Annotated in this window: 69 protein-coding genes and 1 pseudogene (1 of these 70 cut by a window edge); 54 read left to right on the top strand and 16 right to left on the bottom strand. The window is 63.1% G+C overall.

Translation table 11 applies throughout. From position 1 onward, the window contains the following. Positions 1–806, bottom strand: partial view of a relaxase/mobilization nuclease domain-containing protein gene (locus tag AACH06_RS25740; RefSeq protein WP_341428671.1) — the 5' portion only. Its footprint begins 148 nt before the window's first position; the window shows 806 of its 954 coding nt (coding positions 1–806); the start codon lies at positions 804–806; its stop codon lies off the left edge, out of view. Next, positions 803–1,441: a hypothetical protein gene (locus AACH06_RS25735; protein ID WP_341428670.1), complete on the bottom strand. Its 639-nt coding sequence runs from the start codon at positions 1,439–1,441 to the stop codon at positions 803–805. Before AACH06_RS25735 ends, AACH06_RS25740 begins: the two co-directional genes overlap by 4 nt. A 294-nt stretch (positions 1,442–1,735) precedes the next feature. On the opposite strand from AACH06_RS25735, the gene AACH06_RS25730 reads away from it, so the two are divergent. From AACH06_RS25730 to AACH06_RS25680, 11 genes are all read left to right on the top strand, one after another. Further along, positions 1,736–2,137, top strand: coding sequence for a hypothetical protein (locus AACH06_RS25730; protein ID WP_341428669.1), 402 nt, complete (start codon positions 1,736–1,738; stop codon positions 2,135–2,137). A gap of 127 nt (positions 2,138–2,264) precedes the next feature. Then, on the top strand, positions 2,265–2,603 hold the full coding sequence (locus tag AACH06_RS25725; RefSeq protein WP_341428668.1) for a hypothetical protein: 339 nt from the start codon (positions 2,265–2,267) through the stop codon (positions 2,601–2,603). 53 nt (positions 2,604–2,656) lie between these two features. Continuing rightward, positions 2,657–3,538, top strand: a complete 882-nt coding sequence (locus AACH06_RS25720) for an N-6 DNA methylase (protein ID WP_341428667.1) — start codon at positions 2,657–2,659, stop codon at positions 3,536–3,538. A gap of 62 nt (positions 3,539–3,600) precedes the next feature. After that, positions 3,601–5,559, top strand: coding sequence for a ParB/RepB/Spo0J family partition protein (locus AACH06_RS25715; RefSeq protein WP_341428666.1), 1,959 nt, complete (start codon positions 3,601–3,603; stop codon positions 5,557–5,559). 241 nt (positions 5,560–5,800) lie between these two features. Further along, the gene (locus AACH06_RS25710; protein WP_341428665.1) at positions 5,801–6,265 is read left to right on the top strand and encodes an antirestriction protein; all 465 of its coding nucleotides are present in this window, start codon (positions 5,801–5,803) and stop codon (positions 6,263–6,265) included. A gap of 87 nt (positions 6,266–6,352) precedes the next feature. After that, positions 6,353–6,601, top strand: a complete 249-nt coding sequence (locus AACH06_RS25705; protein ID WP_341428664.1) for a hypothetical protein — start codon at positions 6,353–6,355, stop codon at positions 6,599–6,601. Positions 6,602–6,747: 146 nt separating this feature from the next. Then, positions 6,748–7,056, top strand: a complete 309-nt coding sequence (locus AACH06_RS25700; RefSeq protein WP_341428663.1) for a hypothetical protein — start codon at positions 6,748–6,750, stop codon at positions 7,054–7,056. 205 nt (positions 7,057–7,261) lie between these two features. Continuing rightward, on the top strand, positions 7,262–8,098 hold the full coding sequence (locus AACH06_RS25695; protein WP_341428662.1) for a DUF932 domain-containing protein: 837 nt from the start codon (positions 7,262–7,264) through the stop codon (positions 8,096–8,098). A gap of 188 nt (positions 8,099–8,286) precedes the next feature. Beyond that, complete coding sequence (locus AACH06_RS25690) at positions 8,287–8,625, top strand: TrfB-related DNA-binding protein (RefSeq protein ID WP_341428661.1); 339 nt, start codon at positions 8,287–8,289, stop codon at positions 8,623–8,625. A 67-nt stretch (positions 8,626–8,692) separates the two neighbouring features. After that, complete coding sequence (locus AACH06_RS25685) at positions 8,693–8,890, top strand: hypothetical protein (RefSeq protein ID WP_341428660.1); 198 nt, start codon at positions 8,693–8,695, stop codon at positions 8,888–8,890. Positions 8,891–8,954: 64 nt separating this feature from the next. Further along, a complete protein-coding gene (locus tag AACH06_RS25680) occupies positions 8,955–9,344 on the top strand; it encodes a beta-sandwich lipoprotein (protein ID WP_341428659.1) in 390 nt (129 codons plus the stop codon). A gap of 359 nt (positions 9,345–9,703) precedes the next feature. On the opposite strand, the pseudogene AACH06_RS25675 reads toward AACH06_RS25680, so the two are convergent. Next, a pseudogene (locus tag AACH06_RS25675) lies at positions 9,704–9,847 on the bottom strand (IS5/IS1182 family transposase); the annotation flags it as partial. 229 nt (positions 9,848–10,076) lie between these two features. On the opposite strand from AACH06_RS25675, the gene AACH06_RS25670 reads away from it, so the two are divergent. From AACH06_RS25670 to AACH06_RS25655, 4 genes are all read left to right on the top strand, one after another. Further along, positions 10,077–10,289: a hypothetical protein gene (locus AACH06_RS25670; protein WP_341428658.1), complete on the top strand. Its 213-nt coding sequence runs from the start codon at positions 10,077–10,079 to the stop codon at positions 10,287–10,289. 307 nt (positions 10,290–10,596) lie between these two features. Beyond that, entirely contained in the window at positions 10,597–11,661 is a 1,065-nt protein-coding gene (locus AACH06_RS25665; RefSeq protein WP_341428657.1) for an AcrVA2 family anti-CRISPR protein, read from the top strand. A 222-nt stretch (positions 11,662–11,883) separates the two neighbouring features. Then, a complete protein-coding gene (locus AACH06_RS25660; RefSeq protein ID WP_341428656.1) occupies positions 11,884–12,177 on the top strand; it encodes a YlcI/YnfO family protein in 294 nt (97 codons plus the stop codon). Next, positions 12,174–12,488 (top strand): type II toxin-antitoxin system RelE/ParE family toxin, encoded by a 315-nt coding sequence (locus tag AACH06_RS25655; RefSeq protein ID WP_341428655.1) that lies wholly within the window; start codon positions 12,174–12,176, stop codon positions 12,486–12,488. The genes AACH06_RS25660 and AACH06_RS25655 overlap by 4 nt, the downstream gene beginning before the upstream one ends. Positions 12,489–13,145: 657 nt before the next feature. On the opposite strand, the gene AACH06_RS25650 is transcribed toward AACH06_RS25655, so the two are convergent. Continuing rightward, positions 13,146–13,472, bottom strand: coding sequence for a hypothetical protein (locus AACH06_RS25650; RefSeq protein WP_341428654.1), 327 nt, complete (start codon positions 13,470–13,472; stop codon positions 13,146–13,148). A gap of 89 nt (positions 13,473–13,561) precedes the next feature. Between AACH06_RS25650 and AACH06_RS25645 the strand changes: the two genes are divergently transcribed. From AACH06_RS25645 to AACH06_RS25590, 12 genes are all read left to right on the top strand, one after another. Further along, on the top strand, positions 13,562–13,912 hold the full coding sequence (locus AACH06_RS25645) for a hypothetical protein (RefSeq protein WP_341428653.1): 351 nt from the start codon (positions 13,562–13,564) through the stop codon (positions 13,910–13,912). Further along, positions 13,909–14,631 carry a StbB family protein gene (gene stbB, locus AACH06_RS25640; protein ID WP_341428652.1) on the top strand — a complete coding sequence of 241 codons (723 nt, stop codon included), beginning with the start codon at positions 13,909–13,911 and terminating at the stop codon, positions 14,629–14,631. The genes AACH06_RS25645 and stbB overlap by 4 nt, the downstream gene beginning before the upstream one ends. Positions 14,632–14,657: 26 nt before the next feature. Then, positions 14,658–15,122: a hypothetical protein gene (locus tag AACH06_RS25635; RefSeq protein WP_341428651.1), complete on the top strand. Its 465-nt coding sequence runs from the start codon at positions 14,658–14,660 to the stop codon at positions 15,120–15,122. 30 nt (positions 15,123–15,152) lie between these two features. Continuing rightward, entirely contained in the window at positions 15,153–16,355 is a 1,203-nt protein-coding gene (locus tag AACH06_RS25630; protein ID WP_341428650.1) for a DUF1173 domain-containing protein, read from the top strand. Between the two features lie 53 nt (positions 16,356–16,408). Then, on the top strand, positions 16,409–17,266 hold the full coding sequence (locus AACH06_RS25625) for a hypothetical protein (RefSeq protein ID WP_341428649.1): 858 nt from the start codon (positions 16,409–16,411) through the stop codon (positions 17,264–17,266). A 26-nt stretch (positions 17,267–17,292) separates the two neighbouring features. Continuing rightward, positions 17,293–17,505 (top strand): hypothetical protein, encoded by a 213-nt coding sequence (locus AACH06_RS25620; RefSeq protein ID WP_341428648.1) that lies wholly within the window; start codon positions 17,293–17,295, stop codon positions 17,503–17,505. Positions 17,506–18,018: 513 nt separating this feature from the next. Next, entirely contained in the window at positions 18,019–18,507 is a 489-nt protein-coding gene (locus tag AACH06_RS25615; protein WP_341428647.1) for a hypothetical protein, read from the top strand. A gap of 134 nt (positions 18,508–18,641) precedes the next feature. Next, on the top strand, positions 18,642–18,914 hold the full coding sequence (locus AACH06_RS25610) for a hypothetical protein (protein ID WP_341428646.1): 273 nt from the start codon (positions 18,642–18,644) through the stop codon (positions 18,912–18,914). Positions 18,915–18,976: 62 nt separating this feature from the next. After that, the gene (locus tag AACH06_RS25605; protein ID WP_341428645.1) at positions 18,977–19,648 is read left to right on the top strand and encodes a hypothetical protein; all 672 of its coding nucleotides are present in this window, start codon (positions 18,977–18,979) and stop codon (positions 19,646–19,648) included. Positions 19,649–19,814: 166 nt separating this feature from the next. Next, on the top strand, positions 19,815–20,675 hold the full coding sequence (locus AACH06_RS25600; RefSeq protein ID WP_341428644.1) for a hypothetical protein: 861 nt from the start codon (positions 19,815–19,817) through the stop codon (positions 20,673–20,675). A gap of 106 nt (positions 20,676–20,781) precedes the next feature. Continuing rightward, positions 20,782–21,282, top strand: a complete 501-nt coding sequence (locus AACH06_RS25595; RefSeq protein ID WP_341428643.1) for a hypothetical protein — start codon at positions 20,782–20,784, stop codon at positions 21,280–21,282. A gap of 91 nt (positions 21,283–21,373) precedes the next feature. After that, a complete protein-coding gene (locus AACH06_RS25590) occupies positions 21,374–21,592 on the top strand; it encodes a hypothetical protein (RefSeq protein WP_341428642.1) in 219 nt (72 codons plus the stop codon). An 81-nt stretch (positions 21,593–21,673) separates the two neighbouring features. Here AACH06_RS25590 and AACH06_RS25585 read toward each other — a convergent pair whose 3' ends face one another. Then, a complete protein-coding gene (locus AACH06_RS25585) occupies positions 21,674–21,970 on the bottom strand; it encodes a hypothetical protein (RefSeq protein ID WP_341428641.1) in 297 nt (98 codons plus the stop codon). Positions 21,971–22,019: 49 nt separating this feature from the next. Here AACH06_RS25585 and AACH06_RS25580 point away from each other — a divergent pair, with 49 nt between their 5' ends. The 13 genes from AACH06_RS25580 (at position 22,020) to AACH06_RS25520 (ending at position 29,398) form a co-directional block, all read left to right on the top strand. Further along, a complete protein-coding gene (locus AACH06_RS25580; protein ID WP_341428640.1) occupies positions 22,020–22,223 on the top strand; it encodes a hypothetical protein in 204 nt (67 codons plus the stop codon). 54 nt (positions 22,224–22,277) lie between these two features. Beyond that, positions 22,278–22,583 carry a hypothetical protein gene (locus tag AACH06_RS25575; RefSeq protein ID WP_341428639.1) on the top strand — a complete coding sequence of 102 codons (306 nt, stop codon included), beginning with the start codon at positions 22,278–22,280 and terminating at the stop codon, positions 22,581–22,583. 5 nt (positions 22,584–22,588) lie between these two features. Beyond that, complete coding sequence (locus tag AACH06_RS25570; protein WP_341428638.1) at positions 22,589–23,188, top strand: hypothetical protein; 600 nt, start codon at positions 22,589–22,591, stop codon at positions 23,186–23,188. Positions 23,189–23,415: 227 nt separating this feature from the next. Then, the gene (locus tag AACH06_RS25565) at positions 23,416–23,616 is read left to right on the top strand and encodes a hypothetical protein (protein ID WP_341428637.1); all 201 of its coding nucleotides are present in this window, start codon (positions 23,416–23,418) and stop codon (positions 23,614–23,616) included. A 2-nt stretch (positions 23,617–23,618) separates the two neighbouring features. After that, positions 23,619–24,059 carry a hypothetical protein gene (locus AACH06_RS25560; protein ID WP_341428636.1) on the top strand — a complete coding sequence of 147 codons (441 nt, stop codon included), beginning with the start codon at positions 23,619–23,621 and terminating at the stop codon, positions 24,057–24,059. 8 nt (positions 24,060–24,067) lie between these two features. After that, positions 24,068–24,313 carry a hypothetical protein gene (locus tag AACH06_RS25555; protein WP_341428635.1) on the top strand — a complete coding sequence of 82 codons (246 nt, stop codon included), beginning with the start codon at positions 24,068–24,070 and terminating at the stop codon, positions 24,311–24,313. Between the two features lie 4 nt (positions 24,314–24,317). Further along, on the top strand, positions 24,318–24,548 hold the full coding sequence (locus AACH06_RS25550; protein WP_341428634.1) for a hypothetical protein: 231 nt from the start codon (positions 24,318–24,320) through the stop codon (positions 24,546–24,548). Between the two features lie 409 nt (positions 24,549–24,957). Then, the gene (locus tag AACH06_RS25545; RefSeq protein WP_341428633.1) at positions 24,958–25,239 is read left to right on the top strand and encodes a hypothetical protein; all 282 of its coding nucleotides are present in this window, start codon (positions 24,958–24,960) and stop codon (positions 25,237–25,239) included. Between the two features lie 129 nt (positions 25,240–25,368). Beyond that, on the top strand, positions 25,369–25,722 hold the full coding sequence (locus AACH06_RS25540) for a hypothetical protein (protein ID WP_341428632.1): 354 nt from the start codon (positions 25,369–25,371) through the stop codon (positions 25,720–25,722). 74 nt (positions 25,723–25,796) lie between these two features. Beyond that, complete coding sequence (locus AACH06_RS25535; protein ID WP_341428631.1) at positions 25,797–26,138, top strand: hypothetical protein; 342 nt, start codon at positions 25,797–25,799, stop codon at positions 26,136–26,138. Between the two features lie 134 nt (positions 26,139–26,272). Beyond that, positions 26,273–26,626: a hypothetical protein gene (locus tag AACH06_RS25530; RefSeq protein WP_341428630.1), complete on the top strand. Its 354-nt coding sequence runs from the start codon at positions 26,273–26,275 to the stop codon at positions 26,624–26,626. Positions 26,627–26,930: 304 nt separating this feature from the next. Then, positions 26,931–27,593, top strand: coding sequence for a hypothetical protein (locus AACH06_RS25525; RefSeq protein ID WP_341428629.1), 663 nt, complete (start codon positions 26,931–26,933; stop codon positions 27,591–27,593). A 1,283-nt stretch (positions 27,594–28,876) separates the two neighbouring features. Then, on the top strand, positions 28,877–29,398 hold the full coding sequence (locus tag AACH06_RS25520) for a hypothetical protein (protein ID WP_341428628.1): 522 nt from the start codon (positions 28,877–28,879) through the stop codon (positions 29,396–29,398). Positions 29,399–29,443: 45 nt separating this feature from the next. On the opposite strand, the gene AACH06_RS25515 is transcribed toward AACH06_RS25520, so the two are convergent. The 4 genes from AACH06_RS25515 to AACH06_RS25500 form a co-directional block, all read right to left on the bottom strand. Beyond that, complete coding sequence (locus AACH06_RS25515) at positions 29,444–30,106, bottom strand: SOS response-associated peptidase (RefSeq protein ID WP_341428627.1); 663 nt, start codon at positions 30,104–30,106, stop codon at positions 29,444–29,446. Positions 30,107–30,193: 87 nt separating this feature from the next. After that, complete coding sequence (locus tag AACH06_RS25510; RefSeq protein ID WP_341428626.1) at positions 30,194–32,131, bottom strand: DNA cytosine methyltransferase; 1,938 nt, start codon at positions 32,129–32,131, stop codon at positions 30,194–30,196. 66 nt (positions 32,132–32,197) lie between these two features. Then, on the bottom strand, positions 32,198–32,491 hold the full coding sequence (locus AACH06_RS25505) for a hypothetical protein (RefSeq protein WP_341428625.1): 294 nt from the start codon (positions 32,489–32,491) through the stop codon (positions 32,198–32,200). Between the two features lie 190 nt (positions 32,492–32,681). Continuing rightward, the gene (locus AACH06_RS25500) at positions 32,682–32,888 is read right to left on the bottom strand and encodes a TrfB-related DNA-binding protein (RefSeq protein WP_341428624.1); all 207 of its coding nucleotides are present in this window, start codon (positions 32,886–32,888) and stop codon (positions 32,682–32,684) included. Between the two features lie 231 nt (positions 32,889–33,119). Here AACH06_RS25500 and AACH06_RS25495 point away from each other — a divergent pair, with 231 nt between their 5' ends. Continuing rightward, the gene (locus AACH06_RS25495) at positions 33,120–33,779 is read left to right on the top strand and encodes a tyrosine-type recombinase/integrase (RefSeq protein ID WP_341428623.1); all 660 of its coding nucleotides are present in this window, start codon (positions 33,120–33,122) and stop codon (positions 33,777–33,779) included. Between the two features lie 17 nt (positions 33,780–33,796). On the opposite strand, the gene AACH06_RS25490 is transcribed toward AACH06_RS25495, so the two are convergent. Continuing rightward, entirely contained in the window at positions 33,797–34,516 is a 720-nt protein-coding gene (locus AACH06_RS25490) for a toll/interleukin-1 receptor domain-containing protein (RefSeq protein ID WP_341428622.1), read from the bottom strand. A gap of 83 nt (positions 34,517–34,599) precedes the next feature. Between AACH06_RS25490 and AACH06_RS25485 the strand changes: the two genes are divergently transcribed. From AACH06_RS25485 to AACH06_RS25445, 9 genes are all read left to right on the top strand, one after another. Beyond that, positions 34,600–34,851, top strand: a complete 252-nt coding sequence (locus AACH06_RS25485) for a hypothetical protein (RefSeq protein ID WP_341428621.1) — start codon at positions 34,600–34,602, stop codon at positions 34,849–34,851. A gap of 94 nt (positions 34,852–34,945) precedes the next feature. Next, positions 34,946–35,134, top strand: coding sequence for a hypothetical protein (locus AACH06_RS25480; protein WP_341428620.1), 189 nt, complete (start codon positions 34,946–34,948; stop codon positions 35,132–35,134). 254 nt (positions 35,135–35,388) lie between these two features. After that, positions 35,389–35,643 (top strand): hypothetical protein, encoded by a 255-nt coding sequence (locus AACH06_RS25475; protein ID WP_341428619.1) that lies wholly within the window; start codon positions 35,389–35,391, stop codon positions 35,641–35,643. 13 nt (positions 35,644–35,656) lie between these two features. Beyond that, on the top strand, positions 35,657–35,905 hold the full coding sequence (locus AACH06_RS25470) for a hypothetical protein (RefSeq protein WP_341428618.1): 249 nt from the start codon (positions 35,657–35,659) through the stop codon (positions 35,903–35,905). 290 nt (positions 35,906–36,195) lie between these two features. Further along, a complete protein-coding gene (locus AACH06_RS25465) occupies positions 36,196–36,399 on the top strand; it encodes a hypothetical protein (RefSeq protein WP_341428617.1) in 204 nt (67 codons plus the stop codon). A gap of 469 nt (positions 36,400–36,868) precedes the next feature. Next, positions 36,869–37,693: a hypothetical protein gene (locus AACH06_RS25460; RefSeq protein ID WP_341428616.1), complete on the top strand. Its 825-nt coding sequence runs from the start codon at positions 36,869–36,871 to the stop codon at positions 37,691–37,693. 192 nt (positions 37,694–37,885) lie between these two features. After that, on the top strand, positions 37,886–38,941 hold the full coding sequence (locus AACH06_RS25455) for a hypothetical protein (RefSeq protein WP_341428615.1): 1,056 nt from the start codon (positions 37,886–37,888) through the stop codon (positions 38,939–38,941). A 90-nt stretch (positions 38,942–39,031) separates the two neighbouring features. After that, positions 39,032–40,075: an AcrVA2 family anti-CRISPR protein gene (locus tag AACH06_RS25450; RefSeq protein WP_341428614.1), complete on the top strand. Its 1,044-nt coding sequence runs from the start codon at positions 39,032–39,034 to the stop codon at positions 40,073–40,075. A gap of 54 nt (positions 40,076–40,129) precedes the next feature. Then, entirely contained in the window at positions 40,130–40,693 is a 564-nt protein-coding gene (locus AACH06_RS25445; protein WP_341428613.1) for a DUF6988 family protein, read from the top strand. A 65-nt stretch (positions 40,694–40,758) separates the two neighbouring features. On the opposite strand, the gene AACH06_RS25440 is transcribed toward AACH06_RS25445, so the two are convergent. After that, positions 40,759–41,895: an ATP-binding protein gene (locus tag AACH06_RS25440; RefSeq protein WP_341428612.1), complete on the bottom strand. Its 1,137-nt coding sequence runs from the start codon at positions 41,893–41,895 to the stop codon at positions 40,759–40,761. Between the two features lie 879 nt (positions 41,896–42,774). Here AACH06_RS25440 and AACH06_RS25435 point away from each other — a divergent pair. The 4 genes from AACH06_RS25435 (at position 42,775) to AACH06_RS25420 (ending at position 45,884) form a co-directional block, all read left to right on the top strand. Next, entirely contained in the window at positions 42,775–42,918 is a 144-nt protein-coding gene (locus tag AACH06_RS25435; RefSeq protein ID WP_341428611.1) for a hypothetical protein, read from the top strand. A gap of 265 nt (positions 42,919–43,183) precedes the next feature. Next, positions 43,184–43,330 carry a hypothetical protein gene (locus AACH06_RS25430; RefSeq protein WP_341428610.1) on the top strand — a complete coding sequence of 49 codons (147 nt, stop codon included), beginning with the start codon at positions 43,184–43,186 and terminating at the stop codon, positions 43,328–43,330. Between the two features lie 415 nt (positions 43,331–43,745). After that, the gene (locus tag AACH06_RS25425; protein ID WP_341428609.1) at positions 43,746–43,952 is read left to right on the top strand and encodes a hypothetical protein; all 207 of its coding nucleotides are present in this window, start codon (positions 43,746–43,748) and stop codon (positions 43,950–43,952) included. 129 nt (positions 43,953–44,081) lie between these two features. Next, a complete protein-coding gene (locus tag AACH06_RS25420; RefSeq protein ID WP_341428608.1) occupies positions 44,082–45,884 on the top strand; it encodes a tyrosine-type recombinase/integrase in 1,803 nt (600 codons plus the stop codon). Between the two features lie 581 nt (positions 45,885–46,465). Here AACH06_RS25420 and AACH06_RS25415 read toward each other — a convergent pair. The 5 genes from AACH06_RS25415 to AACH06_RS25395 form a co-directional block, all read right to left on the bottom strand. Further along, complete coding sequence (locus tag AACH06_RS25415) at positions 46,466–46,771, bottom strand: hypothetical protein (protein WP_341428607.1); 306 nt, start codon at positions 46,769–46,771, stop codon at positions 46,466–46,468. A gap of 249 nt (positions 46,772–47,020) precedes the next feature. Next, positions 47,021–48,202, bottom strand: coding sequence for a replication initiation protein (locus AACH06_RS25410; protein WP_341428606.1), 1,182 nt, complete (start codon positions 48,200–48,202; stop codon positions 47,021–47,023). A 753-nt stretch (positions 48,203–48,955) separates the two neighbouring features. Beyond that, positions 48,956–49,864, bottom strand: a complete 909-nt coding sequence (locus AACH06_RS25405; RefSeq protein WP_341428712.1) for a ParB/RepB/Spo0J family partition protein — start codon at positions 49,862–49,864, stop codon at positions 48,956–48,958. A gap of 104 nt (positions 49,865–49,968) precedes the next feature. After that, entirely contained in the window at positions 49,969–51,066 is a 1,098-nt protein-coding gene (locus tag AACH06_RS25400; protein ID WP_341428605.1) for a ParA family protein, read from the bottom strand. A 272-nt stretch (positions 51,067–51,338) separates the two neighbouring features. Beyond that, positions 51,339–52,427, bottom strand: coding sequence for a hypothetical protein (locus AACH06_RS25395; RefSeq protein WP_341428604.1), 1,089 nt, complete (start codon positions 52,425–52,427; stop codon positions 51,339–51,341). Positions 52,428–52,630: the final 203 nt, after the last annotated feature.

The raw sequence follows: 52,630 nt of genomic DNA, 5'->3' as shown, positions 1-52,630 counted from the left end.
ATCTCTTGAACTTGCGCCCATGCCGCCAGCGCTTCGTCTCTCCCGCGACGGATCGATTCCTGGCTTCTTTCCGGACCCCGCTCCTTCCGGATCACTGAACTGGTTTTCAGCCTCCAGATTGGCTGCGGCGCACGCCGCTGGCCACGCGAGGCAGCTCGCATGGCAATGGCATTGATTCCCCGGTCCTGAAGTCGCTCGGCAAATACCCGCCGCCACCTCCGTAGGTCCGCAATCTTGGGATTCAGTCGAACTCCATCCGAGCGCTCGGCCCGGACCACCAAATGCACATGAGGCGAATCCGTGTCCTCGTGGAGCACGAAAGCGTACCGATGACCCCTGAATAACTCGGCGGCAAATTCCCGTGCCGAGTCCCGAACCCCATCTGAAGGCGTACCACCAGGCATCGACAGAATGATGTTGAACGCCTCACGCCGATGACTCTCGTCCGGAATGGGTGTGCCTGCCATCCTCCAGTCCTCACGCAGCGCTGCAATGTCATCCTTGCCCGTCAGGATATTTCCGCGCTCGTCCTCGACTTCCAGCGTTTTGCCTGGGCCGCCTACTTCTTGTTTCCCTTGCCGGCTGATATAGCGCATGTGCGCGCCGATGGCCCCTAGACCTTTCCCGCCACCCGTGATTTTCACCATCACCTGGGAGGCTTTGGGAGATACCGCCACCCTCAAGGACGTACGGACCTTTCCGGCCATGATTCGAGGATCGGGCGCCCCTTTCTTCCCCTTCTTGGGCATCCCGAAAAACATCCGGTCGCCCCAGCTCGCCAATTCTGCGTCGATCGATGAACTCATTTTTCATCCTCTGCAGAAGGCGTCTTCACCAACGGTGCCAGGCGCTCGATGAGTTTGCCCGCCACCTGAACGTGGTCCCGAGCCGCTTTGACCGCTGTCTCGACCTCAAGCCGCCAAGCCACCGGGATCGCCCCGGCGTCGCTGGAACGAGCCGCCATCAGCTTTGCGACGTTGGCCAGATCGCGGGAGACATATACCAACGAGTTATTGGACGTGACCAGGGCGCGTAGGGCAGCCGACAACCCTTCGCCGTCCCCGCCGCCCACCGCGCCTACCCCGTCCAGAAGGGCTCGCAGCGCCGCAACCCGTGACCTGTACTCGCCGCGCGCGACCAGGCCGTCCAGCACCTCCGCTGCGGCGGCGTCCAGCTCGATGTGGACCCCACGGCCGGGCGCAGTACGGCCGGCTTGAGGCTCAGCAGAAGCCCCGGCAGGCGCACCTTCTGAGGCCTCTGGCGACGCATCACCCAGCGCCTGGCGCACGGCACGTCGCAGCCACTCGGACGGCTTCACGCCCTCTGACTCACATGCGTCCATGACCTGGCTTCGAAGCTCGCCGAGGTCGACGTTCAAGGTCGCACGGGTTCGGGCGGCCGGCTGTCCGTTCTTCGAAACAGTGGTGGCAGGTGAATCCATGGGTCCAATTGTGCCACATATACACGGCGTAGCCTATCCTGCCATCAATTCAATTGTTCTCTTTGACCGTTCTGCCAACTGGTTTTCGGCGCTTTCGGCCAAAAAAGCACGAACGTTCGACGAACGGAGAACGGACGAACACGGACGGAATGCGAACAAACGCGAACGGAATAGAGATGAAGCATGGACAGATGCGAACGAAGCACGGACACTAGGCGAATGGAGCACGCACACGGCACGAACAGACCCCATCGCCCCACCGCCAATGCGAACTCTTCTCAAATAGAGGTGTTCATGGGCTCGGTGATGCCTGGGCGAGGCTCCAAGCTCGCCCCGCACGCCTCGGCGCTGCTTCAACTTCGGGCCGCTGGCTACACCATCTCCCAGGTGGTGCAGTACCTCGCGCAGGTGGGCGTGTCTTCCTCCCGGTCGAACGTCCACGCCTATCTGGCGCGGCTCCTACGTGACGCGACGCCAGGGCGCCAGGGCGAGCCGCTGGCCCGTGCCGGCGAGGCCTTGCCGCCCACCCAAGTCGCGCACGCCCCGGCGCCGCCGCTGCCCATCAATCCTCCGTCGCCCGTCGCACCCTCCCCCGAATCCCCTGAGCGGCTCAGTATTCGGGCGATTCGAGACAAACACCGCAATATGCGCGAACTCGCGGAGTATGCGAGAAAGCATATGCCTCCGAATATCTAATATATCCCTGTAGTTTCGTGGGATATTGATATTATCGGGTTCATTGTGAGATAATAGATTCATCGGCACTGCAATAGTGTCGGTTCCGTCCGGGCGGCTTCCCGATTCCTATTTAGGATGGTTCACAATGCAATCCCTTGCCTCCACCGTGGCCGGCACCACTGCCTCGCGCCTGTCTCCCCTTCGTGCTGTCTTCTCCGGCTTGACTGACCTGCGCGCGTATTTGCGTGATCGGGCTATCGTTCGCTCGGCCGAGGTTCGCAAATTCATCGACTGCCTGGAAGCGGATTTGCGCGAACCCGCTTTTCCCTCTCCCGCTATTTCTGAGCCAGTTATTGATTTGCTCGCCGCCTTTGCGGTTGAAGCTGAGCGCCTGGGCGTCGGCACCGATGAGCCCATTTCCGGCGCCGATGCGGTCGACCTGTTGAATCAGTATTGGCTGCCTGTTCAGCGCGCTTTGCGCTGATCCCCTGAGTTTTTCCGTGCCGGGCGGTTTCCCGGCTTCTGCCTTGAATTCCCATGATCAAAGCGAAAAATCTGCGGGGCCTGGACCCGCATTTGACCGCGCTCGCGAAGCTCATCGAGCAAAACGCCCATCAGCACCGGTCATTCACCGTCTTCACGGATTTCTGTGAATTGGCCGCGCTGTCGATCAGCAATGCCGTTGATCGCCTGCACTATGCCAAGCGAGAAGAGCGATACCTCCAGATTGCCGGCAAATACTCGGCCGAAGAAATGGCCCGGTTTCCGCGCATGCTGGCTGAGTTGGTGCAATCGCTCGAAGCGTGCCGCCATGACGCCCTCGGTTCGCTGTTCATGGCCTGCGAGTTCGGCGACGACGCGAAGGGCCAGTTCTTCACGCCGTACTCCCTGTCCAGCCTCATGGCGCGGATGCTTCTGGGCGACGCGGCCGACGTGGTCGCCCGTGGCGACTTCGTCACCGTCAACGAACCGGCCTGCGGTGCGGGCGGCATGGTCATCGCCTTTGCCGACGCCCTGGCCTCGATGAACATCAGTGTTCATCAGCACATGCACGCTGTCGCGCAAGACATTGACTTGACCGCCGTTCACATGGCCTATGTGCAGTTGTCTTTGCTGCACATCCCAGCCATCGTGATTCACGGCAACTCCCTGGCGCTCACTGAATGGGACCACTGGGTAACGCCCGCCCATGTGATGCACTTCTGGGATCGCAAGCTGGCGCGACGGGCGGCCGCCGAAGCCACCACCAGCGCCACCGGGGCCACGCCGGAGTCGCCAACAGTCGCCCCCGGCTCCGAGGCCCCGGCTGCCGGCGATGAATCGGCACCGCAGGCGCCCTCCCCGGCACCGGCTGAAGACCTGCGCACCACGGTCGCACGAGCCCGCATCGCCCGTGATACCCAGTTGACCCTTTTCTAGGCCTTCTAAGCCTTCCTTGACCCGTGCCGGGCGGTTTCCCGGCTCACCCTTGAGCATCTGAAATGAACGCTACCCAAGCCGCTACCGTCGTCTATCCCCTGCGGGCGTTGTTTGCGCGCCCGGACCTGAACGCCAGAAAGAAGCCGCGAACCCGCGATTCGGTCGAGCGGCTGGCCCGCTCCATCGCCGCCCACGGCCGCATCCTCCATAACCTCGTGGTCGTGCCCGAACTCGACGCGGCAGGCGTGCCGACTGGCCGCGCAGGCGTTGCGGCCGGCGAGACACGCAGACAAGCCCTTTGCATGCTGGCCAACGGCGAAATCTCCGATGTTTCCGGCTTCGACCTGGATTTCCCGGTCCCGACAGTCGAGGTCGACCCCCACGAGGCGAAGCCCGCCAGTGCGACCGAAAACATTCACCGCGTGCCGATGCACCCCGCCGACGAATTCGAAGCGTATCGCGACGCATACGAGGACACGGGAAGCGCTGAAGCGGTGGCCGAGTATTTCGGTGTCACGGTTCATGCGGTGCGCCAGCGCCTGAAGCTGTGCGCGGCCTCTCCAAAAATGTTCCAGTTGTATCGCGACGACGCGATGACCCTGGAACAACTGGTCGCCCTGTGCGCCAGCGACGACCACGAGGCCCAGGAACGCGTTTGGCGTGCCACCGATGGTCACCCCTCGGACCGCCGCCCGGAACGCCTCAAGGCCCTTCTGACGCCCTCTGAGACCCCTGTTTCGTCGCCCCTGATGCGCTTTGTAGGCCCGGACGCCTACAGCGCAGCCGGTGGCGCCATCCGTGAAGACCTGTTCGCCGCCGATGGAGAAAACGCAGCCTTCGCGGTCAATGGCGATCTCCTGGAACGCTTGGCCCTGGAGAAGCTCTCGGCCGCCGCTGCTCCGGTAGAGGCAGAGGGCTGGTCATGGGTCGAACTCAAAACGGGCCTGTTCAGCAACGGTTACCAGTACGGCCGGGCGCCGAAGTCACCGGGCCCCATGACCCCGAAACAAGCCCAAAAGCTGGCGAGCCTGCAAAAGACCCTCGACGAGTCGGGCGCGGAGCTCGCCCGGCTCTACGAACTGGATGAGTCCGACGAAACCAACAGGGCCATCGACAAGGCCGAAGCTGCTCGCCGCCGCACAAACGCCGAACTCCACGCGCTCCAAGAGCAAACCGCCGTCTGGTCACCTGAGGTCAAAGCCTTGGCCGGCGCCATCGTCGCCATCGATGCCGCAGGCCGAACCCACATCACGCGCGGCCTGGTCAAAGAAGAGCACCGCAAGGCACTCGCCAGGCAATCCAGCCGAACCAAAGGGGGCTCAGCGCGGGCGGCAGAGCATGGCCCGCAGGCACCCGCCCAAAGAGCAGCCCCCGCCCAATCCGAAGCCCTCACACGTCGCCTGACAGCCCACCGCACTGTGGCCATGCAAGCGATGCTTGCCAACAGTCCGAACACGGCCCTCGCAGTGCTCGCCCACAACCTCGTGCAGCGCATGATTTCCGATTCGACCGGAACCCACTCGGCCCTCGATCTGAACGCACGAGGGTGTCAGGGTGCCATCGATCAAGCGACGACCGGCACCTACAAAGACACGCGAGCCTGGGCTGAACTCCAGAGCGCGAGGCAGCAATGGGCCGAGCGGCTTCCTGAAGACAACGAAAAGTTGCTGCCCTGGCTGTTGTCCCTGTCGACCGCCGATCTGTGCGACGTGCTGGCCGTCTGCACCGCGCTGACACTCAACGGCGTGCGGGGTCACATCCGGTCAACGGATGCTGACGCCATCGCCGACGCGCTCGGCCTGGACATGGCCGACTGGTGGGAACCCACGGCGGGCGAGTACCTCACCCACGTGCCGAAAGCCCAGATCTGCGCCGCGCTGATCGAGGCCGGCCAGCCCACCGAAGCGCAGGCGGTCGCCAACCTCACCAAGGGCGAAGCCGTTGCGCGGGCGCAAGCCGCACTCGCTGGCAAGCGATGGGTTCCGGGCTGCGTCAGGTCCACCCAGCCGGCCAAGCACTAAACCTGGGAACTGCCGCTGCTGCCTCCCAAGGTGATGGCGCCGTCCACCCTGTCGGCAGCGCGGCCCGCCCGGGTGCTGTGGGGTCGCCCCGCCAGTGGCGGCCGGCCTTTCCCACACCACCATCGTTGTATTTACTGCCGTATTGACTGGGTAGATATTTGCATTTATAGTCTCTACATGGTCGAACGAATCGACCATCACCGTGCCGGGCGGCTTCCCGGTTCCTGACTTGGAAAACATCATGACCCAACTTGCACACGCCCTCGACCCGATTGGCGAGCCGATCGACACGGCCGCCCACAGTGGTCCGGTGGCATCGACGGCCATTCCCGCCGATCAGTACACCAACACCCTGTTCCGGCTCTTTGGTACCGCCGCGGCTCGATTCGAGCGCATGGCCTACTTCTGGGCAGACCGTCTGTCAGTCGAGTACCGCCGCGGCGGCTTCGGTCTCTTTTATGCGCTGAGCAATGGCGGCTTCTACATGGCGCCCGAGCACCCCCAGCGCTTGACCGTGGCCGTGGAAGCCAACGGCTACGCCGGCACGCTGTCGGCCGATGCCTTCGGCATCACGGTCACGATCTTCGCGCTGAACTACGTCGCCCACGAGGTGGCCGATGAGCGCTTGATTGACCTCTATCACCAGCTGCTCTCCTACGCGGCCGGGCATCCGGAAAGCGTCGAGATCTTCCAGGCCATCCACTGACCGCGCCAGCGGCAGACGCCTGACGAAGGCGGCGGGGCAGGTGCCCTGCCGCCCCACCCGAAGACCCGACCCACACCGGAACAACACATGAGCAGCAACCTGACCCCCGTCGCCCTCGACGGCTACGAAGCCACCAGCATTGACCAAAACCCGCACCTTCCCAGCAGCCCGAACTATCTGGCTTGGTGCCTGGGCCACTGGATGCGCAACAAGGGCATGCCCACGCCGGCCTGCGTTTTTCCGTCGCGAGGCTATGTGCTGAAGGCCAACGGCCGGGCCTTTGACATGCGATACGAAGACCATCCGCGCGAGCTGACGGAGACCGCGCCCGCCTGACCTGGGGCAACGCTCAGGCCACGCCGTCGACAGCGTGGCTTGTGGGGACACCGCAGCGGTCGCTGCTGTCTAGCCCCATGCGCCCGGCGCTCGTCCGGGCGATAGCATCCGAGCACGCCCGAACCACGCTCCACCAGGGACCAAAGATGACTGGCAAAACTTGGCGTTCCACGCTCGAAGGCGACCCGGCACCCATCACCCACCGCGAGGCGTTCTCCGCGCTCGTCAAGGTCTGCGCCGACGCGCCACAACACGCGCAATCCATCAGAGACGTGATGGGCGTCCTGGCGCGCTACCGTCTGGCCGCCGAAGGCCTCAGAGAGGCAGGCGACGCCGCCGTCACCCTGCTCGGCGAGCGATTCGACACTGAAGCGATGAACCTGCGTCACAACCTGTCGGTTTTCGCGGGCCACCTCGACGCGCTCAACCCGCCCGAACCCGACTTCGACGATTGACACTCGCCCCGCGTGGCGGACCCCGGCCAGGGCGCCCGCCACGCAACACGCAGGCCCCAAAGCGCAGGAAATCTCCCTTCGTACCAGTCGCCTATTTACGCGCCTATTTACTGGGTACTTGTGTTTTGATATAGTAAACACATGGTCAAACGAAATGACCATGACCGTGCCGGGCGGTTTCTCGGTTCCAACTTTGGATTGTCAAATGCGTCACTCTCTCGCCACCACGTTCAAGAATCGCCCCAAGGGCCTGCGCAGCGAAACGCCGCTGTCCGACGATCAGATTCGCGCCGTGGCCCCTTCGATCTTTGCTGACGGCGCGCACAGCAGCCGCTCTGAGCGCTACGCCTACATCCCCACGTCCAGCGTGCTGCAGGGCTTGCGCAACGAAGGCTTCGCCCCCTTCATGGTGGTTCAAGCGCGAACCCTCGACGACGGCAAGCGCGAACACACCAAGCACATGATTCGCTTGCGCCACGCGAGCCAGATCAACACCACCGAGGCCAATGAGATCATTCTGATCAACTCGCACGACGGCACCACCAGCTACCAGATGTTTGCCGGCATGCTGCGCTTCGTCTGCTGCAACGGTCTGGTGTGCGGCGAAAACATCAGCGACATCCGCATCCCTCACAAGGGAAACGTGGTCGACCGCGTCATCGGGGGTGCCTTTGAAGTCCTTGACGGCTTCACCCGTGTGGTTGAGGAGCGCGAGGCCATGGGAGCCGCCCAGCTGTCGCCCGATGAACAAACCATCTTCGCCGAAGCCGCCCTCAGCCTGAAATACGACCCCGAGTCGTTGACCCCGCCGCCCATCACCCCGGCTCAGTTGCTCAGGCCGCGCCGTGTGGCCGATGTGGGGCCCGATGCCTGGACGACGATGAACCGCGTACAGGAAAACATGATTCAGGGTGGGCTTGTTGGCCGCTCCGCCACGGGGCAGCGCACCCGCACTCGTGCGGTGACCTCAATTGACACGAACATCAAGCTCAATCGCGCGCTGTGGATGCTGGCCGACAAGATGGCCAAGCTCAAGGGCTGATCGAGTGAGGGGCCGGCAACGGCCCCATCAGGGCAGGCGCGCACCCCAGCACTCACCTGCCCTTCCCCGCCGACCGCCATCCTGGATGCTTCCTATGTCAAAAGCCGTCTTTGATTTCCCGCGCCGCTGCGCCGTGGCCCCGACAATCGGTGCAGTTCCCGACACGTCGACCATCCAAGAGGTACCGAATGGCCCGAATCGCCAAAGGCAGCGGCGCCCTGAGCGCTGCGGAGTTCAATCGCACCATCAAGGCCTTCCCCAAGCTGTCGGAGCGTGCGAAGGCCGTCGCCCGCGCCGTCTTGGTCGAAGGGCGGGCCCCCTCAGAGGTGGCCGAAGAACTGGGTTGCTCCAAGCAACTGGCCTATGCGTGGTCACAGAAGGTCTACGCCGCCTGCATCCCTACGGGGTGGGTCACGGAAGCCGTCACCCTCCCGGCAGAGCTAATGGCCGAGGTGCGGAAGATGGAAGCCGACGCCCGCGCCGAACTCGAAGCCTCGTTGCCCGCACCTCGCATCGTTCGCCGCTGACCGCACTCCCGATGCGTGCGGCGCAGGGCTACCTGTCAAGTCGCACTGTTGAGAAGGAGTTTTGATCATGGCGTTTCGCGTCTATGTGCGCTGGCCAGGCCAGCGCGTGACCCACCAGACCACCACCGCCTGCGGCCAGGTCGCGGCCGCTGCATACAGCCTGCTCCAGCAGCAAGCCCAGTTTCATGGCTCGCAGGGCGCGCTGGGCATTGCGTTGACCGAAAACGGCCGCCAGCGCTCGTATCTGAAGCTCGCACACGGTTGACCTTACCGCTTCTGCGGCACCGACTACCGCACCTCGCCGTCATTCCACCCCGTTGGAGACCCTCATGAAACGCTTCGCCGCCATCATGTCCCTCGCCGTGTCGTTGCTGTCCTCCGGCTGCAGCAGCGATGCCGACCTGGCTTCGCAGAACCTGTCCAAGGCCGCCGATCAATTCGAAATCAATCGCCGCGTGGTGTTCTACAACGGCATCACAGGCACCTATGTGCTCAGCATCGAAGGGCTGTGCTCGCTCGGCAACTACGACCATGACAAGCGCTTGAGCATCACCTGCCGCGTTGGCCCATCCGAGTACAAGAAGCACTTCCTCGGGCTGTCCGACAACGTCACCTTCTTCGTCGAACAGATCGATGCGGCGCCGGCCGATACCTACCACTACCGGGTGCAGTTCCGCCCGCAGGAGATCCTCCCTTCAGTCGAACTTAAGGTGGGATAGTGGCTTGACGGGCCTACAGCCGGTTAGCGAACCCGCGGCCGCCCATGCAGTGCTCGGTGTCGCGAAGCAGCCCGATGCCCGCAGCGACGGGCCATGGCGTGCCGGCGTGCCGGCGTGGCGGCCGTCGCAAAGTGCGTCGGCGCTCGCGCGCCAGCGGCCGCGGTCGACCAGCTGCAGGTGTTGCCTTCACACGCTGGCCGTGCCGCGCGAAACGCGGGCAAGCGGCTAAGAGCACGCCATACCGCCTCGGGTTCCTTCCAATTTCTAGCCCGGCAGGGCTCACTTGGCGAAGCCATCGGACCGGCCGCGCGGAATCCCGTTTGATCGCGACCGACTTAGGGAAGGTCTGCAGAAATCGCCCGGCCACGCTTGCCCTCGGGCAGGTACGGTGTCACCAGCGCCACCAACTCGCTCCACGGCACCACGCGCTCCATCTCCTCGAGAAACTCTCGTCGCCTCGTGCGCTTGGCCGTCGTCCCCAGGCCCAGGCTGTGTTGTTTCATGCGCCGTATCGTCTCAGCACTTCAGCTTCCCGCCAAGCACGAGACCGGGCGATTTCTGCAGACCTTCCCTAGCTCAGTGACCCAGGCATCCGCCTGCGCGCAAGGGATATCCCGATCTGAGGGCGTTCATGGGGTTGACACATACGCTCATTGCGCGTATATTTACGGGCATGGACAGCGCATCGCTGACCGGCGCGCGCCTCGGCAAATCAGGGGCTTGGAGATAGCAATGGACTACGTCGCTCGCTACACGCAGGGCAACAACAGCAACACCATCGACCTTGCTCTCGACGCCACCAGTGACAAGGAAGCCGAGGCCGAACTGCGCAAGATCGTCGAGGCCGGGTTCCGCAACGAAACTCACGCCCACGTGGAATTGAGTGATGGCCGCATCTACGGCGCAGCCAACAAATTCGGGTCTGCGCAAGGTCGCTACATCTGACATGCCCGCCCACCCTAACCGAGGCCCGAGAGGGCCTTCATCGAATCCCGCGCCAGCAGACATCATTGCGGGTAGGGAGGCCGCTGGATTGACACAGACGCAGGCCGCTGAACTCGTGCATGGCTCGTTGCGCGCCTGGCAGCAGTGGGAAGCGGGCGACCGGCGCATGCATGCTGGCCTGTGGGAGCTGTTCCGACTCAAATCAGCGCTCATTGAGCGACCCTCAAAGTAGCCGTTCCCACACTCAAATCCGGACACTCAGCGCGAGCAGGCGCATCTGGATGGACCTACACAACTCGACCGCCCCGTGAGCAGCCCACAGTTTGCGTCGCGTGAAACCCGCCCCCGGCAGCACCTCATCGCTGCCGGCAAGCTGTACCCCAAGGCCTGGGCCGACATGGACCACATGCGGCGAGACCTACGCGGCCAGGCCGCACCGGATTGGCCGCAGTGGTGCTTCATCCCCATCGCGGGCGCGCAGGCCGCGGTGGCCAACGACGCGGGCATCGACGTGGCGCTCCTGAGCGCCCTACATCCCGATCGCCTCGCTGACGCTGCCCGACTTGCCGCCTTGGCGGCGTGGCGAATGACGCAGGGCATCTATCGGTTCGATCCCGCGATCTACGAGGCCGTGAGTCAAACGCCCGTGGCAGGCGACATCCCGGACCAGGTGTTCGATCAGTTGCCCGAATGGTGCATCTACATCGAAACACCTGAACTGGCCACCCACGGCCTGACGGTGCATGGAACGTTTGCCCACCTGGAGTGGGACGTGAACGTCCAGCGCCGCGAGCTGCGCCTGCTGATGGACTGCGACGAAGGCCTGGTGCCTCTGCCTGTCCATCTGGGTTCTTGGTCCTTGAGTGAAGCCATAGACCGCGCACTGACGACGGCGTCCGTAGCCTCGCTGGCCCGCGGCGGCCGAGCGCTGCCCGGCTCTGGAGCGGCTGACCTTCGCCCTGTCGTCGAGCCGATCGTGAGCCTGTTGCTCTACGTGTGCTCGCAGGCTGGCCAGATCACCGGCCGAGGGGGCGCACCAGGTAACCCGGTTCCAGTGAGAACCCGACGCGATGGCTGGAAGCTCTTCCCGGCCGAAGGGCCCCGCACCTGGGAGGTCGGGACACGACTCGGGGCCGCGCTGCGAGCGGCATATGCCGCCGAGCAAACTGGTTCAGGCGGATCGCATGCTGGCCCACGTCCGCACGTCCGACGGGCTCACTGGCACACCTTTCTGAGCGGCCCACGCCTGAACGCCGAGGGCACCCCTTTGCCCAGCACCGAACGCCGCGCCGAGCTTCGATGGCTGCCGCCCATCGCGGTGAACCTCGCCGACGCTGGCGATTTGCCTGCAACAGTTCGGCCAGTCAGGTAAAGACCACCTCCACGAGCCCCTCTCCGACGCCAGCCAAAGGCGCTGGCGCTGGACGGGTCAACAGGCGCGAGGCCGTGGCATCACTGCTAGAGGGACGGCCGGGATCCAGATGTGATTTCACGCCAAGTCGGATTTAACTCGTCGTCGGCGTTAGGGAAATCTGAGCTTCCCAAACCACTTCTAGGTTTTGACGCTGCAACTCATTTGCAATACAGTTTGGGCATGAAGACAGCCATCATCCCGCAGGTTCGCATCGAGCCGCAGCTCCGCGCCGACCTTGACGCTGTCCTGCGCGACGGTGAGACACTGTCCGAATTCGTCGAGTCCTCGGTACGCGGCGCGGTGGAGCACCGCCTTGTTCAGAGCGCGTTCGCCGCGCGTGCTGACGAGGCTTGGGCGCGCTTCCAGCGCACTGGCGCCGGCCGGCCGGCTGACGACGTCATCGCCGACATGCGCACGCGCCTGGAGTCCAGGCTCAAGGAACTTCAAGCCAAGCACCGTCCTGCCGACACATGACCTACCAGGTCATCTTCGAGACACAGGCTGATGAAGACCTTTTGCGACTGCACGAGCACCTCCTTGAGCGCGCCGAGTACGTCGAAGACCTAGAAATCGCCTATCGCGCGATCGACGCCATCCAGACGGCGGTCTTGGCGTTGTCTGTATCGCCGCTGCTATTTCGCAAGCGCAGTGGCGGCGGTCCGCTACGACGCGAGCTCGTCGTTCCATTCGGGTCGACGGGTTACGTCATCGAGTACGAGGTTGCGGGGGCCGAGCTGGTCGTCGTGCTGGCCATCCGTCACCAGCGCGAGCAGGATCTTCACTGAGCGAGCCCGACGCCGGCTGCCCCACCCCGCTGGCGGCGCTGGCGCGACAACATCCCGCTTGTCCTCGGACAACCCACTTCATACCGGCCGCCGTGCCTTTGAAGGAACGACGTAGAAGGCGCTTCTTCGCTCCCGCGCTCGCTCATCGGACTCAGGGGTCCCCTGGCCAGGCCGCTCTATCGTCGGACCCGCCTGGGTCTTCTCAACGGGCGCGACGGCACCTATCTTGATCATGTATTCGAGGAAAGCGGCTTCGAACTGTCGATGCGCGTCCGATGCCTCCAGCACCTTCCGAGCTTCTGACGTTCTTTGCCTATTGAAGCCTTGGTAGGCGGCACTCCGATGGTAGGTTTCCGTGGCCTGGTCCAGAGCATCTGCGGCCGCAGCCCAGTCCGGGTTCCGCTGCCGGTAGTCGGCCAGAGCAGCTGCCTCAGCCTTCGCTCGCCCCCTCGCCGACGAAGGTGACGGCGCGAGCGTTTGCAAATAGGTCTTGTAGCCTGCGTCGCTCATCCAGGACGAGCGCCCGCGCTCGCGTTTGGGCTTCGGCACGGCGGGTATTCCTTTCTCCTTGGGGCCAACCTTTCCCCAGGGTATCAAAGCTTCAGAGTTGACCCACGCTGGTGCCAGTGGCCTGGCGTGAGTGCCTCCCGGATTTGCTCAGAACACCTTCTGGAGCCAGATGATCGCCTGCACGATGAGAGCAGCCACGATGAGCTTCACAAAGTGCCGGCTCATCCAGCGGTAGCTGTCGAACGCAAATGCCGCGCGCCAGGCGCGTTTGGCGGCCCACCAGAGCAACGCGCAGCTGAACACCGCGCCCACCAGGTCGCCATGCCGACCACCAGGCCAGTGCCAGATCCAGAACAACAAGATGGCCTGGACGAACACCGCATCCACCACCGCCAACGCGCGGATGACCAACGCCACCACGCCGAACGGCTGCGGCATCGGGCGCCGCGTTTCCTGAAATTCAACCTGACCCATGGAGCACCTCCCAAGCCATCAAAGATCCACTATGATGTCAACGCACACCCTAGGCCACCCGTTGACACCTAACGACATCACCAAACACCATGACAGACGAAAGCCTTAAAAAGCGCCTTCTCGCACTGGCTTCCGCGGCAGAGCGGGCCAAGATGGAACGCATCCGCAACGTCTTTCCTGAGATTGAGGCAGCCATGGCGGCCGGCGCCTCCCGCGCCCAGATCGTCGAAGCGTTGGCGGCCGAGGGCATCGAGATCTCGCCCAAGGTGTTTTCCAACTACGTCCTGCGCATCCGGGAGCAACTGCAGCGCGATGCCGCTGCACAGGTTGCCCCAGTTCAGCCGGTTGTGCAATCTTCAACTGAAGACACCACACAAAACCAGCAGTCACCCGAAACCATCATCCCGGAAATCCCGGCAAAGCGAAAGGCACGGTCATGAGGCTCTGCGTCATCAATTTCAGCGGCAACGTCGGCAAGACCACCGTGTCGGCGAATTTTCTGAAGCCCCGCCTCGATGCGCATCTGTTCTCCATCGAGACCATCAACCAGGATGCCGAGGGCGATGGTGTCGAAGCCAAGCGCATGCGCGCCCAGCAGTTCGGCGCGTTGCTCGATGGCATGTTGCTGGCGCCGCGTGCAATCGTGGATGTGGGCTCGTCCAATGTCGAAGCGTTCCTGGAGTACATGCAGCGCTACGACAGCAGCCACGAGGACTACGACTATTTCGTGGTGCCCACCGTCAAGGAGCGCAAGCAGGTGGCGGACACGGTGGCCACCATCGAGGCGCTGCTGTCGATGGGCGTCGAAGGGGACCGCATCAAGGTGCTGTTCAACAAGATCGAGCGCCCGGATGATCTGCTGGACGATTTCGCGCCGCTGTTCGGCTTTGCCATGCAGAAGGGCATCGAGCTGAACCCCCGGGCCCGGCTGGAACTGCACCCGGTGTTTGATGAAATCAAAGACCACGACCAGACCCTGGCCGAAGTCATCGCAGATCCCACCGATCACCGGGCCCTGCTGGCCGGAGAAACCACCGACGAGGCGCGTGCGGAGCGCATCCGCCGGCTGTCGATCAAGCGTCTGGCCACGCGTTGCGCCCGCGACATGGACCAGGCCTACGCCGCGCTGTTCGCTCGGGCGCCCGCCGTCGCAGGCTGATCGATCCGCTCGGTTGCCTACTGTCCATGTCCCTGAACAACGCAAGAGAAGTTCTCATCGCCGAGCTGCTCGGCGAGTTCGACCCGTTGATCCAGCGGGTCGAGGGTCTCCAGGCACAGATGACCACGGCCCAGGCCGGTCTTCTGGCCTCGGCCGCGGAGGTGCTGGCGTCGGTCGAGACGCATCGCAAGTCGGTGCAGTCTCTGACCGAGCACGCGCAGCGCAGCGCAGTCAATCACATCATCGAGAGAACGAACGTCGTCTGTGAGGGAAAGCTCGCGGAATTGACCACCGCGATGCACCGGGCCGCCCGCACGGCATTCGACGCCGAGCTGGGTCGCCGCGTCGACCACCTCACCTCGGCCCTCAAGACGCGAGAGCCTGCACCGCCTCCAGTCACGCCGTGGCGGCAGCGCGCAGCCATGGTCGCCGCCATGCTGGGCTCGGCGCTTTGCGGCTCGCTGCTGACGATCTTGGCCAGCCGCAGTTGATCCACGCCATCTGACCCAGGGAGCCCCGCCATGCAGCGCTACCGGTTCAAGACCGAGACCCTCGGGTCCACCGATCCCCGCCTGGAGGCCGCGCTCACGGCCGCCTACGCGGGCAAGTACCGCCCACTGTGCGATTGCACCCCTGACGGCGTACCGATGTACATCGCACGCATTGCCCAGAGCTATGTCATCAAGCGGATGCCGAACTCCGGCAATCGCCACGGGTTCGACTGCGAATCGTTCGAACCGCCTGCCGAGCTGTCGGGCCTCGGAGAGGTGGCCGGTGCTGCGATCCGTGAGGATGTCGAATCCGGAATGACCACCCTGCAGCTGGACTTCTCCCTGTCCAAAGGTGGCGGCAAGACCCCGCCGCCTTCGTCAGGGGACAGTCCACCGACGGTGAGGACTGACGGCTCCAAGCTCACGCTGCGCGGCCTGCTTCACCACCTGTGGGACGAGGCCCAGCTGAACCGATGGACGCCCGGCATGATGGAGCGGCGCAACTGGCACCTGGTCCGGACGCTGCTGCTGCGAGCGGCAGCTTCCAGCAAAGCCAAGGGCGAACAGCTTTCCCAGCTGCTCTTTGTCCCCGAGACCTTCAACCTCGACCACAAAGACGCCATCGCCCGACGGCGCTTCGAAGCCCTGCGCCGCCTGAGTGAATCTCGCGGATCGTCGCGGCAGCTGATGCTGATCGTCTGCGAAGTCAAGGAGATCGGCAGCGCCCGATTCGGCTTCAAAGTCATCGCCAAGCACCTGCCCGACACACCGCTGTACCTGCCGGTCGACCTGCACAAGCGCCTGGCCAAACGGTTCGAGCGTGAGCTGGCCTTGTGGAACGCCGACACGACGAACCACCTGCTCATGATCGCGACGTTCGGCTATGACGCGGCGCTGAATCTGACGATCGAAGAAGCCAGCCTGACGCTGGCGACCTCGATGTGGATCCCGGTGGAACACACCTGGGAGATGGAGCTGCTCGAAACGCTGACGCGTGAACACCGGCGCTTCACCAAGGGCCTGCGCTACAACCTCCCGGACACCCGGCCGCTCGCCTCGGCGGTGCTGTCGGACACCCCCATTGGGCCCACTGCGCTGTACATCACGCCACCGACGGCAGGCTCCACCTTCACACAAGAGCTCGACACCCTCATCGAGGAAAGCACCGTCAGGGCTTGGCAGTGGAATGCAGGCGCTGAACCGATGCCCTCGCTGCCCGCCGCCGGCTGCTGAGCCGGCACCTGATCGACCACGGAGCTTCTATGCTGACTGCCCCACCCTACCCCTTGGACGATCCCGAGTCTGATTGCCAGGACAAGCTCGCCTCCACGTTGCAGGACTGGCTGACCAGTGACACGTTCTGCGCCTCCTCGCTCGTAGGCATGCGGGCGCTGGTGGCCCAGATGCTCGACACGACGCCAGAAACGGTTTCCCGAGGCCAGGAGCCCAACGGACAGTGGCTTAGGCGCTTGCATGGCGCGTTGCTTCGCGACCTGAGCGCGCCGGAGCGTCGAACCTGCGTTCGCCGCTCGCTGGAATTCATCGGCCTGGCTGCGGGACGCGAGCCCTACGTGCTGGGCGCCGCCCGCTGGCAGCGAATCCGCGTCCTCATCGACCAAGTGTGCAGCCCAGACAATGGCAACCAGGCCGCTGCAGCGCGCTCTGTAGGCCCTCAAACGCCTGGCGCCACGCTTGAGTGGGCAAGCCTGGCTATCACCGAGTCTCTCTGCGGCCTGCTGTCGCCACAGCGCACACGGCTCGTGCCTTCGAACCTCGCGAGCCTTGGCCAGGCCCTGGACGAGCTGCGCGCCGCGACGAATCTGCCACCCCATACACAGCGAAGCGCGCCCGACGACATTGGGCTGCAAGCAGCCAGCGCCATGGACTATTCCGAGATGAGCGCTGACATCCTCCAACGGCTCCCCGAGGTCGTGCTGGCCAGCCTCGGCCTGCTTGACGGCGCCGGCCTGCAGCTGCTCGGACCGGTCAATTGGATGAAGGTGTCGAATGCCGTGGCAATGTTTAGGCGCGCGCACTCGCCACTCAGATCGCGGCCCCCTGCAGGCCGCTGGTGGCGCACGGCGCTGGAGCGCCTACGTCATTGCCTGACCACCGCGTCAATTGCGACCACATATCGCCGGTGATTCCCAGTGTCATTCAAAGGCGAGTAATGAACCTGAGACGAAAGATCGAAGCAGCCGTTGCCGCGGCGATGGCTGCGAACCCCGGTGACGCCAAGGCGGCTGCACTTGAAGCTTGCGCCGCATTCGAGTGGGAGGTCGAGGTGGGAGGCAACGGCTGGTGGGACGACGACCAAGAGTTTCTCGCCTACAGCCGCGACTGGATGCCTCCTGAGGTTCGAACAAAGCACGCCGGCGGATAGGGCCATCGCCTACACGGCTGATCTCCCCACCCTCCACCACTGCGCCCTTCCTGCAAAGGTCAACGCATGTTCTTTCGCAACGTCTTCTACGTAGTCGGGTTCACCTTCTTGCTGAGCTCACCTCTAGCGGCCCCGAACTCTTTGACGCTAGGCGACGCCATCTTCATCGCGACCACAGCGACCTTTGCGGTCCTGGAATCGCTCTGGCACTGGCACTTCGCCCGTACCGACGTTGCCTGACGCAATCCAAGCGGCAACAACGGCGCACAGTGATCCCGGCCAACTACCGCCCCTCGGGGCACGGCCCCTGGAAGCTCGGTCCCGCTGAGGCGCGCCGCATAACTCCGGTACACCCTGTCGAAACAATCGCGCTCGATGCGATATCTGCTTGAATCATCCGCTAGCCGTTGATACCATACACAACGGCCGCGCGGCGTCTCCTTTAATTCCGACCCACGTGACGCGGCTTCGAATCACCTCGATGAACCACCAACCCGCAAGGAGGAAATAAGCATGAACCGCTGCAAGGGCAACGCGATATTGAACTTGATCATTTTTCTGAGCGTGATCCTCATCGTCGTCGAGGTGATCCCTGACTACCTACCGGCTGATGCTGCCGACGTCCAAGCGTTGTCCAAGGCTGCTGCCTCAAACGAGCCGGCCAAGGCGGCACTTGTCGAAGCATTGAAGGCGAATCCGAACCCGAGTCGGGGCCAGCTGCGTCAAATCAAGCAGCACGTCGACGAGTTGTTGCTCGTCGCCGCCTCCCGCGAAGTGACCGGGGATGCGACGTTGCCCGCGCCGTCCGAGCTGAGGGCTCGTGACGCCAAGCTCCTTGCTGAACGGGAGAGTCAGATTCAGTCCAAGGATTGGTCCGGCATGACGGACGAAGAAAAAACCTGGTTCCTCGAAGCCAAGTACGGGTACGCGTTGATCTTCCTGTCCATCATCCTTGTGCCTTGGGTTGTGTTGAAGGCATTTCTCTGGCGCTTTCGGGGCTGAATTGGCACTGGCCCGTAGGGCGGGACGTCACCACGACGCCCGCCGTCGGAAGGGGGCCGCTGCAGTCTCTAGCCCACCAGGTGCGTGCTCATCCGAAGCGCGCCGGTGCCGAAGCCTTCCCACAGGGAACGTCGATGACCCTCGATGACGCGTCGCTCACCATCTTTGCTCTGTTCTCGCTGCAGTTGCTCGCGGCATTTGTCTTCGGTCGACTCTCCAGTCCCGAGCACGGCGTGTCGCGCCCGGCCTGGGCGGTGGCGGCTCTTGCCTTCGTTGCGGCATGGTTCCTCCCGTACCTGGGGGAAGCGCTGTACCCGGTGGCGGGTGTTGCCAGTGGCATCGGCATGCTTCACAGCAGCTGGCAACACGCGAAGGCGGCTGTTGTTCAGGCTCGGGACAAGCCATAGCCAGCCGGACGGTGGTCAAGCCAACCACCTGACGTGACCAGTTCGCACTACCCAACGCATCCATGCTCTACCTGCTCGCACTGCTCGCCTATCTCTCGCTGACGTACACCTACGCTTGGCGCCAGCGCCTGGTGCTGCAAGGCCTTCAGCCGGCGCCAGGTGAGGGCCGTTGGACGTCGATCTGGCTGATCCTGTCTTTCCTGCTGGTGAGCATGCCCGTCGGCCTGCATGGCCTCTACCACGCCCTGCAGCAAAGGTTTCCGCTCGACAGACCCGCCAACCTGGCCGCCAGTCTCATGCTGCTGGGCTCGGCCGTCGGCGTTGCGAGCTTGCTGCGAGCAACGCGCGCAGCAAGCGCGGTCGCCTCCGTGCCGGCCTCCACACGCATCGGCTACGCGTTCAGCATCGCACTGGCCGCCTACTTCGGCGTGGTCGCCGTGGACCAACTTCAATTCGGCTTGCGCGCCGGCGAAAACGATGGCTGGATGAATCCGAAGGCTTTCGCGATCGCTGCCCAGGATCTCGTCGACGTTGACTGCGACCAAGCGATCATGACCTACGTCGGCGTCGACACCGATGAAGCCACGTATCGATGCCCAGACGACATCGTCTTGTTCTGGCCCAGCTCGGTGCTCTTTGCTCCTTGGCCGAACTACCGTCAGGGCCACAGTCGAGCGTTGGGGCCCTCACTCAGGGCTTTCCACCAGCGAACCCAGGCCGACACCACACCTTGACCAGCGGGCTACCCGCGGTTCGTGTAGCCCGCCGCTCGACTCGCGCCTGCCCTTGCCTGCGCCTGTCACCGCCGGCCACCCCGCGCAGCCAGGAGCCGCACCGGCGCAGCGCGACGTGGTCCAGCGCCCTCTGCACCGCTCCAACGTCAGCAAACCAGGAGGAAACATGGAAGACTCTGCCGGACTACTTGCACTCGCAGACGAGGTGGTCAACGCACGCCAGGCAATCGCTGCCGCAGAAGCAGCTGTCGCCAAGGATAAGTTGGCGCGGGCCCAGTCGCTCATGGCGAGGCTTGCCGACGCATTCACCACCACCGCGCCCGAGGCAGAACTCGACGCTGCGAAGGCACGCCTGGACGCTGCCACCGCGAAGGGCACATCTGCCGCGCGCAACTGGATCCTCGAATCGGCTCGACAAAGCATGGCCAGCACTCCGGCGACAGCACAGCTTCACCAAGGCTGCCTGGAGCGCGTTTCTCAGTCGCAGGGTCGATACAACCAGGTCCGCAACTGGCTCGATCTTGCCCAGCACGCGAGCAATCAGCTGGAGAAGGCACAACGGGCTTGCGAATCAGCTTCAACGACCGAATTCCTCGACCTTCTCTCCAAGAGCAGGACCGTCTCCGTTCTGTCGTCGTTAGACACGTCCGATGCGGCAGACGCGATCAAGCGGGCACACCGCGCCTTGCAGGATCTGTCCCGAGCACTGCCGCGTCGGACTGAGCAAGGGGACATTGGCGTGCCGGACGACACACTCGACCTGGTGGTCGACTTCGTCTTCGACCCGGGCCTGGACCTCCTGTCTTGGCTCAATATGGACCAACTGGATAGCTCGGCGGAGCAGTGCCGGCAGGCCCGTCAAAGGCTTCAGCCACTGCTGGCCAGACTGGGCGAGGTGGCCGAGGCCGCCCGGCTGAAGCACTCGCATGACCTGGCGCAGGCCCAGGCACTGGAAAGGCCGTTTCTGGAGGCGGCGCTTGCACTGGTGCCGGAAGCCCTGCGAGGGCTCAAGCCGCTGGATCTGTAGCTAGACTCTCAAGCCAGACTGCCCGAGGCGACCCAGGTGGCAGATCTGCGCTCACCACCTGCAGATCACGTCGGGCGCCATATGTCCTCAACCCAGCACCATCACCTTGCCAGACCGCTCTGATTGGATCAAGCCGCTCGCTCCTCGCACTCTGGCCGACATCGACCGCGAACTCTCTGAAGCTCGCGCCTTGGTAGCAAAGCTCCAAGCCGAGCGCGACAACCTGCTTCTGGATGAGCGGCTGACTGCAATCGCTCAGGCACGCACGCTGATGCGCGCTCACGACATCTCCTTGGCTGACCTGGCCGAAGCGGCGCCGACGGGATCGCCCAATTCTTCGGAAGTTCGTGGCCAGCGCTCGGGCGAGCTCGGGCGCCCTACCCTCGCCAAGCGCAAGCGCGTTCTCAAGGGCGCGATGGCGCGACTGGATCCAGTCACCGCAGGAATCCTTGAGGCTGCAGGACTGTCAAGCCTGGAGGACGTGGTGCGCGCACTCGACGACGGCTCCATCGGCACCGTCAACCGCCTGGGCCCGGTCCGACGTGCACAGGTGGCCGACTGGATCGCGAAAGAGCGATCGGCGGCAATGCAAACTCTTCCGTCCTGACATGGCCAGGCCGGCGCCACCTGACGTCGGCCGCACTGCCTGCCCCACCGTAGGCAATCGCTATCATGTGCGAGCGCGCCGCCGTATCGCCATGACGCAGACAGAGACCACCCAACAAGAATTCCTCGCTCAGGCCAAAGCCGAGCTGGGGCTGCAATGGGATGATTTCGCGTTGATGGTCGGCGTGCACCCTCGCACGCTCAAGGCGTACCGGCTGCCAGAGACCTCCAGCGGCTTCCGCTCGATGCCCTATCTGGTCCGACAAGAGATCGAGCGCCGTGTTGAGCATTTGCGCCAGCAAGGGGCATAGGACACCAGTCGGTACCTGTGGGTACCTGGCTGGGACCAGGATCCAGGCCAGACCGGATCTGCCTCCGGTGGATAGCGATCGTCACACGCCGTTGAACGCGAACTTCGCAGAGTTCGCGATGCAAAGGTCAGCGACGCCCTCGCTCGCCTGCATGAGTTCGCCCGGTAGATAGGTGCCTGCGACGATGCCTTGGTAGCTGACCTGCAGACCGAGCAGGTCTTTGCCCTCTCCCGCCGCGTCCAAGAGGGCCTCCGCGACGCCCGCGAACCCCTCATCACCGAACAGCACCGTGTGGCCGTGCGTCACTTCGTACCCGTAAAGGTGCTTGTCCAGCTGCGACACCCGCAGCTCTGAGACTTCCCTGAACGCCGTTGTCATTGGATCCATTCCCTTCTACGCTGCCGGCTCGGTGCCCATCAGTCTCGACATGATCAACATCGACACCGACAAAGGCAAGGAGACGAGGACGCCGAACACCAGGAGCGAGTGGCTATCCGACAAGCCAAGGCTGTCCATTCATGCCTCGCTCCTGCGCTTGTCAACGATGGTTCAGCATATAAACCGCCAGACGTTGACGAAAACGCAACGCGCACACCGCTCAAAGCGCGTCAAGGGCGCGTTAATCGCTTGACATGGTACACAGTGTGTACCACACTGAACCCATCACGAACCCCACAGGTGCCCCATGGCTTCCACGCTGCTGCTGGACGACGGCGAGTTCCTCATCCGCCTCGCCACCCACCCCGCGACGTCGACCGACGTGGCGCCGGTCATTCTGGAGCGGCGCTGCCTCGTTCACGCGGCCGAGCGCATTGGAAGCGCAGAAATGCAGCCTGACGGTTCCTGGATGGCCGCGGTGGCGGCCGACAAGCGCCCACCGCAGTTGCCGTTCGACGTGGTCGCGCAAGGCGTGGCGCGTCTCGATGCCATCGTCGGGCTGTGGACCGCCCGACATCGCGCCTACATCGGCTACCACGCGCTGGGGCGCTGACCGGGATGAACGTCGAGGCGCAGTACAACAGCTTGCCCATGTCCGTCGTGGCCTGCCATGAAGCCGGACACGCCGCCGTTGCTCATCACCTGGGCGGCCAGGTGCATCTGCTCATCTTCGGGCGCAACAGGTCGGGCCGTGCGTTCGCCCGCGTCAGCTACAGCGTGAGCGACCTGCACCGCTACAAGCTGGTGCTGTCGGCCGGGATGCTCGCCGTCTTCTTGAATGACCAGGCCTTGCTCGGCGGTGACGCGAGCTGGGGGGCCTTGTGGCGCTGGGTGAACACAGAAACCGGCTACGTGCGGGCCATCAGCGGCGCCAGCGACTGGATCGAGATTCTTCGTTGCTCGAACGAGCGACCCGCTCAGGGCATCACGGAGTTCCTCGATCGTGCGGTTCGGCCCTACTTCGATGAGACCGTGGCGGCGCTGCGGGACTGCGAGTCACAGGCAAGCCGGCTGCGCCAGCTGATCCTGTCACGCCGGCACGGACTGGGCCCGCGCTCCCTGAAGCGCTTCTTTGCGGGAGAGTCCGCGGCTTGGGATGACTGGCTGGACTGGCCTCGAGTGCGAGTCGCCACCGCCCTGCAGGCGATGCGCGGATAGACACGTTTTTCGTCGGCACAGGCCGACACCACCGTCTCGGGCGGCTTCCCGAGCTCAACCTGGAGTTTTCTTCGATGCTTGCCACGCTAAGCGCCAGCCACCGTGCTGTGCCTGTCATTCGATCTGCCCGCGCGGCCGCCCGCTCGCCAAAGACCGGCTGGTCAAAGGCCTCAAGTGGCGACGACCGCGAGACAATGGAGCACCGTACCAGAAGCTCCGATACAGACATGACCTACCGCATCTACGTGCGCTGGCCCAACCAAAAGGTCACTGATAAGACGACGACCGATAACGAGATGGTGGCCACTCTCGCCTACGGCCAGCTGAACATCGCTGCCGATCGACTGCGAAGCGAAGGTGCCATCGGGATCGTCTACTCCTCCGACGGCAAGCAGATCGCCTACCGCGACCTCACCAAGGAGGAGTAGGGTTGAGTGCCAACCTGAACCGGAGAAGCGTCGCCGAGCTGATCGGGATACCGCTCAGCAAGGAACAGGAGCACGCCGTCCACGCGTACCTGGACACTCACCTGAAAGCTGCCAAGCGCCTGCGCCTGGTCGCGCTCGCGGCGATGATGCTCGTGGCGCAGGCCTTCCTGTTGCAGTGGGCCCTGCCTCCGGACGATTTTGAAGTCTTCCGGGTCGCCTACCGGTTCGTGCTACCGATCACCGCCGTGATGCTCGCAATCGCCTTGTTCACGCACCGCGCCCGCCTGCAGCTGGCCCACGAGAGCCTGTCCGAGGCCAAGCTCTTGGCCCGAGCACTGTCCAGCACGACTGCGATGGCCATGCACATCCGTTGGATGACCTACCTGGGGCCGCTGGGCAATAGCGTCTTGAACTTCCTGGCGACCAAGTCAGGGCACACCTGAAAGCCAAGATGAAAGAGATCCGGACCGTCGGCGAGTTGCAGCGACTACTGGCTGCCATGCCTCCAGACCTCCCCCTGGTCAAAGCCTTTGCGGGGCAGATAGAAGCCTTGAGGGTCGTGGCCGTCCGCGCCGATCTCACCGCCTTGCGAGCCGCCTATGCTGATCAAGAAGCTCCGTTCTTGAACAACCTCAATATCGAATCCATCCTCTTCACCCCGAGCCTTAGGGCGACTCCAACACAACGACAGGACTGACTCCATGGCATACGAGTTCACGAAGGCGAAGTTGGCGGCAGAGCGCAAAACCCTAATTCGGCGGCGCCTCGTTGTTGCCTTCGCGGCCGGGGTCGGCCTGGTCGTGGGAACCGCGACCAACGACGTGATTGGCAGCTTCTTTGGCACGAACGGGGGCAGCTTCTTGCTGAGCGCGTACTCGGCGATTTCGATCGCGACGATCGCTGGTCTCGCTGCCTACTACTTGACTTCCTGAACCTCTCGACCCATTGGCCGATTTGAGCCAGGTGTCCGTTACAGCGGCGGCAGGTCCAGACCCGGGACCGCCTCAGCGATCGACGCGACGTCTGCCGTCCACAACTGAACGCAACAAGGAAATCCGCGCGATGTCTACAACCTCCTCATGCGGCGTGGTCGCACGACCTACCGACTCTATCGAACGACTGGGCTTCATCGCTATCAGATATCGGGCGTGGATTGGTGAGGCTCTCGCTGTGCCCTTCGCAAGGTACGGGAGCACGCCTTCCGTCGACGTTTTGCGCGCGATGTGCGGAAGCTTTGACCTGATCGAGCATCTGGCTGAGGACTTCTTGATTGAGCGAGACCCGGCGTACCCGCACAGGACTCGCGAGCTGGCAGCATCTATCCTGGACCAGGCGGTGCGAATGAAGCGCCTGCTGCTTCAGTTTGGCACCGCTATGGGCGAGCGGTTGGTGCCGTCTTTGGGCGATCTGGAGCTGCTCTGCCAAGCCTGCGAGGCGAAGGGCGCTCGGCTCGACGACGTCTTGAGCTCAATGGGGCGCCCGCAGGCTCAGGTCGCCTCCGGTCTGCCGGAGGCAGCGACGCAGATGGCCCTCTACAACATGGGCGTCGAGACCGCGGTGCAAGGCTGTGCCGAGCTTGCGCAGCTGCGCACGGCGTGCGCCAGGCCGGTCGGCCAAGGGTAGTCGCCACACGCTGATAGGTGCGTTTGACGCACCTATGATTCCATCAAACCTCTCACCCGCGTCCCGGCAGCCGTAGCGAACGCTAGTGGCGCCAACGCATAGTTCAAGCACCAACCGGCAAGGCCAACCATGGGCACCCTCGACATCGCTTGGTTCATTGGCACCGTCCACGTCTCACTCCTGCTTGCCCTTCGAGCTGGATTTCTCAGTGAAGTCGATGACGATGCCAGCTATCGCTACATGGTGGTTGCGCTCTGCCTCCAGTTGCTTGCGTTGCTATGCGCCAGCCCCTGGCTGCTTCAGGTCTGGCAGCAAATCGCATCATTCTTCGACAGCGTGCAGCCCGGCGCACTGGCACTCTTCACCGCCACGGTGGTGATGCTGGTACCGGTGGTCGCCTGTCTAGTCGGCATCACGTCTGTGGTGATGTGGCTGGGCGACCAGCTGAGTCGCCGAGGTGCCCGGGCCTCAGCCGACCTTTAAAAGGTTGCTGGATGACTCGGGCTATCCAGCCGTGCGGCCAGCCGCTCGATGCGCGTAAGGGAAGGAACCAGGAGATGCAAGACTTCTTCAAGCTCCGGGTCACGTTCTGCGACAGCGAGAACAACGGATTCGTGACCCTCGGCGGAGCTGGGTTTGACACCGCGTCGGAATGGGAGCAACAGTGGGACACCATTCCCGCAGCGGACCTCGGCTATGACGATCCCGGGAAGCTGATCCTCGACAAGATCGACCAGCGGGGCGACCTTGTCGAAGAGCGACCCATCACACGCGCAATCGCTGAAGCCCTACTCGGCGAGCCCCTTGAGACGCTGATTGAACGCGGCCGCGCATCGACTGCCTTCACGTGGGGCCAAGCGAAGGCTGCGATCGAAGCGACGTCTGCGATCAAACACTGACCCAGGAGAGAACCATGAACAGCTTTTGGCCGTGGGTTCGCAAGATCGGCGAGAGAGCGCCTGTGCCAACACTCGGGTCGTCGGACGAATCTGCCACTCGCGTCCGCTCGCTCAGGCGCATTGCCTACGGCTCTTTGCCGATCGCCTTCACCCTCGCCTTCGCGACGCTGATCACTGCCGTGGAGCTTGAAGGTTCGCGGGCAGACGAGGCGGTTGCCCTATGCACACTGGCCGCGCTGGTCGTGGGCCTGGCAGCACACGTGGCCGCCTCGTTTCTGGACTCATCGGATGCGGGCGACTCATGGGGCGTCGATGACGATCTGGAGAGCCCCTCCACCCGTGCGATGGACAAAGTCTATTGGCTGATGAGCTGGCCGTTGTTCCCGCTGATCGTGCCGGCCATTCTTGTGCGCGAGCATGTCAACGCGAAGGTGGCAGCCCGCGCGGCGATCGACCGAAGTCGCCGCCGGTCTGTTTCCGAGCGGTGAGGCGACAGCGCTCGGCCAGGAGATACCACCATCCCAGATGAAGCAGACAGCATCGACTCAAGCGCCCAGGAGATGCCCCGATCGGGAAAATCAAGCGCTTCGCCAAGGAAATGAAGCGCGCGCAGGGCATCCCTCACACGCTCGCCCTCGATCGCGTGGTGCAGCGCTACGGATTCGCCAACTACGCGGCTTACCTCAGCGAGCATCCCCAGGAGGAAGCATGAATATCGATGACTGGACCGTGGCCGCCGCGTTCATCGCTTCATGACACACATGATTGCATCGAACCCGTGAGATTGGCTGCATGATGACCTTGCTCTTTGTCGGCACCGCGTTTGCGCTCGGCGTGCTCGTTGGAGCCGGCTTCGTCGTATGGCGCCGGGAGCGGATGGCACATGCCAGCCCGTGGGAAACGCCGAGAACCCAGTATGTTGCCGCGCTGCATCGCCACGGTGCCCGCGCAGCCTACGAGCAGGCCGACCAGGCCAAAGAGCTTGCGAAGGTGCGTGAGCAGTCTGACAACTTGTCACCAGTTGGCGCGCTCGAACGGCACCCAGTGGCGGATGGACTCGCCCTTTTCGAGGACGGTCTGCTCGTCCTTCCTGATGGTTCTCGCGTGGTCTACCGTGATGCGCTGCGTATCACGATAGACAGCTTACGGGCAGGCTATGAAGCACTGCACGAGGCTTCGGAGCTGCTGACCGAATACGCCGAAACGCTGACGCTCGATCGGCTTCGTTCGCATCGCAGTCACAGCATGCGTGCGATCACCGGATTGGGCGCCATGTACCCCTTGCAGCCCACAATTGTCCAGGTAGCGCATGCGCTCGGCGCCGATCCAGACGATGCCACCGTGGGCGTCGGTGGCGCCGCGCTTTGGGCGCGAGTGCGGCAGATTCGCGAACGAGAGAAGAATACCGATCCACGCATGCCCTTGTGGGCTGCCTCACCAACCGAAGGGAACTGATGTGAGACTTCAAAATGAATGCTACTGATTGGGTTCTCACGCAAGCGGAAGCCCAAGGGGTCGACCTAAAGACTGACGGGTACGCTTGGACCACTCTCGCCGATGATGCCGTCGACAAGTTCGACGTTGGCATCGAGCATCTGGATGCTTCGTTGTGCGCCGTCCTGTCACTCGCCGCGCCTCCACCCTCGCCGCTCCGCCCCGACTCTTTTGAAGCCGTCGGCCTAAAGGTCATTACAGATCCAGTAGCGGTAGCTCGGTATGGAGCCATGCTGAGGGTGAAGACTTTGAGCGAATTGCAGGAATGACGCGTGAGACGCCTTTGAGGCTAGCCGCACTTGTCGCACTCAATCCGACTTAATCGCACCGAACTTGCCTCGTCGCATTCAGCTGGGCGTCTTACATGGGCAGCCGCAAGGGCTCGCGCCCACCAAAAAAAGGCCGCCCCGGCCGCTGAGCTGGCCGGAGCGCAAATGCCTGAACGCTTGACGTTCCGACACCTGCTCAGGGAGGTCAAGCAGGGCATCATTTCACAACGACGCGGGGCGCAGTCTACCTGCTCCAAAAGCAGGCACCGGAACCTAAGTGACCGTCGCACGGCAGGTTTCCTGCGTCGCACCCCGGTTCTGCACAGGGTTGTGCACTGCGCCGGTGGACAAAATGGCGCCAGTCCTGACCTCGCCTTGCACATCGATGTGCGCGGCAGCGCACCGCGCCCCGCAGCCTTGTAGCAACAGCGGCGCGCGATGGCCGTACTCCAGAACTAAAGTTGGCGTTCTATGTCGATCTCATGTCCCCAGTGCCACAGCAACCGGACGCAACGAAGAAGCGTTGCCTGGCGAGAGGGCCTCGGCGTCGTCGAGCATTCCGACGGAACGCGCAGTGCTCGCACATCCTGCATCGCCTCGAGTCACGCGCCACCTGACCCTGTGGGCACTTACCTTGAGCAGGTGATAGGTGCATGCATCTTCGCCGTCGCCGGGGCGGGTGCCGTCTTCGCGGCCTTCAGTCTTCTGCCGCCTCTGTTCGCCCTCGGCGTCCTTGTCGTGGCAATGTGGGCTGGCTTGAAGCTCTCGCACTACCTCGCAATCAACTGGGCTCTCTTGGCGCCCAGCAAACATCGACAAGCCGTAGCGCAGAACGCCACGGCCGTGACCGAGTACGGCAAACAATGGCTCTGCAGAGCCTGTGGTGAGGTCTTCATTCCAACTTCGACACCCACCCCGATCCGAGAGCCGTCAGACCTAAGGCGCGATCCGGTTCGGAGCCAAAGATCTTGAGGCATGCTGTCCGAGTCATTGAAGCCGATCGGTTTCGGCACGTTTGAGCAAGAGCCGTGGGAAGACTTTCGCGCCAGGCTCTCAATCCCCGCTGATGGCCCAGCCAGCCAGTTCTATCGCCAAGTGGTCTACGACCACTTTGTGCACTTCAATGAGCACTACCCGGACTTCGTGCTGTCCGACTACGAGTTCAAAGACTTGTTGCTGACGGCCCAGCAGGCCCGGGATCAGATCCGGTTTTTCCGAGGCGATACCCTAGACAACTGGGGAATGCAGTACGACGAATTTGAAGCTCGGAACCATGACTACGTCATCTACCAAAGCATGGCAAAAGCCAAGACCTTCCCCTTCCCCCCGATCCTCCTCGATGCCTCTCGACTGTCCGGCACAGGCTGGAGGGAATGTGGGAAGCCCTTGCATTTGGTCGAAGGGACCCATAGGGTCAGTTACCTACGAAGAATGCTCGCCCGGCAAATCGTGACGCCTGACAGCAAGCACAGTTTCGTACTGCTCAAGCCCAAATGAGTACGTTAGCCGTGGTCCGCGCCTTGCCGTCTTGGCCACGCCGACTCAAGGTAGCGGCTTGGCGTCGAACGCTTCCACGGGAGCCAGCTGGATGAGGCTTTGCGCCTCTTCCATGCTTCCGAACAACCATCGGTCTACGTCGGCTGCTTCGATCGGCACCACCGAGCGTTTGTCCTGCTCGTCCGGGCCCAGCTTGGGGTCCGGCTTGTGCATGCGGTTCATCAGCGAATGTGCATCCGCATTGAGCGTTAGCATCGAGTAGCTTTCGACGATTTCCCCGGTGGCTTTGTCCGTCCAGGTGTTCCATATCCCGGCCAGGCCCCAAGGATCGCCGTCCGCCCTGGCAAACCGCCACCACACGTTTTTTCCGCTCTCCCAGCAAGGCTCGTCGAAGGTCCACGCCGGGATGATGCAGCGCTGTCCACGTTGCCAAGGGACCTTGAAAGTCGCCTTCTGCGTCAGCTCCTCGGATCGGGCGTTGTTCGTTGAGTAGGTGAGCTTTGCGGTCTTTGCGAACCACGGAACCAAGCCCCACTGTCCGACCACCAGCTCGCGCGCCGGCGCCCCTGAGTCGCGCTGGCCACGGATGAATGGCCCAGGCTTACGCGGAAAAATCTCTCTGCGAGCCCAGGTGACCGGCAGCTGGCCGCGAAGATCCCACATCCGCTCAATGACAGCCTGTTCGGGCGATACGTATCGGTTGCACATGGCGGATCAGATTGTGTGCGTTGAATCGGTAGCGCCCCGGCGGCCGTCCAGGTCGACCCAAGTCGACGCAGGTCGATTCTGCACGCTCTACGCCGCGGCGGCACCACCCAAGCCACTGACGCTGATCGCCATGGCCAGCGGCTGGACCCAGACGGGGGCAGAGCTGAGCGAGAACGTTTCGCCACTCCACGCCAACAGCAGCGTTCGGCCCATCTCGCTCGCGATGGCCTGGGCGGAATCGCTCGGCACGGCGTTGCCGATGCGTTCGCGCCAAGCGCTGTCGCTCTCGCCTTCCAGCCGGAAGCCCCCGCAGCGGGCCCGACGCTCGTCGATCTCCCGCTGGGTCACTGGATCGCTGGACCAGTGTTCTTCAGGATCGAACAGGCTCTGTAGCGCGGCCAGCTCGAGCGTGGTGAAGGGGCGATGCCAGGTGTTGTCGAGCGACAGGATGCGCGTGACCAGCTTGGCGTCCTGTTGCGGCATGGGACGCGGGTCCGCGACACTCCAGCGGCCGTTGTCGTGGCATGCGGCCGCGCTCACGGCACCGGCGGTGCCATCCCAAGGCACCACACCGTAGTGCCCACCGGTCAGGTAGGCCTCGCGATCACCGGCCATGCCGCTGCGAGGATCGGCCACCGATAGCCAGCCACCTTGGACACCCTTGCCGCCGGCGATCACAGTTCTGGAGGGTTCCTCCCAACGCTGCACCACCAGGTTGTTGCCGTGCCTGTCCCAGCTGGGCCTCGGATCGGCGACGCACTGGCCGGTGCCATGTGCGCCCGTCACCGCGCAGCTCGATCGGTCCCAACGCACCACCCTAAACTCGTTGGAGTGCTTCGGCGGCCCGATGTGGCGTGGATCTGCGACAGACCCGTAGCCGCTGCCAGGAGCCAGCTTGCTGGTCACCGTCGAGCTGGGCTGATCCCAGCGACGAACCCCATAGGCCTGGCCGTCGTTCCAGGCCTGGCTTTGTGTGAATCGCGGGTCTGCGATCGACCCGGCGCAGCCTTGCTGCCCTGGCGCCTGGTCGTCAATGGCCGGGCGCTCACCACCCGCGAAGCGCGCGCCTTCGCTGTCGCCGCTGCCGCCGCTGTCGCCAGGAACAATCACGAAGTCCCGCAGATGCCCATCCTCCACCGCCAGGCGGTTCAAGCTCCGCCAGTCGCTGCCGGCTTCCACCAGCGCGAGGCGAACCCAGGTCTTCCAGGCGAGCGAAGGCATGCGGTGCATCGGGCCCGCTCGAAGCTCTCCTGGCATCGGCATGCGGCCGAGCACGTCGCCGACGGCACGCAGCGGCTTTCGCTGCGGCTCGTAAAGCAATGGCGGCACCTTCTGCGTGTGACGGGCTACCAGCAAGAAGCGCTTGCGGCTCTGGGCCAACCCGCCGAGCTCGCCACAGTCGTGGGTGGTCTCGGCCGTCGCATAGCCATACGACCTCAGCAGGGCCGTGATCTGGTCGAGCAAGGGCCTGCCTCGGACCTGGGCCCTTGGAACGTTTTCGAACAGCACCAGCTCGGGTGGGTCATCGCTCCAGGCCTCCAGCATCAAGAAGACGCCACGCAGGGTGAGCCGGTTCAGGGCCTGATACCTCGCGGTCTTGCTCTTGGTCTCGCTCAACAGCCCTGAAAACCCTTTGCAGGGAGCGGAGATGAATGTGACCGCAGGCCTTTGCCCACCGGCTGCCTTTCGAATGTCGTCGGCAGTCGCCTCGCGCCACCCACGCGGCGGATCCTCGCCGTGGAACGCGCGGTACTGCTCGCGATCGAACAGGTCGAGCACGGTCCCCTTGACGCCCGCCAGGCGCTCAAAGTCCTTCATGGCCAGCGGATCCACATCCACGCCGCCGATGCAGCGAAAGCGCGCCTGCAGGCGCCCTACCCTGGCGTGGCCAAGGTTGAAGCCGCGGGCGCCCCCTCCCAGGCCTGCGAACAGGTGGAAGTGGCGTATCTCGACGGGAATGGTGTCGTCGCGACGAGGCGACCTGGCTGAATCACCAGTGCATTCGCGGTTGTCGGTGTGCCCCATGGCGTTGGATCTCCCTGCAGCATCAGTGGTTGCCGATGCGCGCAGAGGTCAGCCACCAGCTGCGCGTCAGGGGTTCACTATAGGTGCGTTTAACGCACCCGTCAACGCCAGCTTGGCGCCCTTCTTGGCGATCACCGGGCCCCAGCTCTCGATGCTGTACGTGGGCCCATCTTTGGTGATCGTCATGCCGGCCTGGGCGACGGCCGCGCCGATGAGCGCGCCGACGGTCTTCTTGTCGACGCTGCTGAGTGCGCTGATCTTCACCAAAGTCGCATCGGGGCCCAATGCATCGATGGCCGCGAGCACGGCCAGCATGCGTCGCAGGTCGCCTTTGGGGTAGGTGGGAGCTTTGGCGGTCATAGTGCGATTAACGCACCATCATAGCCCGGTGCGCGGCGGGCTGTCGCCGGTCACATCGCGCCCGTCGTGCGTGCGTGGGCGCGCGGGTGCATGCCTGCGTCTGGCGATGAACGCCATGGATGAAGTCCCGGCCGTGGAAGGGTCGGCGCGATCGTATCAACGCCCAGGCCATGACACAAGATCGACTGCGCTACTTGTACAGCCGCCGCAAACGCTCGTGAACTTCGACAAAGCGCTTGGTGGCGCGGTGCACGGACTGCGGGGTCACGCCGACGGAACGCGCCGCCTCGGCGTTCGGAACGTCATGCAGGAGGACCAGTCGCGCGCCTTGGCGAGCGGGGTCTTTGCTGCGGATCAGCTCGGCGATGCAGTCGAACTGCGCTTCCGTCATCTTCATGGCGCTGATGATACCCACTCAGGCATGGATAGCGAAGATGGCCATCGCGGTGCCGGCGGACACCAGGCGGACACCAGGCAGTCGACCCGCCGGGTTTGGCGGTCTGTGAAGTGGAGGATGACGCAGCGAAGTTTCCGAGGTTGCGAGGCGGGGCGCGGACTCGCGGCACGGTTTGGCGTGGCGCTGGAGGAACCGCCTCGTATGCTGGCGCCATAGGAGGACGGTTCAGAGATGGCAAAGCCCCCAGTGATCGAAGACGCGCAGATGAGGCATGCCTTCAAGGTGGCGGCCGTCACCGGGCAGACGCCGGCTCGCGATGTGGCGCTGCTGCACGTTCTCTACGGCACCGGCATGACGGCGAGCGAGGTAGCCCAGCTCGAAGTGGCCGACGTTCTGGACGAGCTAGGCGAGTTTCGTCGGCAGTCAGAGGTACGCGTGGCGATTAGCTTCAACGGTCGAAGCCGGCCGGTGTATTGGGTCAACCAGAAGGTGCGCGATGCCATGACGACCTACTTCGTCGAACGGCTGAAGCTCGGCCACGGCGTCACGGCGTGGCGCTCACAGTGGCGCGGCCTGGTACATCTCGGGCCCGTCTTCCTCACGAACGACGGGCGCCCCTTCACTCTGACGACGCGAAGGACGGCAGCGGGCAACACGTCGCGGTCATGCGAATCGTTGACGGAGGTGATTCGCAAGCTGCACGACCAAGCCGGCATCGAGGCGGCGGGGGCAAGCGCAGCGCGGCGCACGTTCGGCGTGCGCCTAAAGCGCGAAGGCTACGACCTGCGGCACATCCGCGAGGTGCTGGGTCTAGCCACGCTCTCGGCGGCAAAGGCGCTGTGCGATGGCGACCCTGTGGACCTTGGACGCATCGTGTCCAAGGTCATCTGAAGGGCCGTGGCTTTTCGTTAGGCCGAGACCTTCACCAACTCAGCGACCTTCTCCGCAATCGAGGCCATCGTTTCTTCCTTTGTGTCCAGGCCTGTCCGCGACGCGAGCAAGGGGCTCTCGTTCCGAAGTTCGTCGTAAGTGGTGCCATGCACGATTGGCACGAGACGATTGCCGGCGAGCAGCGCAGAGAGTTCCTTGTCGGCAACCCCCTGATTCGGAAGCCCCTTGATGAAGCTCGGCGTGACCAGCACGAGCCCAATGCGCGAATTCGCCAACCCCCGGTCGATGGCCCTCATCATCGACACCCCGAGGCCAAGGTCCAGTTCGCTGAACCAGGTCTTGACGCCCGCTGCCTTGAGCGCATCGTCAAGCTCCTTGGCTGCGCCCTTCCGGTCAGCCCATGCGTGGCACAGGAAGCAGTCGCGCAGATCGGGCTGTTCGGCAGCAACTTTCTCAACGGCTTCGCGGACTGGTGTGAGTGATTGAACCTGGGCCGGCGTGTAGAAGACCGTAGAGCCGGAGCGCGACCACCGCGGACGGGAACTTCCGCCCGACGAACCCCCGCTCCCTCCTCTGTAGCTGCTGCTCGATCCGCCCGAGGAATACGAGGGGTAGGACGGGGTGCTGTACCCGCCGCCATAGCTGTACCCGCGACCGTATTTGTATCGGCATGCCGGACAGGCTGCTGCTGCTGCCGGCGAGCTGTGACCGCGAACTGGTGCTGTGCACTGAGCCACTGTTTGATCTCCCCTGTTTGCTGTGACAGATCGAATCGTATCGCCACCCGCCAATGTATACCCATTGGGTATACACTGGCCGCATGATGAGCAGCTTGAACCAGCAGGAGTTTCTGCGCGCAGCAATGGCCGAGTTCGGCCGTCTTCAGGGCCTAGACAGGCCAGCCACCCGCGACGAGATGTGCGAACGACTCGGAGTGACGCGGCCAACGTTTGACAAGTGGATGCTGGACTCAGCGAACGGTCGCAAGATGTCGAACAACGTCTGGTGCCATGTTCGAGAAGTTCTCGCCCACGAGACGCTGAAGAAGAAGGTCAAGAAAAGCATTGCGTGATGTACCCATTGGGGATACACCTGGCGCATTGAGTTGCGCAAGAGCGAACACCATGAAAATCAGCTCGCTGACTCCTGAGCCAAGGAAAGGACACATGACGCGCGAAGACTGGATGAGCGAGAAGGGATGGCGGACCGCGCTCCGCGTGGAAAAACTGCTGCAGGCTGAGCAAGCGCAACGCGCTCGCCGCCGTCTCTTCGCGAAGTCGGTTGTGCCGACAATCATGATGCTTGGGCTGTTCATTGCCGCGCACCTGGCATTCAAGTCAACCGGCGTCCACTGATAGCCAAGGAAAGAGGAATCCAGAGGCACACCATGACGATGCGAACCGACTACCACTTCGTCTGCCAAGGATGCGGTCACCGCGGCTACGAGCGTGTCAGTGAGAACGATCAGCCGTATTCGAAGAGCTGGGAGAGCACCTCCGTTGTCGAGATGGGGCCGGCGAGGCGGCGATCTGACGGCTCGGACGGGCGGTGCTATGCCTGTCCGAAATGCTCTGCCGACATGGTCCCCGCTTGATCAAGGAGAGAGACCATGTTCACGCCCGAAGAGATGCTGTCCGCGCTGACAGACTTACCAATCAAGGATCAAGTCGACGTTTTGGAGCAGCTCATGAACAGCAGTCCAATCGAAGAAGTGGTGGACGTCGCGGTCATGGGTCTGATGACCGTACGGCTTGGCGTGGACGCCTCCTGGCCTGCCGATCTTGTGGCCCGTGTGGAGACGATGTCAGACAAGATAGCTGCCATCAACAAGACCCGATTCGGCGACTCGCCGACTGATGAATAACCAAGGAAAGAGCATGACTGAGCCGAGCCATTTCGACCTCGACGATGTCGCCGTGGCTGGCTACAGCTACGCGGGTGGGCACATGGCGATCCCTCGCCTGGAGAACCAGCTGGACATCGACGCCTTCAACATGGGCATCAGGCAGTACAACGACCGTCACGGCACGAACGTCTCAAGGGTGGTCGAAAGCGTGCGCGAGGTTCGTCATGACAACAGCTCGGGGCGCGCAGACAAAGAGCTGGCAATCAGCTCCAACCACTGAAACCTAGGAAAGGGGCGTGTGACATGACCGCGAGCACTGAGTGGACGGACTGGCATCTCACAGAACAAGGATGGTTCGCCGGAGACGAACGCCAGGACAACGGAGTCGTGCTGGAGCGGTCAGTGCCAACGTCAAGCGTCTTGGTTGTCCGCGAGATCCAGGAGAACAACGGCTACGGCAGGACCACGTCGACCTGGACCACACTCTCAAGGTCTAAAGACGAGGCTCTGGTTGCTAGGCTAATGTCAACGTTCGGTAACCTGCCAAAAGTCTAGGAAAGAGAGCCGCTGATGAACAACAGCACTAAGTGGGCGATCCGAGTGACAGTTTGCGCAGCAGGGATTCTTGGCCTTGCATACGTCATCAGGAGCTTTCTTGTTGTTTTCGAAGTCTGGCGCCCCGCTTTCGGCCTCGAACCGATCTTCTGCTACGCGCAGATCGTCTTGTTTGCGCTGCTGTTGGTCAATGCGTCGACCTTGCGCGCGGCGAGGTGAACTCGAATTGAGGCGCTTGCTTCCGAGGCTGCCTGACGCATCTCCCACGAAAGAACCGTTCGCATAGGACTGGGCGTGGCGATGGGCTCATCGTCGGCGCCAGGCTCGCGCTCCCAACTGCTGCAGCCGTCGTCCGGACAGGACCTGACGCGGCTACAGCGCCGATTCAGACATAGCGCAGCCGTACCCTGCGCCGTCCACCCACCGAAAAAGTGGCATGTCGAGCAGGGGTTTCGCGCTGCCAGCGCGGGGTTGTAGCCCATGGTTCGTTGTTGGTTGTGGCCCATCCAGCATTCATTCTGCGAGCGACGTGGCCTGCCAGGCAAACGCATGGCCACCACTGGAAAGTTGATGCCCTGTAAGGTGCCACGGCACTCAGCAGTAGTTGATGGGTGCGTTAAAAGCACCTACAATAATGCTCACCGGTTTGGGTGCCCATTTAGGCAGGCCCGACTCGCTGGAGCCCGACATGACATTTGACGTCTTTGACGCCGTGACACAGCCGCTTTCTCGCATACAGGTCCACAACGTGAAGCTGTTGGACGTGCAGCCGCGGGCAGACGGTTACGAGACCCTCACCATTGAGCACCAAGGCCTCACCCGGGAGCTGGTCGCCGCCAGCCAGTGGAACGGATCAACGAGTCGCCACAACATAGGCCGACATGGGTTCTTAGCGCCGGTTGAGTTCGTGCCCGGTGCCGATCGGCAAGCAGACGGTTGCTACTTTCGGGCCTACGTGGATCCAACGTTGCGCCGCGTGCATGAGCTCGATCTTGTCGAAGGCAAAGAAGCCTACTGGGGTTGGATCTGCAATGCCGCCCCAAAGGGTGTCCTGACGCCTGCAGGGCTGATTCCCGGCGAGAACGGCCAATTTGTCCCGGACCAGACGACTGAGCTTGTCTTGCGGGTGCCGCCAGAGTTCATCCGCCTGTGCCGAGGCGTCCAGCGCAAGCCGGAACAAGTGCTGAGGGGGTTCATTGCGGACGCTGCAGGGCTTCAAGACTACGTCATCCACCCTCGCGCTGACGGCTACAGCAGCAACGGCAGTGACGAGCGCGATCTGGCCGAAGCCTGGCTCCAGCGCGCCTATGGCTTCGATCGCGTGGACATCGACGAACTTGAGGCGGCAGAGGACGAGCGCGCTGATCGCGAGGTCCAGCGAGAAGCGTTCAGCGATCTCCTCGATGACTTCGTCGACTACGGCGGCTCAGCTGACGACTTGCATCGTGCCGTACATGCGCTTGTCGAAGCTCAGCGCCTCAAAGATGAAGCTCAAGACGCTGAGCCGACGTGAATATTGACCAGGCAGGCGAGACGGGTCCAGAATCTCCCAACGGGGGCTTGCCGTCCTCCCACCACGCCCGCTCCAGGAAAGCATGACGCATACGGCTCAGGGCAGCTGCATTGCTGCCTCTGTGCTTTCCTAGTCGCACGACCCGTCGTGTGGCAGTAGCGGGCGTCTTCTGCATGCGAAGGACCTTCAGCCATGCAGATCATCCTCCCCAGTCCCGAACACGCTCGTCACATCGGCAAGCGGTTGGCAAAAGAGCTTCACCTCTCCCTGACTCAGGGTTACGCCATCGCGGCCCAGCTACTGGGATACCGCACGTGGGACGAGTTGGTTCGCGTGTGCAACTGGCCAGCGAACTACTTCGACACCCGTGCGGCCTGGCCAGACGGCCAATGCATGGCCGCCGCCATCCACGCTCGTCGCACCTATCAGGTTCGCGCGCTGATGACGGCCGCAGACCTGGCGCAGGACCGGGCCCAGGCCATGGTGGACAAGATCAAGCCCACGGCCGGTTTCACGAGACCTGCACTTCCGGACGAGATTGATCCCGCTCCGCGCACCAGCAACCCGCGCCTTTCGCACCAGGACCACGCGTGGATGTCGACTCAGCTGCACGTGGTCTGGCAAAGTGCCGGCCGGCATCCGCAGGCGGCGCCCCAACTTCGCCGCGCAGCCGCCACGCTCGAATGCTTGCAGCTCGCAGAGTGGCCATCCAACCAGTTCGGCACTTCGCTGCGCGACACCTGCTACGTCGGTACATCGCCGACGTATTTGGCTCGTCTGCACCGAGCCCCTAGGTGGATCTCTCAGCAGGCGTTCGATTGCTGCGATGCCGCGCTCGCAGGTGTTGAGGCCCGCATCGTCGATGCCGGCGTCGAGGATCTGCCTGAGCTGGTTCGAACAACTTGCGACGCCGTGCGGCAGGCCCGTACCAGCCTCAGCGCCTGGCGCAACGCCAGTGCTCCCCACGACGGCCAGCCAGTCGCCTGGACCGGGGTCATGCCGATTGAGGACGAAGCCTTGGCGGCGCTCGAGGGAAGCTGTGGCCTATCTGATGGAGAGAGGTTCGCCATCAGGCACCCCGTCTATGACGAAGAATGCACGCGCGCCGTGCTGGCCAAGATCGGTGGCCTACCGGTCGACCAGCGTCGATCGCCGGCGATCAAGTTCGCTTCCCGGAAACTGCGCGGCGGGATTTTGGCGCTGCACAACGCTTCCCTCCTTCGCCAGGCCCAGCCCGAGGCGACCTGAATGACTGGCCCCTTCGGAGTCATGGACGGACAGCCTTCGTCCCGGCATAGACGCTCGAGCCCAGAAGCCAAGCTCGCGCGGTATCACCCTGTGAGGTTCTACCTGCTCAGGGACGACGACCTCTGGGACCATCTCGTTGAGCAGCAGGAAGAGCATGTCCAGCGAGACCAGTCCCTTTCGCTCATCGGCGTCGGTGAACAGCTCTACATCTGGCACAGCCAAGGCGAGGCGCTCCTCGAAGGCCTGGAGCACTACACGTTCCCCCAGGAGCGCCTGCGCAAGGCCTTCAGCGAGGAATACGGCGGCGTTTCCAACGCACTGGAGATGGCCGTTCGTAAGTGGTTCTCGGCAGGAGAGCAAATCTTCGACCTGAGCGCTGTCTCGGCGATGTTCTTGACTTCCGACGCCCTGCGTACCCCGATCGGCCGACTGAAGCTGCCATTCGAGTCACTCTTCGTGCACTGGGGCCCGCACCTCGAAATCCAGAGCCCTCTCAGCGGCCGCTACATCGAGGGCTGCTACGTTTGTCGCGATCCGCTGGGTCTCCTGGACCTGACATTCGTATGCTCCTTGCCGGATTCGACCCCATGGGACGAGCGCTCGCTTCTTGCCAACGTGGTGGTTGACTGCGAAGGCGCATATGGCTTGATGCTGGAGATGGACGATGAGGGGACCATCGGCGACAGGGCCATGGAGTCGATGGAACCTGGCTTCGCTGATGAGGCCGGCATCAATCGATGGATCGGCTACATCCGGCCGGCCGTGAACATGCTGGCCAACTGCCTTTGCTACCTGAGTTCGCCAAAGTCGGAGGTGGTTGAAAGCTTCCCGCCAGACGCGCCCGCTCGCTTGGTCAAGCAGGCCACCACGGGCACCCCACGGGAGCGCGCCCGGGGAGCGTCCAAGCTGAACGCGCTCGGTTTTCGAACGGTCCACCTGTGTGGCCAGCAACTGGCGGCGTCCTTGTCGATGCGCCCCGGGTCCAAGGAAATGCCAGCGCATTGGCGCAAGGGGCACTGGTGGCCAGCACGGATAGGCAAAGGGCGTGCTGAAATACGCATGGACTGGCGTAGTGGCGTCGTGGTGAACGCCGGCAAAGGGCACCCCGACGTCGGACACATCTACAAGGCCTGACGCTGGGCGCGCTTTCATTGCTGGATACGGCCACTTGCCACTGTTTTGACATCGATGACTTACGACGAAGCTCTTGCAGTTGCTCGCCGAGACGCCCACGCCCTTGCCGAAAGGCTTCTCGGACAACAGCTCAAATCCGATAGACGCTCTCGGGTCGCTCTGAGCTGCTTTGCCATAGCTCAACAGCATCATTCGTCCATCATCGTGCTGCTGAGTCATCCGTCGCCCCTCCAAGCGTCTGCGTTCGCGCTCCTGCGGCCATTGGCTGAAGCCATCTTCCGCGGGCTATGGGTTGCGCACTGCGCCTCGGAGGAAAAGGCCGAGAACCTGCATACCGGCGCCAAAAAGCAGATCGACATGGCCACCATCGTTCGAGAGCTGATCGAGGCCGGCGGGAAAGCGGGAGATCACCCAGATTTCTATCGGCGCGTATGGCCGCATCTGTCTGCCTTCACGCACAGCTATGAAGCATCCCTGGATCCATGGCTCCAAGGTCAGGATGTCGAGGCCAACTTCGAGGATGGCGATCTGATGTCCTTGCTCAAACGCACCCACCTGATGTGCCAGTGCATCGAGGCAGGCGTGCTCTCTATGCGCGCGGATCCGTCTGAGACGTAGCCCGAGGTCACTGACCTGCTTCGCGTTTCGCGAAGCAGGTCGCTGCGACGATGCACACGTCAGCGCTAGCCGCCCAACAAGTCCTCAGGCTCTGCAGTGGCCAGGTACTCGGCGAACAGCGGGTCGTCGATGCGAGCCCCCCCCCGCACCGCCTTTGTGATCAGGCCAGCGCCGCGCATCCGCTCTATGGCCACCCGGGCTCGCGCGATCGTCGCCTTACCAACGGGTCGGTGCCGGCCAATTTCCTTCAGTGTCTCCTGCCCAAGTGGGGGCTTGCCGCGGGCAATTGCCGCCAGCAACAACCGGTCGAACGCGTCTAGCGGCTGCAGCAACGCGTTCCAGCCGAGCGTCTGGCGAGCATCATGGATATAGCGCCGCACCCCTTCGTCGAAGTCGGTCATGCCTTCCGCTGACATCGACTTCACCAGGTCTCGCAGCAGCCTTGGCTTGAAGCCGATGCGTGCAAAGGTCTTGCGAAGGTCGTCCAGATCCAGCCTCTTTCCGGGGTGCACTTTGCTGAAGTGGTTGGCCAGTGCCACGAGGTACTCGTCCCCCAGCGCCGGAAAGTCCAGCAGCTGGGCAAACTGGTACATCGGCGCGCCGGCGGTCGCGAGCATGCGTGCCATCGCCTCTTGGGACGAGCCCGTGAAGACTGCTCCCAGCATGTCCCTTCTCCGGTGAAGCACAGCCCGAAGTGCAGCCAGGATCTTCTCCGACCCTGCCACCTCTCCCAGTGACTGGATCTCATCGAGCATCAACAACACTGTCTTCCCGCTGGCCGCATGCAGTCGAGCCACGAGGGCATCAAACTGCAACTCCGGTGACGCAGGCAATGCTGCACGAGCCGGCGCATCGCCGAGGTCGATCGATGCGCCCAGGACGCCCACCCGCTTGACGGGGGTCTTGGCGACCTTGCCGAGCTCGCCGGCTGGCACCGTCGCATCGTCCAAGGCCTCGGCGAGGGCATGATTGATGGCCGCCAGCGGGTTCTCCTTCTGCAGCCACAAGTCGGCGTACACCGGAAGCCACCCGGCCTTCTTCGCCACCGGCGCCAGATCGTTGTCCAGGAAGAATGTCTTACCGACTCTGCGAGGGGCGAACATGGCCAGCGGCCGCCCAGGCTGCGCCTTGAGCATCTCAAGATACGCGCCTGCGAGCTGCAAGCGGCTCACCTGAATGTCGTCGTAGGTCTTTGGAGCCATTGCTGTGCATTGCTGTGATTTCAGCAATTGTCGTTGTTACAGCAATGAACCGCAAGCCAAGTCCGACCACCGCAAGCCGCCTCCGGTGGTGCAACTCGGCACCATCCAGTCGCGGTTAGATCTACTGCGACTTCTTCAATTCGGAGGGCCCGGGCGGCGGCTGCAATGCCGACGTCCAAAGGTTCACTGACCCCATCAAGCACCGTCACGCCCAGTCGGGACGAGACGCTGAAGCCCCGTCGCCCGACAAAGTCCACAACAAGCACCGCAAGAACCGAGCTCGACGGAATGCGCGCTGACGAGCCGGCCACACGCCACCGAAATCATCGTGCAGCGTAAGTAGTGCCCAGAAATTAGGCGCTACCGGGCGTTGCGACGGAAACGGCGCCCTGGCGCCATTTGTGAACCGCGAGTCCCCGCGAAGTCCACAGAGTTGTCCACAAGCGCACTAACGCAAAGGATGCATACTGTGATTCGATCCAGCAGTGGAGTGTCCCGGTTACCCACACTGCGGAAGAGCGTATGGAACACATCCTGTCAGATCAACGACTTAGCCACTCGTCAAGGGGGTAAGTCATTCCACGCACGGCCCCGCACGCTGGAGGTAGCGACACACGTAAATTGCTCAAAAAGCTATAGTGTGCCGAGGAGAATTTTTCGCTTTTCCAGTAGGAGCAACACTGGAGGAACCATGATCAGAAGAGCCTTCGAGTCCGGCGCCCTCGCCTGCCACGCCGGACCGGAAAAAGCGAAGGCCTCTCACCCGCTGCGACCCTAGGAAAGTTTCGCGTGTGAGAGGCCCAGGCAGGCACCAGTCAGATGACTGTGGCCTTTTCATCCCAACCGCAGCTTGCGACAGCAGAAAGGAGGAAACCGTGCGTGAAGCAACAACCGCTCGCGTTGCCGATCCCTGATGGGTACGTCCTGATCTTCAGGCCGTGGATCACCCTCAAAAACGGCAAGAAGCTCTACGCGGCGCAACTCGGTAAACGGGCCTTCCCGTTGATCGTTCGCGCGAAGTAAAGCTCACGTCGCAGTCTTCTGACTTCACTACGCCCACCACTCTCATCGGCCGCCACTGCGCCCGATGAAGGATGGTGGGCTATTGCTGGAGCTTATCTTAGCCCACCTCCTGCGCGCGTCAACGGGGCCATCGCTTGACCATTTCGCAGATCGGCCAGCTCAGTGAAGTCCATCTGCACCGAGCTCCCACTAGCTTGGGGCCTCTTGACCCGGGTGGCAAACAGCTCTAGTGTGAACAGCGTCGCTTTGACTTTCAAGGAGGTCTATGAAGCGCACCAAAGCTGTGTGGATGGTGGTGGCAGTGCTCGGCGCCTGGTTCGGCGCCGCGTCGGTCAGTGTGGCGGCGCCCGCGCCGGTTACCCAGGCCCCGGTCGGCTCGACCGACACGGGCGGCAACGGCTACGACGGCTGAACGCTGCAGGGTCGCAACATCCACGCCGAGCAAAGCATCAGGGGCCAGTTGGCCCCCTTTTCTTGTCTTGGTGCCCTCAGATAATGCCCATTATCTGAGGGCCAAAAAGTATCAAAGGCTGCGAGCGTTAGGTACACTCGATCTCAAAATCCAGCCGCATCAACGACTTAGCGCGGCGCTCACCATTGAATGCAGAATTTTTGCCTCCCTGTTGTTGCTGCTGCTGTCTTGGTCGGCGACAAAAACAGCGGCGGTGTTGACACGAGTCAACACCGCCAGCACTCTCAGGGAGGGCCCACCGAGATATGGCCGAAACTGATACTTAAGCCCCTCGCGCATAACGACCTGAATCTGTCAGCCCGCTTGCGCATAAAGCAGTCCTCCACCGCGTCTTCTTCCCCGCACACACCCACGCATGAGCGATCAGCATCCCGACCCTGCCTCCGGCCGGCCTCCTAAGACGCACCGCGGTCAGTTGGTCTGGTTCCTGGTCGCCTTGGCAGCGTTGACGGGCATCCTGGCGCTGGCGACCGACGAGGCTGAGCTGGTGTGGGGACTGGCGGCGGCCGCCCTGGTGGTGGGCTACCTCGTGGGTGTCATCAAGCGCCGTCGGCCCCGCTGAGTCCACGCCCAGCGCCATGGCCCCACGCATCGTCATCCACCGGCGGTTGGCTACCCTGCCGGACATGCTGCCCTCTGCTCCTGACGACCCGGCCGAGGCCCGGCTGGTGTGCTCGCAGCCACGCACACCGTGAGTCATACCTACGTCCGCCGCCTCGGGCCCGCGCACTTCAGCCACCTGCGCGCGGTGGTCGAAGGTCTGCCGATCGAAGACTCGGCCGCCCGCTACCTCGCGGCCGACAGCCGGCCCGCTGCGCGGGCCGCCCACGCCGAGGTGGTCCAGCTGCTGCGCGCGGTGGCACGGCGCCATTGCGGCTCGGCCTGGCGCCTGATCGGTTTGACCGTCACGGTGCCCCAGAGCGAGCGGCCGACGTTTGATCAATGGATCGCCAGCAAGGCGATCGACGTCGACGACTGGGGCGAACAAGAACTCATCGAGCAATACGAGGCCGACTGCCCAGCCGACGAGCAAGAGCGCCGCCGCGTTCACCGCGCGCTCGGCCTTCGCGAAAAGCAACTCCAGCTGCTGAAGGACCTGGAGCCGGTCGCCGCGCAGACGCCGGCGCCCAGCGACCTCATCGAAGACTGGTTTGACAGCCTGACAGCCGAGCGACTCCAACGCGGCGGCCTGCTGCGCCTGGATGAGCTGCGGCGCCGCATCGCGCGAGGCGGCCGCTGGTACGCGTACCTGCCGGCGATCGGTGCCACCAAGGCCAGCCGCATCGTCAACTACCTCGATTTGTTGCTGCCGGATGCGCAGCCCTCGAGCCCGTCGTCTGTTCAGCAGTACGCGTCCGCTATCGCGCGTCAATCACCTGGCGCAGGTGCATTGCAAGAGCAGCTGTCTGGCCGGCACGGCCTCAACCGCTGCCCACGCAAGCCTGGTGGCATCACCGCCGACGATGACCTGGCCGCCATCGACGCGTTCATCGATGCCAAGGCGGGCACCGTCGACGACAAGCAGCATCGCCCCGACACGGCCAAGGCCTACCGGACCAACTGCAACCGGCTGCTGCTGTGGTGCATCGCCGAGCGCAACAAGCCCTTGTCCTCCATGAACGCCGACGACTGCGCCGCGTTCAAACAGTTCCTGTCGAACATCCCTGAGCACTGGATCGGCCGGCGCCGGGCCCGCTACGGGGCCACCGGCTGGACACCCTTCGCCGGCCAGCTGAGCATCGTCAGCCAGCAGCACGCTCTGTCGATCGTCGGCGCCCTCTTCCGATGGCTCACGGATGCAGGCTACCTTGCGGCCAATCCCTGGCCGCTGGTCAATACGCGGCTCGGTGACGATCCGCGCCTGAGCGAGTTGGACTCCCGCGCCTTCACGCCTGAGGCGTGGGAGGCCGTGCTTAGCTATGTGAAGCGCCAGGCGCCCTCCCCTGCACAGGCTCGCACGGAGTTCGCGATGGAGTTCGTGGAGGCCGTCGGACTACGCGCCGCCGAGCTGGTCAGCGCAGTGCTGGGCCAGTTCACGCAGCGTCAGCCCGAGTCGTGGGCCATGCAGGTCCATGGCAAGGGGGCGCTGAACCGGGTGGTCAGTGTGCCGCCCCAGGCCGTGCGCGCCTTGAACCGCTACCTCGAGGCCCGAGGGCTTCCACCGCTGGGCCAAGCGCCCGCGCACATCCCGCTCGTGGCCAGCGTCGATGACCCCTTGAGCCCGGTGTCCTACCGCGCCCTCTACGACTCGCTCAAGGCCTGGTTCAGACGCGGCGTGGTCGCCTCCTCGCTCAGCCCGTCTCTGCGCGATACCGCCCTGCGCGCGACGCCGCACTGGCTGCGTCACACCTGCGGCACCCGATCGCTGGAACGGGGCGTCCCGCTGGCCGCCGTTCAAGGCCAGTTCGGTCACGCCAAGCCCGAGACAACGATGCGCTACGCCAAGGTGCAACTGGACCAGCGGCAAGATGCCTTCGGCGCCGCCTTCAGTTGACCGGCACGCGGCGCGGACATCTCGCGTGCGATCTGGAAGACTGCGCGCAAGCGGCACCAACCGCGTCATGCGCTGGCATGCTTGTCGATTACGTTCAAGCGATCGTGGCGGGGGTGCCAAATGGCCGCCGTTCGCCCTATCGGGTAGCTGATTCGCCCTATCGGGTATTTCGCACTTTCTGCAGCGATCTCCAGCAACTGCGCCACTTTTCGTCGGCGTGCGGCCTCCCTAAGAGGCGTCTGTCCGCTGTCGAGGCCGTCACCTCGCCTTTCCCGCCATACCCAATAGGGCGAAACAAGGCGAATTGAGTGACCGAGCGCTCGCTCCGCTGACCTACCCGAAAGGGGGAAATGCCCCACACCCGATTCAACCGGCCAACGCACCCGCGCGGATCGACTCAAAGCTCTCGCCTAACCTCACACCCCCCTCGGTTGGATGGTTGGCAACGGCCTTAGACCGCAGCGGCGTTGATCGCCGAAGTCAGCGAGTTAATTGCCAACTGTGCAAGCACCCCGTCACACGCCGCAGCCTCATGCCTGACGCCGACGCGCGTTGGCCCCCCGGAGCCCACTGCGCGCGCATCAGAGGCCTGCCGACAGCAAGCGCTTGACAGCACCCACAAAGTCCAAACGCCACAGGTGCATGGCCAGGTCGATGGCGCCGCCGCCTCCCCTACCCTCGTGCGGATCGAACCACTTCGTACCCGTCACAACCAGCTCGAACACGCCACCGTCGACGGAGACATACCACCGCTCGGTGCCGGCCTGCTTCACGGGCGCGAACTCGGCATCCTTTCTGAAGTGAAGGCCAAGCGCCGCCAGCGCCTGTTGCAGCGACACCGACCGCAGCCGAAACAAATCAGCCGCGTCAAAGCCCTTTTGCCGCATCGGCACACCTCCAACCACGCATCATTGCTGAACCCTCGCTCCCGCCACCTGAATTCCGAGGATCAATTCGCTGCGCGAATCGACATCGGCCACTGGAGGCGAGGGCTTCGCCCCCGCCTAAAAACACTCCGGGCGCTGCGCACCCTGCGCGCCCCCTGATGGACAACTCTACGAGTTGCCCACGAGGGGACTTGCGGCTACTCGCGTCAAAGACGCCCGGGCTACTCAAAATCCAAAACCCGCGCGAGGTCATGTCGACGGCTCCGGCAAATTCGGCGGAGCTAACCCACCCAAAGGCCCCCTTTCGGCGGGCTTCGCAACTTCCCCCGGAGCGGCAGCTACCTGATGTACAGCATGCTTAACCTGCCTGGCTGCGCGGGCCTGCTCCTGGCCAGAGGTTGCGGCCGCGGCGACAGCGCGAACCAGCTTCGCGATCGAAGCCGCCGGCGTGGCCAACTTCTCTTCCAGGACGTGCCGGTAGGCCGCCACGGTCTGCCGGCTCACTCCAGCCACCTTGGCCACCACCGCTTGCACCAGCGGGCGGCCTTGCGCCTGCAGGTTGCTGCAGGCAGCCCGAATGCGAGATTCGGTGGCCTTGGCCCGCAAGCTGTGCGTCCGTTGAGCCGCCTGGCGCTGGCGCTCAGCCAGGGGCAGTGCATCGTCGAGTTGCATGACCCCTCTATGCACCCCGCCTACGCCGTGGTAGCGGTCCCAGGTCCATCGGGCGACTGACCGGGCTGTTGCCTTGATGGATGACCACGGCAGGTCCCCTTGCGAACTGCATGCTGCCTTGAGCACACGGGCCATGGAATTCAGGCCATAGGCCTCGATCTGCGCGACGAAGTGCTCGTAGGAGCCCTGGGCACGGGCCTTCTCTACGGCGCTGTATGCGTAGCGGCGCACCACCTCGAATAGGTGGCAGTGCCGGGAGTTCGGAGAGTGGTTCTTGGCTACGCCGCCGCTTCGTTCAGCGCCAGGTGCAGGCAGCTCGACGTATTCGGCCAGCTCTCCAAGCGAAAAGACTTTGGCGTGCAGCTCGGTGGTTTGCCACCAAGGATGCCCAGGGGTCTTGGCCACGGGCCCCGACGAGTAGTTCACGTCCGCTCGAAGGCCGACCGCCATCGCCAGATAGATGGCCTTCATGTACTCGATGGGGCGAGCGCGAGCCCGATCGCTCGTGCAAACGGGCTCAATGGCGTAGTAGAGGTGCGAGTTGCCGGACTGTCGGTTTCGGACAATCAGGTTCGGCGCCGGCAGTCCAGCGTCATCCCAGATCTGGGCATTAGAGTGGTCCAGGTCGAAGATCAGCCAGCTGACCATGCCAGGTCGATTGACCTGCATGTAGGGGTGATTGACCGCATACTCGCGCGGCCTCACCAATGTCGCGGTCTTGTCCGAGCTGCAGCGCGCGAGGTAGGGCGCTTCATTCAAGACCCTGCGCAGAGGCGAGTTCTTCCCGCCCCGACTTACGGGATGGCCCAGCACCTGTGCGTGACCGCTCATAGTCGCCCCCTACTGGCGACCAGAAACAGGCTCCACAAGTAAGTGGGCCTGTGCGACAGCCATGGGGTGCAAGAGCAGGCGCAGCTCTCGCATTTGAAAAGCAATAGTTCTTCGCGCAGGGCCGAATTGCCCTGAGTCTTCGTCAGATGCATGTGTCGCTCTCAGGTGAGCGACCCCATTGCGTATCGAAGACTGCCTACCTACAATGCCATCATGTGCTAGAGGTTGATGGGTAGGCGACAGCTCCCGTTCGCTTCCGCAAAAGGCCAGGGTTCCCGCCCTGGCCTTTTGCGTTATGGGGTCTGGTGGTTTGCTTGCTAGTACTCTCTGTTTTCCGGACGTCCTTGTTTGGTCCACATAAACCAGAAGCCCCCGGCTAGCGAGGGCTTCTGGACTATGCGGGAGGCGGATTCACGCGGCCTACCCGTTACTGTTGACACCGTGTCAACACTTCGACGGCGCGCAACTGTTGACACCGTGTCAACACCTCGACGGCGAGCAACTGTTGACACCGTGTCAACACCTCGACGGCGAGCAACTGTTGACACCGTGTCAACACCTCGACGGCGAGCAACTGTTGACACGGTGTCAACACCTCGACGGCGAGCAACTGTTGACACCGTGTCAACAGTCATTGCCCGCCCGAAGCCATGAGCACTTTGGAACACCGCGTCTAACCAACTACTGGTCTTGGCCAAACTTCTCACTCAATGCCGCCAGGATTAAGTCGGCGACCTCTTGGACATTGCACTCGCCAGGCAGCTTCACTACGACATGCCTCTTCTCGGGATTGGGGGTCACTTGTGCGAACAAGCGATTTGACCGATGAAGGGACAGGCCACGCTGCGGCGCCTGATGATCCGTCTGCTCCTCTTTAGTAGCTCCCGCCATCACTGAGAAGAGGGCGCTCATCTGCAGATCGTCGGCAGCCACGCGCACCAAGTTCTCTATGAGCTTCTCTTCGTCGACGCCCCCTTTCGCATACATCGCCAAGATGTTCTTGACCCATCTGCTGGAGAAGGCACCTGGGTAAGTCCTCAGAAAGGCTTGAACCGCCTCTGGCAACTCGAGCATTGACAGACGCTTATTGACGAGAGCGACATCCACTCCAACCTTCGCAGCCAGCTGCCGCTGACTCCTCACCGGCCCACCCTTCGCACCCTGGTCAAGGATGGCTCTGTAAGCAAGCGCGCGTTCATAGTCAGTGAAGTCTTCTCGCGCCTCGTTCGCCGCTAGGACCAAGACTTGCGCCTCATCATCAGAAACGTCAACTACTCTGCAGTCGAGTTCTTCTAATTGCGCCAGCGGAGCCGCGCGCTTGCGCCTGTGTCCGCTGATGACTTCGAACTTCCCATCACGTTCCGCTCTAACAATGAGTGGGTCCAACTGGCCATGCCTCAGTGACTCTGCCAGTTCCGAAAGCTTGCCCTCGTCGTAGCTCAATCGAGGTTGATAGGGACTATCAACAAGCGAAGTCACGGGGAGCCGACGTGTGTGGCCACCTGGATCGCGAGAGGTAGGGGAGGGGGGAACTCCGTCAGCCGTCGTGCCGACCGTCGGCCTCGACTGTGCAAAGTCGAAGCTAGGCATTCTTGCGGCAGCTGCCGTCATGTCCTTTCCAGACACATTTGCTGCGCCGCCCCCGACAGAGACCAGGCCGGATCGCTTCACGATCTTTTTACTAGCAAGACCGTTCATGCCGCCTCACCCTTCACCGTCTTCCTGCGCGACGTTCTGCCTCGAACCTCAACCACTGGCAACATACCTGCCAAATGCACATCAAAGTAGTTGATCATTGAACCGGTTAGTTCAATCATCGCCCTCGCGGCCTGACTATTTGGCTCACGCTCCAACACTGGACCGCTGTCTGTGTCATCAAAGAGTGAGATGTCTCTTGCAAAACTAGCAAGTTGGGGAATTACGTTGGAGTCCAGTAATCCGGGATAGCTCTCGCGCAGAGTATCCAAAGCCTCTTTACAGGTAGAAATACGCGCATCAAAGCCGTTGGCGATCAGCCGGACCGAAAACTTCATGTCCGGGTACGCCTCTGCCATCTCGCGCATATTTGAGTTCAGGACCTCCATGGCCTTGAGGCTTTGGCCATCCAGCTTCACTACTGCAACTACGGCCCTGGAGGCGAACATCATTGCGTTGCTCAGCTGCGTGGTTCCCGGCGCGGAGTCAATGATGATCGCGTCGTAGCGACGGAAGAAAGATATATTGGCATCGAAGAGTCTCTTTACTGAACCCTCACGATTCATGATCGTTGTTAGCCACGTATCTATGTTGCTCAGAGTAATGTCCGAAGCGATCAGGTCCAACATCCCGTCGCTATAGATACTCTTGACCGCTGCGTCCCAATCAATCTGCCGCCTCGCTTCATTCATCTGAAGCAAGTGTCCTAAATGCGTAATTTCGGTATTTGCCCAGTCGATGCCGAACATCGATGTGAGACTGGCCTGTGGGTCTGCGTCAATCATCAGTACCCTATAGCCCATCGACGCCATGCAAGCGGCTACGTTGCCAGCAATCGTTGTCTTCCCGACTCCTCCCTTTGCCATCCTGAAGAAGGGGATCGGAGGAAGGGTCTCCGGGCGTCGCGGCTCTTCCTCGATTCCCATCAGCTTCAAACGGGCCTGGCGAATGTCGAAAGGCGAGTACAGGTTCTGATAGCCGCCAGCCGCCTTGCCAGCCTCTTCAAAGAGGTTGCGGAAGGTGGTCTGCGAACCTGCGAACTTGCAGAACTCGATCGCGTGCTTGAGTCGCACCGACCCGCGCGGCGGATTGATCATCAGACTCTCGATGAAGTGGGAATGCCGCCATGGTGGAGATTTTTCGCGAGGAAGTCAAGAAATCTACGCATGAGATCTGAAAGCGGGACGGATGGCGCTAGGCCGACTTTTTCCCACACCTAGCGCAGTTCCGTCAATTCCAGAGCGCTGATACCGCAAAAGTACGGTAGTGCTGTGCACCGGTGAATCTTGCTCGCCTACCTTCGGCGTCGCCCACGAGAGCCCGTCAGACGCCACTCGCTGACACGCGAGGGCGGACATGGCAGAGTCCTTCAGGGTTGTCTTGTTGGTTCGTCCGTTTGCCTCAATGCAATCCCAGGCGCAGGCGTCTCCTCAGACGCAAGCGCAGCTTCGTGGCGTACCTCCCACTGCTTGGCCAGATCCACCAATCGCTCGAAGGCAGCGCCTTCGGTGAGCAGCGCCGCCTTGGAGGCATCGTCCAACGGCTTCTCGATGCCCAGTTCGTCGCGCGGCATGCGGTCGTCACGCACGGACTTCATCAGACGCTTGATTTCCGACGCCGCGTGCATCGGTGTCTGCAACAGCACCAGGCGCTTGGAGCCATCCGGGTTGTTGGGCACGTGGCAATCCATGCACTGGCTTTCGCGCATGCGCAGCGCCAGGCTCTTGTAGGCCGAATCGAGCTTGCCGATGTAGGGGTTGTCTGCGCGGAACAGGCCGTCGAACACCGTCACGGTCGGTTGGCTACGGCCTTGGGCATCCGTCCAGCGCCATTGCCCGTCAAAGGCAGGTGGTGTCACATGGGCGTTGGCCTGGATGGGCGGGTGGCTGCCGAACATCGTGAACTGGGCCACCTTGACCCGCTCGATCTTCGGGTCCCACCAGAGGATCAGGTCGTTCGCCTTCTCGTACATGCCCCATTTCTCGGCTTCATGCCAGAACGGGTACGGGAACTGCCCCGGCGGCAGGCCGTTTCGGAACGCCGTCTCCAGTCGGATCTCGTAGAGCTTTTCGCGCTCGACGTAGTTGACGCTGAACTGGCCATTGAACATGAACAGCGGCACGTACATGCCCGCCAGCACATCAGGGCCGAACTGCGTCAGCTTGGTGTCGACCAGCTTGGCGGCAGGGTCGCGCTGGCGGCCCCAGAGCACGAAACTCTGCAGGCTGCGCTTGAAGCGCGAGTCCCGAAACAGGCCGGCCCGGCACTTGTCAAAGGCGGCCTGGTCGGCCGGACCAGCCACCGGGCACAGCCGCGACAACTCATCGGCGATCTGCGCGGCGGCCTGGATGACCTTGGTCTGGGTCGCATCGGCATCCGCCGGTGCCTGGGCCAGGACCGGCATGCAGGCGGCCACCGCCGCGGCCACGAGCGCTGAGGGCTTCAACTTCTTCGTCAAGGTTCGCTCCATCGTGGTAGGGGGAAAGCTTGGCTTCACCGCCCTATCCACGGCGGCGAAGCACGGGAAGGCGTGGGTGGGGCGATCGGCTGCCCTAGCCGATGATTCGCCCGGTGCGGTCGATCGCGACCACGTCGACGAAGCGCGAGCCTTCGAGCTTCTGCGGCCCGAAGTGAACCCGGTATCCGCCCAGATCGACGTTC

The organism is Ideonella lacteola, from assembly GCF_038066555.1.
GTDB lineage: Bacteria > Pseudomonadota > Gammaproteobacteria > Burkholderiales > Burkholderiaceae_C > Ideonella > Ideonella lacteola.
This window is presented reverse-complemented; position numbering and strand designations above follow the sequence as displayed.

What these genes read in the sequence shown, in the direction of transcription:
- AACH06_RS25735 (WP_341428670.1), bottom strand. Translation starts at nt 1,441, where the DNA reads ATGGATTCACCTGCCACCACTGTTTCGAAGAACGGACAGCCGGCCGCC.
- AACH06_RS25730 (WP_341428669.1), top strand. Translation starts at nt 1,736, where the DNA reads ATGGGCTCGGTGATGCCTGGGCGAGGCTCCAAGCTCGCCCCGCACGCC.
- AACH06_RS25725 (WP_341428668.1), top strand. Translation starts at nt 2,265, where the DNA reads ATGCAATCCCTTGCCTCCACCGTGGCCGGCACCACTGCCTCGCGCCTG.
- AACH06_RS25720 (WP_341428667.1), top strand. Translation starts at nt 2,657, where the DNA reads ATGATCAAAGCGAAAAATCTGCGGGGCCTGGACCCGCATTTGACCGCG.
- AACH06_RS25715 (WP_341428666.1), top strand. Translation starts at nt 3,601, where the DNA reads ATGAACGCTACCCAAGCCGCTACCGTCGTCTATCCCCTGCGGGCGTTG.
- AACH06_RS25710 (WP_341428665.1), top strand. Translation starts at nt 5,801, where the DNA reads ATGACCCAACTTGCACACGCCCTCGACCCGATTGGCGAGCCGATCGAC.
- AACH06_RS25705 (WP_341428664.1), top strand. Translation starts at nt 6,353, where the DNA reads ATGAGCAGCAACCTGACCCCCGTCGCCCTCGACGGCTACGAAGCCACC.
- AACH06_RS25700 (WP_341428663.1), top strand. Translation starts at nt 6,748, where the DNA reads ATGACTGGCAAAACTTGGCGTTCCACGCTCGAAGGCGACCCGGCACCC.
- AACH06_RS25695 (WP_341428662.1), top strand. Translation starts at nt 7,262, where the DNA reads ATGCGTCACTCTCTCGCCACCACGTTCAAGAATCGCCCCAAGGGCCTG.
- AACH06_RS25690 (WP_341428661.1), top strand. Translation starts at nt 8,287, where the DNA reads ATGGCCCGAATCGCCAAAGGCAGCGGCGCCCTGAGCGCTGCGGAGTTC.
- AACH06_RS25685 (WP_341428660.1), top strand. Translation starts at nt 8,693, where the DNA reads ATGGCGTTTCGCGTCTATGTGCGCTGGCCAGGCCAGCGCGTGACCCAC.
- AACH06_RS25680 (WP_341428659.1), top strand. Translation starts at nt 8,955, where the DNA reads ATGAAACGCTTCGCCGCCATCATGTCCCTCGCCGTGTCGTTGCTGTCC.
- AACH06_RS25670 (WP_341428658.1), top strand. Translation starts at nt 10,077, where the DNA reads ATGGACTACGTCGCTCGCTACACGCAGGGCAACAACAGCAACACCATC.
- AACH06_RS25660 (WP_341428656.1), top strand. Translation starts at nt 11,884, where the DNA reads ATGAAGACAGCCATCATCCCGCAGGTTCGCATCGAGCCGCAGCTCCGC.
- AACH06_RS25655 (WP_341428655.1), top strand. Translation starts at nt 12,174, where the DNA reads ATGACCTACCAGGTCATCTTCGAGACACAGGCTGATGAAGACCTTTTG.
- AACH06_RS25650 (WP_341428654.1), bottom strand. Translation starts at nt 13,472, where the DNA reads ATGGGTCAGGTTGAATTTCAGGAAACGCGGCGCCCGATGCCGCAGCCG.
- AACH06_RS25645 (WP_341428653.1), top strand. Translation starts at nt 13,562, where the DNA reads ATGACAGACGAAAGCCTTAAAAAGCGCCTTCTCGCACTGGCTTCCGCG.
- stbB (WP_341428652.1), top strand. Translation starts at nt 13,909, where the DNA reads ATGAGGCTCTGCGTCATCAATTTCAGCGGCAACGTCGGCAAGACCACC.
- AACH06_RS25635 (WP_341428651.1), top strand. Translation starts at nt 14,658, where the DNA reads ATGTCCCTGAACAACGCAAGAGAAGTTCTCATCGCCGAGCTGCTCGGC.
- AACH06_RS25630 (WP_341428650.1), top strand. Translation starts at nt 15,153, where the DNA reads ATGCAGCGCTACCGGTTCAAGACCGAGACCCTCGGGTCCACCGATCCC.
- AACH06_RS25620 (WP_341428648.1), top strand. Translation starts at nt 17,293, where the DNA reads ATGAACCTGAGACGAAAGATCGAAGCAGCCGTTGCCGCGGCGATGGCT.
- AACH06_RS25615 (WP_341428647.1), top strand. Translation starts at nt 18,019, where the DNA reads ATGAACCGCTGCAAGGGCAACGCGATATTGAACTTGATCATTTTTCTG.
- AACH06_RS25610 (WP_341428646.1), top strand. Translation starts at nt 18,642, where the DNA reads ATGACCCTCGATGACGCGTCGCTCACCATCTTTGCTCTGTTCTCGCTG.
- AACH06_RS25605 (WP_341428645.1), top strand. Translation starts at nt 18,977, where the DNA reads ATGCTCTACCTGCTCGCACTGCTCGCCTATCTCTCGCTGACGTACACC.
- AACH06_RS25600 (WP_341428644.1), top strand. Translation starts at nt 19,815, where the DNA reads ATGGAAGACTCTGCCGGACTACTTGCACTCGCAGACGAGGTGGTCAAC.
- AACH06_RS25590 (WP_341428642.1), top strand. Translation starts at nt 21,374, where the DNA reads ATGACGCAGACAGAGACCACCCAACAAGAATTCCTCGCTCAGGCCAAA.
- AACH06_RS25585 (WP_341428641.1), bottom strand. Translation starts at nt 21,970, where the DNA reads ATGACAACGGCGTTCAGGGAAGTCTCAGAGCTGCGGGTGTCGCAGCTG.
- AACH06_RS25580 (WP_341428640.1), top strand. Translation starts at nt 22,020, where the DNA reads ATGATCAACATCGACACCGACAAAGGCAAGGAGACGAGGACGCCGAAC.
- AACH06_RS25575 (WP_341428639.1), top strand. Translation starts at nt 22,278, where the DNA reads ATGGCTTCCACGCTGCTGCTGGACGACGGCGAGTTCCTCATCCGCCTC.
- AACH06_RS25570 (WP_341428638.1), top strand. Translation starts at nt 22,589, where the DNA reads ATGAACGTCGAGGCGCAGTACAACAGCTTGCCCATGTCCGTCGTGGCC.
- AACH06_RS25565 (WP_341428637.1), top strand. Translation starts at nt 23,416, where the DNA reads ATGACCTACCGCATCTACGTGCGCTGGCCCAACCAAAAGGTCACTGAT.
- AACH06_RS25555 (WP_341428635.1), top strand. Translation starts at nt 24,068, where the DNA reads ATGAAAGAGATCCGGACCGTCGGCGAGTTGCAGCGACTACTGGCTGCC.
- AACH06_RS25550 (WP_341428634.1), top strand. Translation starts at nt 24,318, where the DNA reads ATGGCATACGAGTTCACGAAGGCGAAGTTGGCGGCAGAGCGCAAAACC.
- AACH06_RS25545 (WP_341428633.1), top strand. Translation starts at nt 24,958, where the DNA reads ATGAAGCGCCTGCTGCTTCAGTTTGGCACCGCTATGGGCGAGCGGTTG.
- AACH06_RS25540 (WP_341428632.1), top strand. Translation starts at nt 25,369, where the DNA reads ATGGGCACCCTCGACATCGCTTGGTTCATTGGCACCGTCCACGTCTCA.
- AACH06_RS25535 (WP_341428631.1), top strand. Translation starts at nt 25,797, where the DNA reads ATGCAAGACTTCTTCAAGCTCCGGGTCACGTTCTGCGACAGCGAGAAC.
- AACH06_RS25525 (WP_341428629.1), top strand. Translation starts at nt 26,931, where the DNA reads ATGATGACCTTGCTCTTTGTCGGCACCGCGTTTGCGCTCGGCGTGCTC.
- AACH06_RS25520 (WP_341428628.1), top strand. Translation starts at nt 28,877, where the DNA reads ATGCTGTCCGAGTCATTGAAGCCGATCGGTTTCGGCACGTTTGAGCAA.
- AACH06_RS25515 (WP_341428627.1), bottom strand. Translation starts at nt 30,106, where the DNA reads ATGTGCAACCGATACGTATCGCCCGAACAGGCTGTCATTGAGCGGATG.
- AACH06_RS25510 (WP_341428626.1), bottom strand. Translation starts at nt 32,131, where the DNA reads ATGGGGCACACCGACAACCGCGAATGCACTGGTGATTCAGCCAGGTCG.
- AACH06_RS25505 (WP_341428625.1), bottom strand. Translation starts at nt 32,491, where the DNA reads ATGACCGCCAAAGCTCCCACCTACCCCAAAGGCGACCTGCGACGCATG.
- AACH06_RS25500 (WP_341428624.1), bottom strand. Translation starts at nt 32,888, where the DNA reads ATGAAGATGACGGAAGCGCAGTTCGACTGCATCGCCGAGCTGATCCGC.
- AACH06_RS25495 (WP_341428623.1), top strand. Translation starts at nt 33,120, where the DNA reads ATGGCAAAGCCCCCAGTGATCGAAGACGCGCAGATGAGGCATGCCTTC.
- AACH06_RS25485 (WP_341428621.1), top strand. Translation starts at nt 34,600, where the DNA reads ATGATGAGCAGCTTGAACCAGCAGGAGTTTCTGCGCGCAGCAATGGCC.
- AACH06_RS25480 (WP_341428620.1), top strand. Translation starts at nt 34,946, where the DNA reads ATGACGCGCGAAGACTGGATGAGCGAGAAGGGATGGCGGACCGCGCTC.
- AACH06_RS25475 (WP_341428619.1), top strand. Translation starts at nt 35,389, where the DNA reads ATGTTCACGCCCGAAGAGATGCTGTCCGCGCTGACAGACTTACCAATC.
- AACH06_RS25470 (WP_341428618.1), top strand. Translation starts at nt 35,657, where the DNA reads ATGACTGAGCCGAGCCATTTCGACCTCGACGATGTCGCCGTGGCTGGC.
- AACH06_RS25465 (WP_341428617.1), top strand. Translation starts at nt 36,196, where the DNA reads ATGAACAACAGCACTAAGTGGGCGATCCGAGTGACAGTTTGCGCAGCA.
- AACH06_RS25460 (WP_341428616.1), top strand. Translation starts at nt 36,869, where the DNA reads ATGACATTTGACGTCTTTGACGCCGTGACACAGCCGCTTTCTCGCATA.
- AACH06_RS25455 (WP_341428615.1), top strand. Translation starts at nt 37,886, where the DNA reads ATGCAGATCATCCTCCCCAGTCCCGAACACGCTCGTCACATCGGCAAG.
- AACH06_RS25445 (WP_341428613.1), top strand. Translation starts at nt 40,130, where the DNA reads ATGACTTACGACGAAGCTCTTGCAGTTGCTCGCCGAGACGCCCACGCC.
- AACH06_RS25440 (WP_341428612.1), bottom strand. Translation starts at nt 41,895, where the DNA reads ATGGCTCCAAAGACCTACGACGACATTCAGGTGAGCCGCTTGCAGCTC.
- AACH06_RS25430 (WP_341428610.1), top strand. Translation starts at nt 43,184, where the DNA reads ATGAAGCGCACCAAAGCTGTGTGGATGGTGGTGGCAGTGCTCGGCGCC.
- AACH06_RS25425 (WP_341428609.1), top strand. Translation starts at nt 43,746, where the DNA reads ATGAGCGATCAGCATCCCGACCCTGCCTCCGGCCGGCCTCCTAAGACG.
- AACH06_RS25415 (WP_341428607.1), bottom strand. Translation starts at nt 46,771, where the DNA reads ATGCGGCAAAAGGGCTTTGACGCGGCTGATTTGTTTCGGCTGCGGTCG.
- AACH06_RS25405 (WP_341428712.1), bottom strand. Translation starts at nt 49,864, where the DNA reads ATGCCTAGCTTCGACTTTGCACAGTCGAGGCCGACGGTCGGCACGACG.
- AACH06_RS25400 (WP_341428605.1), bottom strand. Translation starts at nt 51,066, where the DNA reads ATGATCAATCCGCCGCGCGGGTCGGTGCGACTCAAGCACGCGATCGAG.